This window comes from Psychrobacter sp. bablab_jr014 (genome assembly GCF_016464015.1).
Lineage (GTDB): Bacteria > Pseudomonadota > Gammaproteobacteria > Pseudomonadales > Moraxellaceae > Psychrobacter.
Genome location: NZ_JACDXT010000021.1, coordinates 1 through 57,671 on the forward strand (window position 1 = coordinate 1; position 57,671 = coordinate 57,671).

Annotated in this window: 43 protein-coding genes and 1 pseudogene (1 of these 44 running past the window's edge); 15 read left to right on the forward strand and 29 right to left on the reverse strand. The window is 49.5% G+C overall.

Annotated features, from left to right (window positions below):
- Window positions 1–193: 193 nt before the first annotated feature.
- The gene (locus JIE71_RS06345; RefSeq protein ID WP_199507899.1) at window positions 194–1,426 is read right to left on the reverse strand and encodes an MFS transporter; all 1,233 of its coding nucleotides are present in this window, start codon (window positions 1,424–1,426) and stop codon (window positions 194–196) included.
- 236 nt (window positions 1,427–1,662) lie between these two features.
- Between JIE71_RS06345 and JIE71_RS06350 the strand changes: the two genes are divergently transcribed.
- Both JIE71_RS06350 and JIE71_RS06355 read left to right on the forward strand, forming a co-directional pair.
- Window positions 1,663–3,051 carry a PLP-dependent aminotransferase family protein gene (locus JIE71_RS06350; RefSeq protein ID WP_228284575.1) on the forward strand — a complete coding sequence of 463 codons (1,389 nt, stop codon included), beginning with the start codon at window positions 1,663–1,665 and terminating at the stop codon, window positions 3,049–3,051.
- Window positions 3,052–3,171: 120 nt separating this feature from the next.
- The gene (locus JIE71_RS06355) at window positions 3,172–8,895 is read left to right on the forward strand and encodes a UvrD-helicase domain-containing protein (RefSeq protein WP_199507901.1); all 5,724 of its coding nucleotides are present in this window, start codon (window positions 3,172–3,174) and stop codon (window positions 8,893–8,895) included.
- Between the two features lie 106 nt (window positions 8,896–9,001).
- Here the strand turns inward: JIE71_RS06355 and JIE71_RS06360 are convergent, their stop codons facing one another.
- The 13 genes from JIE71_RS06360 to JIE71_RS06420 all read right to left on the reverse strand — a co-directional run bounded on the left by JIE71_RS06360 (window position 9,002) and on the right by JIE71_RS06420 (window position 29,673).
- Entirely contained in the window at window positions 9,002–11,362 is a 2,361-nt protein-coding gene (locus JIE71_RS06360) for a TonB-dependent receptor (RefSeq protein WP_199507902.1), read from the reverse strand.
- A gap of 351 nt (window positions 11,363–11,713) precedes the next feature.
- A complete protein-coding gene (locus JIE71_RS06365; RefSeq protein ID WP_199507903.1) occupies window positions 11,714–12,400 on the reverse strand; it encodes an RraA family protein in 687 nt (228 codons plus the stop codon).
- Window positions 12,357–14,492: an IucA/IucC family protein gene (locus JIE71_RS06370; protein ID WP_199507904.1), complete on the reverse strand. Its 2,136-nt coding sequence runs from the start codon at window positions 14,490–14,492 to the stop codon at window positions 12,357–12,359. Before JIE71_RS06370 ends, JIE71_RS06365 begins: the two co-directional genes overlap by 44 nt.
- Window positions 14,486–16,357, reverse strand: coding sequence for an IucA/IucC family protein (locus JIE71_RS06375; RefSeq protein ID WP_199507905.1), 1,872 nt, complete (start codon window positions 16,355–16,357; stop codon window positions 14,486–14,488). The genes JIE71_RS06370 and JIE71_RS06375 overlap by 7 nt, the downstream gene beginning before the upstream one ends.
- Window positions 16,358–16,500: 143 nt before the next feature.
- On the reverse strand, window positions 16,501–17,961 hold the full coding sequence (locus JIE71_RS06380; protein ID WP_199507906.1) for an MFS transporter: 1,461 nt from the start codon (window positions 17,959–17,961) through the stop codon (window positions 16,501–16,503).
- A gap of 50 nt (window positions 17,962–18,011) precedes the next feature.
- A complete protein-coding gene (locus JIE71_RS06385; protein WP_199507907.1) occupies window positions 18,012–18,614 on the reverse strand; it encodes a GNAT family N-acetyltransferase in 603 nt (200 codons plus the stop codon).
- A gap of 126 nt (window positions 18,615–18,740) precedes the next feature.
- The gene (locus JIE71_RS06390; RefSeq protein WP_199507908.1) at window positions 18,741–20,084 is read right to left on the reverse strand and encodes a lysine N(6)-hydroxylase/L-ornithine N(5)-oxygenase family protein; all 1,344 of its coding nucleotides are present in this window, start codon (window positions 20,082–20,084) and stop codon (window positions 18,741–18,743) included.
- 223 nt (window positions 20,085–20,307) lie between these two features.
- A complete protein-coding gene (locus JIE71_RS06395; RefSeq protein ID WP_199507909.1) occupies window positions 20,308–22,089 on the reverse strand; it encodes an IucA/IucC family protein in 1,782 nt (593 codons plus the stop codon).
- A gap of 73 nt (window positions 22,090–22,162) precedes the next feature.
- The gene (locus tag JIE71_RS06400; protein ID WP_199507910.1) at window positions 22,163–23,632 is read right to left on the reverse strand and encodes a pyridoxal phosphate-dependent decarboxylase family protein; all 1,470 of its coding nucleotides are present in this window, start codon (window positions 23,630–23,632) and stop codon (window positions 22,163–22,165) included.
- A 107-nt stretch (window positions 23,633–23,739) separates the two neighbouring features.
- On the reverse strand, window positions 23,740–25,092 hold the full coding sequence (locus tag JIE71_RS06405) for a diaminobutyrate--2-oxoglutarate transaminase family protein (protein WP_228284569.1): 1,353 nt from the start codon (window positions 25,090–25,092) through the stop codon (window positions 23,740–23,742).
- A gap of 568 nt (window positions 25,093–25,660) precedes the next feature.
- Complete coding sequence (fhuB, locus tag JIE71_RS06410) at window positions 25,661–27,745, reverse strand: Fe(3+)-hydroxamate ABC transporter permease FhuB (RefSeq protein WP_199507911.1); 2,085 nt, start codon at window positions 27,743–27,745, stop codon at window positions 25,661–25,663.
- Complete coding sequence (locus JIE71_RS06415; protein WP_228284570.1) at window positions 27,742–28,794, reverse strand: ABC transporter substrate-binding protein; 1,053 nt, start codon at window positions 28,792–28,794, stop codon at window positions 27,742–27,744. Before JIE71_RS06415 ends, fhuB begins: the two co-directional genes overlap by 4 nt.
- 114 nt (window positions 28,795–28,908) lie before the next feature.
- Window positions 28,909–29,673 carry an ABC transporter ATP-binding protein gene (locus JIE71_RS06420; RefSeq protein WP_199507912.1) on the reverse strand — a complete coding sequence of 255 codons (765 nt, stop codon included), beginning with the start codon at window positions 29,671–29,673 and terminating at the stop codon, window positions 28,909–28,911.
- A 190-nt stretch (window positions 29,674–29,863) separates the two neighbouring features.
- Between JIE71_RS06420 and JIE71_RS06425 the strand changes: the two genes are divergently transcribed.
- Window positions 29,864–31,036, forward strand: coding sequence for a siderophore-interacting protein (locus JIE71_RS06425; protein ID WP_199507913.1), 1,173 nt, complete (start codon window positions 29,864–29,866; stop codon window positions 31,034–31,036).
- A 15-nt stretch (window positions 31,037–31,051) separates the two neighbouring features.
- Here JIE71_RS06425 and JIE71_RS06430 read toward each other — a convergent pair whose 3' ends face one another.
- Window positions 31,052–32,470, reverse strand: coding sequence for a PLP-dependent aminotransferase family protein (locus JIE71_RS06430; RefSeq protein ID WP_199507914.1), 1,419 nt, complete (start codon window positions 32,468–32,470; stop codon window positions 31,052–31,054).
- 189 nt (window positions 32,471–32,659) lie between these two features.
- On the opposite strand from JIE71_RS06430, the gene JIE71_RS06435 reads away from it, so the two are divergent.
- A complete protein-coding gene (locus JIE71_RS06435; RefSeq protein WP_199507915.1) occupies window positions 32,660–33,328 on the forward strand; it encodes a LysE family translocator in 669 nt (222 codons plus the stop codon).
- Between the two features lie 54 nt (window positions 33,329–33,382).
- On the opposite strand, the gene JIE71_RS06440 is transcribed toward JIE71_RS06435, so the two are convergent.
- The 3 genes and pseudogenes from JIE71_RS06440 to JIE71_RS06450 form a co-directional block, all read right to left on the reverse strand.
- The gene (locus tag JIE71_RS06440; RefSeq protein WP_323126917.1) at window positions 33,383–33,784 is read right to left on the reverse strand and encodes an aldehyde dehydrogenase family protein; all 402 of its coding nucleotides are present in this window, start codon (window positions 33,782–33,784) and stop codon (window positions 33,383–33,385) included.
- Window positions 33,759–33,995, reverse strand: a pseudogene (locus tag JIE71_RS06445) (IS1595 family transposase); the annotation flags it as partial. The pseudogene JIE71_RS06445 and the gene JIE71_RS06440, both read right to left, overlap by 26 nt.
- 117 nt (window positions 33,996–34,112) lie before the next feature.
- A complete protein-coding gene (locus JIE71_RS06450) occupies window positions 34,113–34,967 on the reverse strand; it encodes a hypothetical protein (protein ID WP_199507917.1) in 855 nt (284 codons plus the stop codon).
- Between the two features lie 242 nt (window positions 34,968–35,209).
- Between JIE71_RS06450 and JIE71_RS06455 the strand changes: the two genes are divergently transcribed.
- The gene (locus JIE71_RS06455; RefSeq protein WP_199507918.1) at window positions 35,210–36,175 is read left to right on the forward strand and encodes a DUF2939 domain-containing protein; all 966 of its coding nucleotides are present in this window, start codon (window positions 35,210–35,212) and stop codon (window positions 36,173–36,175) included.
- A 195-nt stretch (window positions 36,176–36,370) separates the two neighbouring features.
- Here JIE71_RS06455 and JIE71_RS06460 read toward each other — a convergent pair whose 3' ends face one another.
- The 3 genes from JIE71_RS06460 to glnE all read right to left on the reverse strand — a co-directional run bounded on the left by JIE71_RS06460 (window position 36,371) and on the right by glnE (window position 40,937).
- On the reverse strand, window positions 36,371–36,595 hold the full coding sequence (locus JIE71_RS06460; RefSeq protein ID WP_199507919.1) for a hypothetical protein: 225 nt from the start codon (window positions 36,593–36,595) through the stop codon (window positions 36,371–36,373).
- A 358-nt stretch (window positions 36,596–36,953) separates the two neighbouring features.
- The gene (locus JIE71_RS06465; RefSeq protein ID WP_199507920.1) at window positions 36,954–37,883 is read right to left on the reverse strand and encodes a branched-chain amino acid transaminase; all 930 of its coding nucleotides are present in this window, start codon (window positions 37,881–37,883) and stop codon (window positions 36,954–36,956) included.
- A 204-nt stretch (window positions 37,884–38,087) separates the two neighbouring features.
- Window positions 38,088–40,937 carry a bifunctional [glutamate--ammonia ligase]-adenylyl-L-tyrosine phosphorylase/[glutamate--ammonia-ligase] adenylyltransferase gene (gene glnE, locus JIE71_RS06470; RefSeq protein WP_199507921.1) on the reverse strand — a complete coding sequence of 950 codons (2,850 nt, stop codon included), beginning with the start codon at window positions 40,935–40,937 and terminating at the stop codon, window positions 38,088–38,090.
- Between the two features lie 400 nt (window positions 40,938–41,337).
- On the opposite strand from glnE, the gene tusD reads away from it, so the two are divergent.
- From tusD to JIE71_RS06490, 4 genes are all read left to right on the forward strand, one after another.
- On the forward strand, window positions 41,338–41,727 hold the full coding sequence (gene tusD / locus JIE71_RS06475) for a sulfurtransferase complex subunit TusD (protein ID WP_199507922.1): 390 nt from the start codon (window positions 41,338–41,340) through the stop codon (window positions 41,725–41,727).
- 66 nt (window positions 41,728–41,793) lie between these two features.
- Window positions 41,794–42,117, forward strand: coding sequence for a hypothetical protein (locus JIE71_RS06480; RefSeq protein ID WP_199507923.1), 324 nt, complete (start codon window positions 41,794–41,796; stop codon window positions 42,115–42,117).
- 43 nt (window positions 42,118–42,160) lie between these two features.
- Window positions 42,161–42,487, forward strand: coding sequence for a hypothetical protein (locus JIE71_RS06485; RefSeq protein ID WP_199507924.1), 327 nt, complete (start codon window positions 42,161–42,163; stop codon window positions 42,485–42,487).
- Window positions 42,488–42,489: 2 nt separating this feature from the next.
- Window positions 42,490–42,834: a TusE/DsrC/DsvC family sulfur relay protein gene (locus JIE71_RS06490; protein ID WP_416232016.1), complete on the forward strand. Its 345-nt coding sequence runs from the start codon at window positions 42,490–42,492 to the stop codon at window positions 42,832–42,834.
- Window positions 42,835–42,922: 88 nt separating this feature from the next.
- On the opposite strand, the gene JIE71_RS06495 is transcribed toward JIE71_RS06490, so the two are convergent.
- Entirely contained in the window at window positions 42,923–43,471 is a 549-nt protein-coding gene (locus tag JIE71_RS06495) for a tRNA (cytidine(34)-2'-O)-methyltransferase (RefSeq protein WP_199507926.1), read from the reverse strand.
- A 390-nt stretch (window positions 43,472–43,861) separates the two neighbouring features.
- On the opposite strand from JIE71_RS06495, the gene JIE71_RS06500 reads away from it, so the two are divergent.
- Complete coding sequence (locus JIE71_RS06500; RefSeq protein ID WP_199507927.1) at window positions 43,862–44,002, forward strand: entericidin A/B family lipoprotein; 141 nt, start codon at window positions 43,862–43,864, stop codon at window positions 44,000–44,002.
- Window positions 44,003–44,137: 135 nt separating this feature from the next.
- Here JIE71_RS06500 and hemW read toward each other — a convergent pair whose 3' ends face one another.
- Window positions 44,138–45,397: a radical SAM family heme chaperone HemW gene (gene hemW / locus JIE71_RS06505; RefSeq protein WP_199507928.1), complete on the reverse strand. Its 1,260-nt coding sequence runs from the start codon at window positions 45,395–45,397 to the stop codon at window positions 44,138–44,140.
- A 330-nt stretch (window positions 45,398–45,727) separates the two neighbouring features.
- Here hemW and JIE71_RS06510 point away from each other — a divergent pair, with 330 nt between their 5' ends.
- From JIE71_RS06510 to accC, 4 genes are all read left to right on the forward strand, one after another.
- Window positions 45,728–46,219, forward strand: a complete 492-nt coding sequence (locus JIE71_RS06510) for an EVE domain-containing protein (RefSeq protein ID WP_199507929.1) — start codon at window positions 45,728–45,730, stop codon at window positions 46,217–46,219.
- A gap of 456 nt (window positions 46,220–46,675) precedes the next feature.
- Window positions 46,676–48,085, forward strand: coding sequence for an MATE family efflux transporter (locus tag JIE71_RS06515; protein ID WP_199507979.1), 1,410 nt, complete (start codon window positions 46,676–46,678; stop codon window positions 48,083–48,085).
- Window positions 48,086–48,441: 356 nt separating this feature from the next.
- Window positions 48,442–48,882, forward strand: coding sequence for an acetyl-CoA carboxylase biotin carboxyl carrier protein (gene accB / locus JIE71_RS06520; protein WP_199507930.1), 441 nt, complete (start codon window positions 48,442–48,444; stop codon window positions 48,880–48,882).
- Window positions 48,883–48,980: 98 nt separating this feature from the next.
- Entirely contained in the window at window positions 48,981–50,339 is a 1,359-nt protein-coding gene (gene accC / locus JIE71_RS06525) for an acetyl-CoA carboxylase biotin carboxylase subunit (RefSeq protein ID WP_199507931.1), read from the forward strand.
- A 124-nt stretch (window positions 50,340–50,463) separates the two neighbouring features.
- Here accC and JIE71_RS06530 read toward each other — a convergent pair whose 3' ends face one another.
- The gene (locus tag JIE71_RS06530) at window positions 50,464–51,027 is read right to left on the reverse strand and encodes a hypothetical protein (RefSeq protein ID WP_199507932.1); all 564 of its coding nucleotides are present in this window, start codon (window positions 51,025–51,027) and stop codon (window positions 50,464–50,466) included.
- 273 nt (window positions 51,028–51,300) lie between these two features.
- Window positions 51,301–53,067, reverse strand: coding sequence for a 2-isopropylmalate synthase (leuA, locus tag JIE71_RS06535; protein ID WP_199507933.1), 1,767 nt, complete (start codon window positions 53,065–53,067; stop codon window positions 51,301–51,303).
- 204 nt (window positions 53,068–53,271) lie between these two features.
- Here leuA and JIE71_RS06540 point away from each other — a divergent pair, with 204 nt between their 5' ends.
- A complete protein-coding gene (locus JIE71_RS06540) occupies window positions 53,272–53,760 on the forward strand; it encodes an Lrp/AsnC family transcriptional regulator (RefSeq protein ID WP_199507934.1) in 489 nt (162 codons plus the stop codon).
- 9 nt (window positions 53,761–53,769) lie between these two features.
- Here JIE71_RS06540 and JIE71_RS06545 read toward each other — a convergent pair whose 3' ends face one another.
- The 4 genes from JIE71_RS06545 to prmC form a co-directional block, all read right to left on the reverse strand.
- Window positions 53,770–55,002, reverse strand: coding sequence for a YbfB/YjiJ family MFS transporter (locus JIE71_RS06545; RefSeq protein WP_199507935.1), 1,233 nt, complete (start codon window positions 55,000–55,002; stop codon window positions 53,770–53,772).
- Window positions 55,003–55,329: 327 nt separating this feature from the next.
- Complete coding sequence (locus JIE71_RS06550) at window positions 55,330–56,655, reverse strand: ABC1 kinase family protein (protein ID WP_206767376.1); 1,326 nt, start codon at window positions 56,653–56,655, stop codon at window positions 55,330–55,332.
- A gap of 96 nt (window positions 56,656–56,751) precedes the next feature.
- Window positions 56,752–57,534 (reverse strand): HesA/MoeB/ThiF family protein, encoded by a 783-nt coding sequence (locus JIE71_RS06555; RefSeq protein WP_416232017.1) that lies wholly within the window; start codon window positions 57,532–57,534, stop codon window positions 56,752–56,754.
- A gap of 58 nt (window positions 57,535–57,592) precedes the next feature.
- Window positions 57,593–57,671, reverse strand: partial view of a peptide chain release factor N(5)-glutamine methyltransferase gene (gene prmC, locus JIE71_RS06560; protein WP_199507937.1) — the 3' portion only. It continues 794 nt past the right edge of the window; only the last 79 of its 873 coding nucleotides appear in the window; its start codon lies beyond the right edge, outside the window — the gene reads right to left on this strand; its stop codon occupies window positions 57,593–57,595.

Genomic DNA, 57,671 nt, shown 5'->3' on the forward strand with positions numbered 1-57,671 from the left:
AAATGAGATAAATTAAAGGCAAACAAGGAAAATAGCGCAGGTAATATCAAGATATTGGCCAGCTATTTGACACCGTTTGCCAAAGATTTAGCCATTTTTAGCCCATTTAGTCATAAACGCTTGAATTAGGGACACGCCCTAGTCCTGCTAACAGCTGTTAATTACTTAGAGGCCGCTATCATCTTTACTTCGGCTAACTGGTCGCCGCTTCCATCACCGTGACAGGCTCGGCGGCGCGCGTGACTGCCTTTTGTGTTACCCATAACAGCAGCAAACCTGTTAATAAAAACCCGCCAAAAACCACAAACGCCAGCGTCATGCCCAAGTTATCGACCAGCAAGCCCATCATAATGACAGGTACGCTCAAACCAATATACGCGAGTAAAAAATAACCAGCACTGGCGCGAGCAGGTGCATGCGGCGCGGATGCCATCACCCCTGACAAGCCGCCCAAATACACCAAGCCATAGCCGCAACTGCTGGTCAACAGTGCTGCGACCATCACCGCGACAAACTGTCCTGACAGCGCGCCCCATGCTAAGAGCGCATAAGCGGGTAATAAAATACTTAAGCCCAATGTGCTCGCCGTCATCGGTGATAAGCGCCGCGCCAAAGGTTGAAACAGCAAGCCGCAACTAATCGCCAGCATGGAGGCAAAGCCTGCGTATTCTGCCAGTCCGTGCGTGTTGAGTACCGACGGTATCACCGACAATACCAAGCCCGTCGTTGACCAGCACAGCAAAATCCCGCAGCCGTACCATACGGTGATTTTATTAAAATAGGGCAAACGCAGCATGGGCGTGGCGGCGTCACCTTTCGTTGACTTCGCCGTGTTTCGTTTTGCTGTCTCAGGCAAACGCAGCACCAAAATGATGGACAATAGCAATCCGCCCAGCAGCGCAAAAAAGCTGGCGGGCGCATCTGTCGGATAAATAAGCAAACAAAGCGTAGTCAGCATCGGACCCAAACCAAAGCCCACACTGGTGCTCGCCGTCACCCACGCGGTCGCCTGCGTCTGCGCCCGTTGCCCAAACAGCTCAACCATATACACCGTGGCGGTACACGACATCAACGCCGTGCCAATACCGAGCAGCAGCCGCGCCACCGCCAGTGCGCGGATATAGGGATAAAACAACATAATCACCGTGGCGATGGTGGACAGTATCAGCGCCACCAGCATCACGGTGCGCCGCCCCAGCCTATCGGACAGCCCGCCCAGCGCCAGCAGTACAGGAATCACCCCAAGCACATAGCACGAAAAAGCAATCGTCGTCGCCAGCACGCCATAGCCATCATTGCTCGCATAGAGCGCGTATAGCGGGTTATGCACATTGACGCTAATGGTAATCATGCCGAGCGCGAGTGCTAAAGAAGCAGGCGCGGCGCTGGTACTTTTAGAGGTTTTGGCAAATGAAGTCGATAACATAACAGCGCCTTAGCAATCAAAAAAGTTAAGAATTAGGTTAAGAAAAGCAAGACCTGTCCGTCATTACAGCAAATACGCTGACCATCCGCTATATACAGTCCCATACAATTCAGGCAAACTGTTTGCTAAGTGCAACCCATACAATTTTGCTTAATTGGCCCTGTTAACTTTTTCTCTTATTGCGCTGATTTTTTGCCCTTTTCTTTTTACTAGCTTTCTCTTTATCATTTTTGGAGCTGCCCTTGACCCGCATCGACGCCATTATCCAAGACATCAAAACCAAAATCGCCACCGTGACCTATACCGCAGGCACGCGCCTGCCTTCGGTGCGTAAAGCGGCGGCGCTGTACGACTGCTCGCCCTCGACGGTGGTCGAGGCGTATGAACGGCTGGTCAGCTCAGGAATCCTCTATGCGCGGGCGGGCGCGGGATTTTATGTGGCACAGCGTACCGTTCCGTTGTCGCTTGCGGAGATTGCGCCTGATATTGAGCGCGAGATTGACCCCTTGTGGGTGGCGCGGCAGTCGCTGGAGACGCAGCAGCATACCTTGCGCCCTGGCTGCGGTTGGCTGCCTGCCGATTGGTTGTATCTTGAGGGGGTGCGCCGAGGGATGCGCACCATAGCCAAGGCCGAAGATGATATTTTGAGCGATTACGCCACGCCGCTTGGCTTGCCTGCCTTACGTCAACTGCTCGCACGGCGAATGCATGGTCTGGGCATTGAGGCAAATCCTGCACAAATTATGCTTACTGAATCAGGCACGCAAGCGCTGGATTTATTGTGTCGTTTTATCTTGCGCGCTGGCGATACCGTATTGGTCGATGACCCCTGTTATTTTAATTTTTATGCCTTATTGCGCGCGCATCGCGTCAAAGTAATTGGCGTGCCGTATACCCCGCAAGGCGTGGACACCGCTGCCTTTGCCGCGATGGTAGATACGCATCAGCCGCGCCTATACATCACCAATGCCGCGATTCATAACCCGACGGGCGCAATTTTGACCCCAAGCACCGCCTATCAAGTGCTGCAACTGGCGCAGCAAGCGGACATGTATATTATCGAAGACGATATCTTTGCAGATTTTGAGGTCACGCCTGCCCCGCGTTTGGCAGCGCTCGATGGTCTATCACGGGTGTTTTATATGGGCAGCTTTTCTAAGACCATTTCTGCATCCTTGCGCTGTGGGTATATCGCTGCGCCCAGTGAGCTATTAGAAGATTTGCTGGATTTAAAAATGGCGACAGGCTTTGGCGGCGCGCATTTGGCAGCGCATGTGGTCATGCACGCGCTGATGGACACAGGCTACCGCAAGCACATGAGTATGCTGCACACACGGCTGGCACGCGCGCGGACGTATGCCCTTGCCCAACTGGCTAAACTTGGTATTACGCCGTGGCTTGTGCCCAACGCGGGGCTGTTTTTGTGGTGTCAATTGCCAGACGGCGTGGACGCAGCAAAGTTAGCAAGAGACTGTATGGCAAAGGGCGTGGTACTCGCGCCAGGCAATGTGTTTAGTCAATCGACGGATGCTCACCGTTTTATGCGCTTTAATGTGGCGCAGTGCGTGGATGCGCGGTTGTTTGACGTGTTAGAGGCGGTGATGGAAGAGCAAAACAAATCGTAAATAAGGGCTTTGTATTCAAAGTATTTTATAAAGACAAATGTCTGCTAAACCTATATTTCATGACACCTGATACGCTATACTGTGCTTTTGACGTTCATATAAGTGAAGCCGCGATTGTCTATGTCGTTCTCTATGCCTGATTTGCCTGAATTTACTCGCCCTGCCGCGCCAAGCACAGCAGCGAATATATCAACCAAAGTGTCCGATGCGCCTAGAGATACGTCAACAGACAATCCGTACACAGAATCGTATAACGCGCACGCGACTGATAACACAAACACTTCTCGCGTGCGTAGCCTGCCTGAATTTATACAACAAGAAGTCCCTATACAAATACAAGCGCTCACCGCTGTGCAAGACCCCGCGCAGCTACTGACACTACCACCGCAAACGCTATGGCTGGATTTAGAAATCAATCCACAAACCGAGGCGCTGATTGATGGCGCGCTATTAATCGGAAACCATTATTGGCACTTTGATGCTGTACGCTTTGACCAGCACGCAGCGACCATCGCCCAGCTGATTGTCCAAGCGCCGACATTGGGCGGGCATCATCTGCTGGAGTTTGATTTGCCGCGCTTGTGTCAATTGCTGCAAGCGGCACTGGCGGTGCATGACCACGCGCTGTCCATTAAAGTAGCCAACTCAAAAACTCTCCAGCGCTGGCAAGCCAAAACGTGGGACACGCTGCTGCTCAGCTGCTTGCTGCTGCCGCACCAGCCCACGCATGCACTGAGCAAACTGTACAAAGCTGATGTCGATTACAATCATCCTGTTGCCGACTGTGTCGAGAGCCGCTGTGTGTTTACGCTGTGTACGCAAGTATGGCAGGTCTTGCCCGCCCACTTACAGATTTTGTTGCATAAGCTGTTGCCGCAGTTGTCCGCATTGGGTGCGCTTGATACGCAGGCGCACTTTGATATTGATAAAGATAATATTTTTGATATTGACAGTGTATTGGCAGCGCTGCCGAGTGGTGATCATCAGGCATTAAAGGCGCTGCTCAATGGGGTTATGACTTCGCACACTTTAAGCGCCGCTGCGTCTGACTCCTATGCTTACGCTCTTTGGCGGCATTTGGGTATTGCCACCTTTGTGCATTGGCTGCGCTATTTTGACAAGCCGCAGGCCCGCCGCCCTGTTTGGCTCACCAAGCATCCTGAGCACCGCAACAACTTTGCCAAAGCCGAGCAGGCGTTATGGCATTTGCACCGCCCTGATGAGGCGTGGATCAATCAGCAATGCCAGCATTTTTTTGGCTTTGAGGCACTGCGCGAAGGGCAAATGTCTATCGTAAAAGCGGTCTTGAACAATCAGGACATTCCGCTGGGCATTTTACCGACAGGTGGCGGCAAAAGCCTAACCTTTCAGCTGCCTGCCTTAATACTGAGCCGCTATCAACGACAGCTGACAGTGGTCATCGCGCCCTTAAAAGCCTTGATTGAAGACCAAGTCATTAACCTACGCACTGCCTTGCCCGATTATGAAGGGCGCATCGCCTATTTAACCTCAGGGCAATCGGCGGGCGCACAAAAAGAGGTGCTCGATGGCGTGTGGCAAGGGATAATTGATATTTTGTATCTCAGTCCTGAGCGGCTACGCACACACAGCGTGCGCCAGCTGCTAAAAAACCGCCCGCCTGCCTTTTGGGTACTCGATGAGGCGCATACCTTGAGTCAGTGGGGCACCGATTTTCGCCCTGACTTTTTGCGTATCGCTGACCATATCATCGCTTGCTATAGCAGTGACGTACAAGCGCACTTGCACGCGCAAATTGAGCGCAATACTGCCAGCGCGGCGCAGCCTGATTTGTTAAGCACATTTGATGAAGCCAAAGATGGCAATACTGATGCCCCGCACTTTGTACCGCCTACCATTGGCTTGGTCACCGCCACCGCCTCTGCCCGCGTCAAAGACGATCTCGAAGATGAGCTGGTGCACAAGCTCAGCGCCTTAACGGGCAACAAAGCCTTGGTACAATATGGCACGCCCCTTGCGCACATGAAAATCTGGCGCGAGGACATCACCGCGCACTTTCATGAGGTCAATACCAGCGACAGAAAGGCCATGATTTATCAAATCATTAAAGCGCGTAAGGTATGGTATGCAGACACCTATCCTAAGCACCCTGAGCGCGGCGTGGCGATTGTCTATCTGCGTAGTCGTAAGGGCTGCGAGGAATACGCGGACGACTTTGCCAAACAAGGACTCATCGCGGCGGCTTATCATTCTAAATTGGACGATGCACAAAAAAAGAATCTGCTCGATAAGTTTAAAAATCATGAGCTAGACGTGGTGGTCTGTACCAATGCCTTTGGTATGGGGATTGATAAAGAGGGCATCCACACTGTTGTCCACAGCGGTCCGCCGAACAATTTAGAATCCTATATCCAAGAGATTGGACGGGCAGCGCGTAAAGACTATGAGACGGGCGAAGCGTATATGCTGTGGTCCACGCAGGATATTGACCAGCTGTTTCGCCAAGAGCGCAATTCACGCATTCCAAACACGCGCACCCTACGCGAATGCTGGACGACTATCCGCCCAACGCTCAAAAAACCTGCCCAAGACCGCTGGTTTGCCAGCAGCAATTTGTCCTCCATACTCGTCACCGATGACAATGCTGAGCAGCTGACGACCCAAGTGCGCGTTGCTCTACTCGCGCTTGAACGCTATGGACTACTACAAGAGCAAGACCAGCAGCCTGCGTGGGTCAGTATCAAGCTGTCCGACATCCCGCCCGCCAGTAGCCATACCTCGATGGCAAAGCTGTATGCCGAGTTACAACAGCTCGCAGACGACACGCTGACCACCGACACACCTGACTGGCAAGATACCAATGACAAAGGACTGACGCGCTATCATTTGCCTGAGCTTGCCTTGTCGCTCGGCTATTCAGTCAAGACTTTGTTGCAGCAGCTGCGGATGTTGGTCAATCAAGGGCACGCCCAGTGGCATGCGGTGGTACGCGTACGCATCAAATACACGCATCGCTATCTAAAAGGTGAATTTAATCGCCTCGGACGGGTCATCGAGGCGCTAGAGGCTTGCCTAGAGAGCAGCATTGATGCGCTGCATAGCGCCACCATGTTTGATCAAGGCGCTGTGCAGCTAAACACCAAAGCGCTGGACAATTGGCTGCATCAGCATCGGCACAACGTCTCGACCAAAAATCATATCCTGCCCATGCTACGCGCCTTAGGCGTCATCAGTATACGCAATCACAGCAGCACGCAAGTGTTTGTCTCTTCCTCAAAAGACACCAAGCTGTGGCAGATTGAGCAGGACAAAGCAGACGATTGGCACAGCTGGACGGCATTTGCCAAGCGATTGCTTGCGCAGCTCACGCCGTTATTTGAAGAGCATCTGCTGCCCGCGCTGCCCGACCAAAGAGACGGCGCTGGGCGTGACTTTGATTTGGATGTACTGGCAAGCACGCTTGAGCGCACCCCCGACACGCTACTGACCGAGCTGGAGCAGCTACAAAAGCTGGGACTGATTGAGCTCAGCCGCCTAGATGACTCAAGTGATGCCATTTTCTTTATCAGCCGCCACCCCAAGCCGACCAGCAAATACAGCGAAACTGCGTATCAATATTTACAACATCATTATCAAGACCGCTGTGCGCGTATCCACCTACTCAACGCGTGGCTGGGCGCCGCGCCGCACGTGCAAAAGCAGTTTATCGAAGATTACTTTACTCAGCCGATTGATACAGTGATTCAGACCTATATCGCTGATGACGTCGATGCCAGCAAGCCTTATATTAAAAATTATCAAAAAGAGATACTGCCCGCGTATTTTAACGACACCCAGCGGCAGATTGTCAAAGACACCAGCCGCGCTTCTATGGTGCTGGCAGGACCTGGCTCTGGAAAGACCACCGTCGTCGTGCATCGGGTGGCGTACTTATTGATGATTGAGGAAATCAAACCTGAAAAGGTACTGATTTTGGCATACAACCGCTTGGCCGTTGCCGAGCTGCGGCGGCGCTTGTACGCGTTGATTGGCAGTCACGCGGCGCACGTGACCATTCAGACGTTTCATGGTCTGGCGCGGCACATCACAGGGCTAAGCGAAAAAGACATGCCTGATGCCGATATGAGTGATGTGTTACGGCGCTTTTCACACTTAAAAACAAAAAATACCACTCAAACCAAAGACAACGCAGGCTATCAATGGCTGATAGAAGAAGCCATCCGTCACTTACAAGAGCGCCCGCAGCACTTTCAATACATCATGGTCGATGAGTTTCAGGATATTGATGCTGCGCAATATAAAATGATTGGTCTGCTCGCAGATTTGCAATTGCAAGAGGACGACGCTGATAGCACGGAAGCGGGCTCAGAGATTGGCAACGATGCGGCAGAGTATCTTACGGATAATCCGCTGCTGCCTGCTGGCTTTGATCATAAAAACCAGCAACCAAACAAAGACCATAAGCCTGCCGATATCTATGAGCAGCAAGGCTATCTGATGGTGGTCGGTGACGATGACCAAAATCTCTACGCCTTTCGCGGCGCCAGCATCGAATACATTCAAAAATTTGCCAAGCAATACCATCTGAGCGAGCAGCAAGAATATTACTTATTAAAAAACTATCGCAGCGCAAACAACATTGTCGATTTTGCCAATGCCTTTATCCGTGCTGCCCTGCCCGCTGCCGAGCGCTTAAAACAAGACACGCATCAGATACAGGCGACCGCCCCTTTTACCAATCAACCGATTCGCTACGGCTATTACCAGCAGGTGCGCGGCATCGACATGGCAGCATGGGTCGCTGATGACATCAAGCAGCGATTACACGCCGCCACAGCTAAGCATAAAACAGAAACCATTGCCGTACTTGCGCCGACGTGGTCGCATTTTGATGCGCTCCAGCATTATCTTGAAGCGCATCACATCGCCAATCGCCGCTATGATGAAGATGACCAGCTGACGCCATTAAACAGCCTGATTGCCCAACAGCTATACGCCCACCTGAATCATGAGCGCTTAACCATGATTGAGGGCAGCGTGTACGACTTTTTGGAAAATTGGCGGCGAGACAATCGGTGCAACCATCTAGACAGAGCATGGACAGCGATCTTGCGCCGCACGACAGGTCTGCGCGACATCACCTATGAAGCCTTGCTCCAGCAGTTAGAAGCGTGCGTCTATAGCGATGAGGTGTCCGTGGTGCTGATTACCTATCATAGCGCTAAGGGGATGGAATTTGACCACGTCTATGTGGTGAATGAAGCGCGCAGTCATAGTGACCGTCATAGTAACCATCACAGTGACAGCCCTGAGCGCCCGCTATACGTCGCCCTAACGCGTGCCAAGCAAACGCTGACCCTATTATTGCATCAAAACTATCATCATCCAGTGTTAGCAACCATTGCCAGCAGTCATGCCGAGCCTATTGCCATTGCTCATATATCACCGCCTGCACGCTTAAGCTTTCATCGATTTTTGGCGCTCGATGAAATCAGACTGACGCCAAAGGATTTGGTTTCTGATACAGGACGCGCCTTTATCAAAGATACATTCTGTCATAACGGTTGGTCAGAAGACCGTTTACATATCACAGGCTTATTCACGGTCTGTGATTATCAAACGCAGCGAAAACCTAACGGCTTTTATTCAAATAAAGGGCAGCTGATTACGCAGTTTTCAGGGGCATTTGCCAAAACTTATTGCCAAAATAAGGCAGGCAAGACATCTCTGAACATGACTGGCTTTACCACCACTTTATATTATCAAAGCGATTTAGAGTGGTATCAACGCGCAGGCTATCATGGTAACCAGACCAGCCATTATTTAATCATTCCTTATGTACAATTTAGCGTGCCTTGCGCATAAACAAATCCTCAAAATAAACCAAAAACCCCGCCTAACATCAGCGTTACGCGGGGTTTTCTTATGCTGGGTAGACTTTTTTTAAATAAAAGCCATTACATAAAAACGATTAGTAATCCACGGTATAGCTCAAACCATACGTCGTACCTGTCGCAGGCAAACGGTTTAAATCGCCAAAGGTCGTTTGATGATACACGGTCTGATAGTCTTTGTTTAAGATGTTATACACGCCGTAGCCCATACGTCCGACAGGTAATTTGACTTGCCCAAGCACATCAAAGGTCGCATAGCCTGTTAATGGCTGCGCGCTCGCGTCTGGGTCGTTCTGTTGGTCTTTATAAGCCTTGTCACTACCGCCGACTGCCAGCGCTTGCAAGCGAATATTGCTGCCTTCGCTAAAGTTATACTGCGCGTATGCCGTACCTTTGAGTGGCGTCAGGCGTACTGCATCCAGCTCTAGCCAGTCGCCGTCTTTTTTGTATTGCCCGCGGGTATAGGCAAGGCTGCCGCCAAACTGCCAGTCTTTGTTCAAATCATGCGTGAGCGAGGCTTCAGCGCCGTAAATACGTTCGTCCGTATCGACGACTTCGACGGTATAGTCGTTGGTAAAGCGCACGGTTTTGTCCGAGTCGTTATAAAAACCGCTAACCTTTGCGCTGGTATCACCGCGCTTACCTGTCCAGCCCAGCTCATAGTTATTGATAGAAATGGGCTGAATATTGTCTGAGTTGACCACAAATCCAGCACGCACGTCACGTAAAGCGCGCTGCACGTCAGCCGTGGTAAAGCCTTGCGAGAAGTTAGCAAAGACTTGGTCGTCATCGGTCAACTGATAGCTGGTACCAAGGTTAAACAGCACTTTGTCGTGCTTACTGCTACCCGCCTCAACCGCGCCTGCTTCGTAATCAATACCGTAAGCGTCAGCAATATCACTGATGCCATTGGTCGCAAAATAATCCGCCAATAGCTGCTCATAAATGGGCACAAAACGGTCGGTATCCGATTTGATGTTTTGATAGCGCACGCCAGCGCTGGTGTGCCATTTGTCGGTCATATCCACATCGGCATTGACGAACGCGCCCCATTTATCGATGGTGGTTTTTGGTCCGCCGTTATAGCTCAGACCATTACTTGTTGAAGTCAAGCCATTACTTGCAAGGAAGGTAGTCAGGTCTTGGCCATAATAGGTCTGCTCACTCTCTTCACGTTCAAAGTCCACGCCATAGCTGAACAAGGTATTTTTACCCATGACATCGGTTTCAGTCTGCATAGCGGCGCGCAGTCCCATCACCTCAATATCCGCTTCAGACTGCGTAACTACGACCGATGCACCCAATAGCTTTCCTAAGGTGTCTGCATCGGTTAAACCATTATTTACCCAAACGTCTTTGGCTTGACTGGTAAATGATTTTCCTGACGGATAAAAGCGTGCTTTTTCGTCACGGTAATAGCCTGTCAGACTTAGGTTAGAACCCAAAAAGTCACTGTCATTATAGTTTAGGTTGACCGAGCTTTTGGTATTGTAGGGTTGGTTTTCGATATCGGCGCCATCGATAGCACGTAGTGACGGTGTGGTTCCTTTTAGCAGTACAGACAAGTTATCACCATAGTCGACACCGTAGTCGGTATCTTGCTCGCTGTCATAATAGGTCGCCGCAAGATTCATGGTCTTGGTATCGCTAATATCAAAGCCAAGGTTTGCGTTGACGCTGACAGTATCGGTGTCTTGGTTGTCGGTTTGGTTGGCATCAGGGCTGATGCGGTCGCCATGACTGTCAAACTTGCCACCTGTAGTTTCGTAGTCTACATCGACATTACCATACATGCGCTCGCCGCCGTAGCCAAGGCTTTGTCCCACATGATAGCCGAGCGAGTCGGATTTAAACTCGCGGCTGCTGTTGATGCCAAGGCGCGTCTGTCTTGTCAAGCCATAGCCTGCCGTTGATTTGGTCACGATATTAATCAGACCGCCTGCTGCCCCCGCGCCATAGATGCTGGTCGCGCCTGAGAGCACTTCGACGCGCTCAATTTGCTCAGGGTCGATACTGTTTAGCTCGCGTGACAGACTGCGCGAGCCAGATAATGGCACGCCGTTGAGCAAATACTGTACAGGACGCCCGTGCAAGGTCGTGCCGTAGTTACTGACCGAGCCGCTGCTCACGCCAAGGCTGGGCACGAGCTGGGCTAGGATGTCCCCGACCGTGCGGTTACCTGTCGCCTGCGCCTGAATATCCGCTTCGCGAATCACTTGCGTGACAGCAGGCATTTCGCTGATTTTCTGTGCCAGTGCTGTGCCTGTTTTAGCATTGGCTTTTACGGTTATGGTATCAAGCGTGGTGCTTGGCGCGTCTGCATTGACATTGGTCGCGGTGTCGTCCGCTGTCGTGTCGGTATCGTTGGGGGCAGCGTACAGCTGCTGACTGATGCACAAGGTTAATAAGGATAACGCAAGAGGATGACGACTTTTCATTATAAATTCACTTTGGTTGCGAGGTATTTAGGCATAAATACGTAAGAAAAAACAACAAAACGCCGCGGATGTGAGGCGCATACTACAGAGTGTCTTACATTTGTGAAAGATATTGTAAATGATAATAATTAGCATTTCTATATAAATTTACAAAACTTTGGCGGCGATGCGGTCGTTTTCACTCATTCTTAAAGAGGTACTGCACCGCTTTTCTTAACCTTGTTAACATAAAAACGTGTGGTGCCTGTCTTAAGCGGTTGATTTGCCATAAAAAAGCCTTGCCCATATTCATTACAGACAAGGCATCAATGCAACAATAGGAGTCATCACATAAAAAATGACACCACAGTTTTAGGTCATCTCAGGCCGCAGTTTTGCCAATAACTGCGTCAGCGTATTGTTTTGATACGCTTCCATAAACAGCTGCAATTTAGTATCGTCTTGCTGATGCTTGTCTTGGCATTCAGCTAGTAACTGGGTGGCAGCATCGGGCGCTAATACAAACACGCCATCGGCATCCATCACCGCGATATCACCTGTCTGGATACGCACGCTGTCATTATCAGGCGCAGGCTGATAGTCAATCGCCGCACCGAGCATGCCCGCTGGCGCGTCATTGCCTTTGGCGGTACTTGTGGTAATGGCGCTAATGCCTTTTGCAAACACAGGCAAGCCGAGCTGCTTAAGTTGCAATGAATCAGTAACCTGCCCCAGCACAATCACCGCCGAGAGCTGCTCATAAATCGCGGCGCAACTGCGCAGTGCGCCCCAACAGGCAACGTACCCAAGCGACCGCGCATCAATGCATAAGACATCATGCGGTGCAGCATCCATCAGCGCTTGGCGTATCACGCGGGTATTGGTGGAGGTAAGCGTCACGGTCAGTACGCGCCCTGCAATGGTCTTGTCACACGGAACCATCGGCTGAATATCAAGCAGATAGCCTGTGTGCGTCACATGCCCAATGCTGGAGGTGGCGAGCTCTGCATAAGCATCAATCAGCGCGGCTGTATCGGTCAAGCAGGTGTTGGTAGTCATAGCTGTCCTTGTGGTTATTATTATCATCGTTTGTATGGTTCATTTCGGCGATGCTATTGCTAGTAAGGGCTTGCACAAACGGATTGACGGTCGTGCTCTCGCCTGCGGGCATGCTGCCGTGCGCGTCCGAGCCGCGCTCAATCACGGGCAGTAGCATGGTTTTGTACGGATATGTCGGCGCGGTGAGTAATAGCTCATGCAGCAAATTGGCTTGATCCGTATCAAAATCAATCACGCTAATAGCGTGCTGAATACTTGCCGCCGCTGTCTGCCACAGCAAGCTTTCAGGCAGCTGATAATGACCCGCCAGCGACTCGATAACGGCGCGTAGATTGACCAAAATTCCAAGCGACTGCATATAAAAAATCAGCGCCTCGGGCGTCTCACGGTACAGACGGTTTTTAAAATCGGGCGGGCTTAAATATTCAGGGTCATCCAAGTCATGACGCATCAGCCACGGCAGATGGATACGCACCGAGTCATGATCACGCAGCAGCACCCCTGAAAATTGATGCTCAGTGACTGCGAGCACGATATTTTGTCCGTGCATTTCAGGCGCTAAGCCCAAGCGCAGACAGCGCAGCATCGTGCCCAAAAATATATTGCAAAGATTATAAAAATAACCAAGTGCCACTTGCTGCACACGGTCAAGGCGAGCAAAAACATGCGCTGATGTACCAAGCTGCTGGGCGACGCCGTCAATCATGGTGGCACGTGTACTAAAACTGGCAGCCGCTATCAGTTCATCAAACAGATGATAAGACGCGCCTGTTTGCTGCACACACATCCCCAGACTGGCCATCGGTAGCAGACGTATGCTCTCTGTGCATAGCGCCTTGGGTAAGGTACGCAGCATCGCGCCCAAATGTGTGGGCTTTTCTTGATAAAAGTAGGGGTTGATGTTGCTTTTGTCTGCCGTGTGTTCAGGTGGCATGTAGCCCCACCAGTGGCGCTCGTCCCACAGATGCAGATGGGCATCTAAGGTGCGGTCTTTGGTTTTGGCCTGCGTAAGGAGCGCTTGGTTTTTTTCACCATTAATCAGTTTAAGCGCGGGCAGATAGCGCTTGGAGTTGAGCGCATATACGCCAAGTGGCAACTTGATGCTATGCGGGGTTACATCGCTCAGCAGCATACTGCGTAGTGACGCACTGGCGTAGGTGGGCAGCGCGGCGAAATTCAGCACCACCACCGTCCCTGCTGCCATGTCATCGGCGTAATGCGTGGGCAGCTCGTGTTTTAGCTGCCACGGATGTACAGGCAGCGCAATGTGTGTCTGAAGCCCCCTATCCTGCATTTCTGCGATAAGCAGCGCTTGCATATCCTCATTCAGCAAATAATAAGCAGGTGTGTCTGCCCCACCCTGCACCGCATCTGCACACATGATATGGCTACGTGCCACCGCGACCCAGTTTAAAAATATCGGCTGGTGAAACTCCGCCATATAGCGCGCATAGTCGGCAGCACCTAGCCCTAGCTTACCCTTTGCCAAGGGATGAAATGGTCGATCCATCAAGGACGCCCATGCCTCAGCGGCAATCAAGGTCTGATACGCGTGCGGGCGCGCATATACGGCAGTATGTAGCGGCGCGTGCGCGGATTGTTTAGCGGCTTCGATGGACGCGGCGAGGCTCTCCTGTAGCTTACTCACGCCCGCCATACTCAGCTGCTCGGCATCCATAGCGCTTAAGCTATAGTTTAGTAAATCATGCACGTTATCAATGATGTCGAGCCGAAGATTTTGGGTTTCTTCTGCATATAGATATAGCGGCAAACACGGCACGGCAAGTCGCCATGGCGCGCTATAGCCATGCGTGACAAGCAACAGTAGCTGAGCGTTATTAGGTAAATCAACGACCAATACCGTATTTTTTACTGCAAAAAAGTCTTGATAGCTTTTTTTATAATTGCCTTTATCATTGGCGGGTAAATTGGCTAATTGTCCCGCTATTTTTGGCGCATAAACCTCAGTGCTACTGGTCTGTAACTGCTCAGGCGTAAACCACCCCTCAAGCAGTAGACACTCGACCAGCTGCGCGAGTAGCGCGCCTTGAATCTGCTGCTCGGTGGCAGCGCTCGATAACACACTTAGCATGACTCAGGTACTCGGCAGTTGGCTAATGGATTGTTGATGTATTTGATCGGAAACACACTGTCGCCAAACAAACGGCGCTTGGCAAGCGACTCAATACGCGTCTGCGGGGCAAAGACATCAAAGCGTGCAAACTGCTCAGCAAACTCAGGATGGCGCGCTTGATAATCAAAAATACAGTCCGCCACCTGCTGCCAAAAGTCCGTCTCCGCATACTGATACTCGCGCTGTAAAAAGATAGCAATATCGGCAAAGGCAACAAAGAACAGACACGCCACGGTCATATCACGAATGCCGTCGGTGTCGTCAGTTTCGATAAAGGAGCCACGGTTTAACGCCGCATGCGCTGCGGGCAGCTGATGAAATTTGGGTATCAAGTCTTGGCGCGTTAAATGCTTGGGCGAATAGCGCACGCCGTCGTGCAAGTCTTTAAGCAGCACTTTGACAGGATAGCCGTCCTCATGCACCAAGACGATGTTTTGTGCGTGGCACTCAAGCGCCAGTCCATGCCCGAATAACAGATGCATAATCGGCGGCACGGTGACGGCAATCAATGCCTCAGTCCATGCTGCGACGCCATGCGCTTCCAGCCACGGCGCAATCAGCGCCTGCCCATCGCTATGGACATAGCTGACGCCATTTAACGGTATCGCTTGCTGCCCTTTTGCTAAATAATCATCCGCATTGTCGCGCCAAATCGCTGCCAAGCCACCATAGAGGGCGGGATGCTGATAGCCGCGTGCGCGCAACACGTCATGGTCGAGGCTGACGCCGACATTTTCACCCAAAAAGGCAATCTGCGCGGCGTCACGGCTGTCATCTTCTGCCGCCAAGCGCTTAAGCCACGCGGTCATAATCGCGGCGTTGAGCACCGTATGTTTGGCTAAAATGCGCGTGCTTGAGGTATTGACCAAGTGCATACTGAGTTTAAGATACGGCTTGCCATCCGTGTCGGCAGTCAGAGAACGTATCGACTGCTGGGCGCGGTAGGTCTCGCCCGTGCTGCCCAAATAAATGACGTCCTGAGTCATCAATAACGGCTGCACCGCCTCAATTAACGTCTGTTGCCATTGCCATGGATGCACAGGCACTAGCGTGTAATCGGTGGCTGATTTATTACTGTCCTCTAAGCGGTCACTTAATATCTTTTGCAGCTTCTGATGCGCGCTTGCACCCACATAATCCGCGACCCACTCGGATACCTCAATCCCTGCCAGCGTGTTACTGGCAATCAGCGCCTTGTCCACCGCAAGCCACAGCACTTCGATAGGATTGGCAAATTCAGGGGCGTAAGCGTAATTGTCTTCAACATCAAAACCCAAGCGTGATTTAAAACATGGGTGATACGGATGCCCATGCATCAATACCCCTTCAAGCGCGCTGTAGCTTAATTCATTAACTGGCGGCAGCGACGTTAGCGCGAGGGTTTGCGCTTGGATTTCATTGATTAAGGTATGGCGCAGCTCATTGATAAAGCTGTCTTTGAGCGCGGCATCATCCAGCGGTAAGACAATATCGGCAATCACTTGCTCCAGTGTCGCGGTATGGATACTGCCATCTGACGCATGGCGCTGCACCGTCTTATCATTAAAACGGATGATGCCAAAGCTGTGCTGTACCTGACCTTGTGCGCGGTATTCGACGCCTGCGGTGGTAGGTATCACAAAATCAAGCACATCATTATTGTCAAAATTAGAATCCGCCGTTTGGGTCGTAAACTTGATGATATCTTCGAACAATAAGGCTTGTAATAACTGCTTTATCACCCGCTGCTCGGCGCGCTGCACGATGCCTTTATTTATCGGTGCTTGCCACGGCTGCATTGCCTGCGCTGTCGCTGGTTGATTGTTGGTTGATAATACGGACATAAAAGCTCCTTATGGGTATTAAAAAAATAGGTATTAAGAAAAACAATTAAAAATATAAAAGATAATGAGAATTAATTACATTAATACGTTAAAAAAATATGGCGCAAAAGGTAAAAAGCGCGCCATTAGGGCGTGTTTTCGATTTATTTAGCCGCGTGCTTGGGCAAACGGTACGCACAAAATAAGGTCAATAACAGCACCATTGCCAAGACGACAAAGACGTCTTGTATCGCAGCGGCGGTGGACAGCGCGCCCACTGTCTGATTGACAACCGACACCGCATCGCGCCCCGCCACATAGACGGTGACCAACGCAATCACGATGGTCGAGACAATACGCCGACTGATGTTATTCAGCGCTGCGCCCTCGGTCACCACTGACTTATCCAAGCTGCTCAGCCCCACCGAGGTGGTCGGCAGATACGCCAGCCCCACGCCGACACCTTGCACACTCATCACGACAAATAGCAGCCACAAGGTCGGTTGGTACAAAATCCCCGCGAGCAGCAACATGGAGAGCGCACCAAACACAATACCGACCAGCCCAATCGTGCGCGCCCCATGCTTATCCACCTGCCTGCCCGCAAAATGCGTGGTCACGCTCGATACCACCGTTGCCGCCATCAAAATTGCGCCCGTCCATAAAGCACTACTGCCCATCACGTCCTGTACGATAATCGGTAGTAATAAAAGCCCAATCATCAGCCCGATGGTCTGGGTAATACTAATCAGCGTGGTGTGTAAATAGGTGCGCTGGGCAAATAGACGCACGTTGATGAGCGGCGTGGACTGCTTGGCTTCATAGCGCCACCAGAGTACAAAGGCGCACATAAATGCGAGCGCAATCGCGCCTGTTTGCAAGGCATTTGCGGCACTGGTTGCTGCATCCGTCTTTAGGCTTGATAACCATGCCATGAGTACCAAGAGCCACAGCAGCAGCCCCACAAAACCAAGCGTATCAAAGCGCGCGGGCTGGCTTTTCTTAGCATTATCCTTGTCATTGACAAGCGCAGGCAGACGCCATGATAGAAGCAGTACCGCCACGCTTAACGGCAGCGTCACCGCAAACAGCGTCCACCACGCAAAATGCTCGACCAAATACGCGCCCAGTAAAGGCCCAAATGCGAGCGCCATCATCACCACGATGCCCCACAGCGCCATCACTCGCCCGTGCTTGGATTTGGGATACACTTGGTACAGCATACCGATGGATAAGGGGATAATAAGTCCACCGCTGATTCCCTGCATCGCGCGGGCGGCAATGACCATCGTCATCGACTCAGCGAGCATCCCGAGCACTGACCCCAGCATAAAGCCAAACATGGCCAAAATATAAATACGCTTAAACACAAAATGTTTGCTGAGATAGCCGCTGACCATCAACCCAATACTCATCGCCAGCACGTAGGCGTTCAGCACCCAGCCGCCCATGACAATATCGACCGAAAACACTGACATAAACACAGGAATTGCGGGGTTTAGGGCGCTATTGCTGATACTGACTACCGAACCACCAAGCAGCAGCGTCCATAACAGCGGGCGCAAAGACGCATCGCGGGTTTGGCTTGTGGCATGGTCTTTGGACGACTCACAAACAGCGACCATAAAAAGTACCTTGTAGCGAGGTTGATAAACAGTGATTAAGAAACAGGCGGTTAAGCTGCCGCACCGTAATAATTTAAATAACCACGCGACTCAAAAAACGCCTCACGATGACAAAAGTACAGCGATGCCTTTTTTTCGGGCATTTCAATCAAGCGCTGCTCAAAATAAGCAAAGCTGTCCGCCACCCAACGATAAATCTCAATCTCGCTGTCAGGCTCAACCACGATTTTTTGGGCAGGGGTATGCTCAAAGATAAACTTGCTGACCATCATACCGATAGGTTTGAGATAGCCGCGCCCGACTGCGGAGGGCTCACCAATCAGCATGTGCCAGCCCATGTCCTCAGGTTTGGCTTTGTAATACAATGCCAAACGGTCACGCGCCGCCTCATAGATTTCAGTATAGCCAATCGGTTCATCATTACAGGTGATGATGTATAGACGCTGGTGGTCGTCCGCGAGCATTTTTTCAAAATGGGCGCGCAGCATGGGCATAGGCAAATGCAGCTGCCATTGGTCAACGACGTGCTCGGCGTGCATCCATTTATACAATAAGCGCATATCTTCACGATAGCGCATGGCGCGTATGCCAAAGGTGCGGTTAATCGCCTCGACCTCAAAATGCTCAGGTAACTGACGGCTGATGGTGGTCATGGTGTGTCCTTAATTTTGTAGTTCAGTTTTTAATTTGGTTGAAAGTTTTTGAATCATTGAGCTGTTTAAATCAGCGTATTTTTTAAATTTACTTAGGCTATTTTATTTCGATTATCTTTTAGCCGTTCACGCGGCGCCAAAGTCTTGGAACACTTCTAGCGCGTCGGTGTCGTATTTATTGACGCCGAGCAGCTCATTAATAATATAGCCCGCACGGTACGCGCCCAACCCCAAATCAGGTGCGCCCACGCCGTGACTGTGTACTTCTTGGTTTTGTACAAAGATTTTGCCCGTATGTGTGCGCTTATCACAGTAGCGCAAAGTATAATCACGCCCAATCTCAGGCTGCTGATAGGCGTCATGTTGTACTTCACCAAGCACACCCGCCAAACAGTCGGGCAGCTGGTAGCGGTAGCCTGTGCCCGCAATGACGCAATCGTAATCCGCCATAAAGCGCTGCTGCTGCTCGCTGTGAGTAAACGCGAGCGTCACGGGCGCGTCTGCGTCCGCTTGCTCTGCCGATATCAGCGCGCAGTTGGTACGCAGGTTTGAATATAATGGCTGATTGCGGATGCTGCGCTCATAGAGGTGGTGGTAAATATCACGAATAGTACCAAAACCCATACCTTTATACAGCAGATCTTGCTTGGCGCTCACCGCTGCCTTGGTATCGCGGGGCAAGTGGTAAAAATAATCAGTATACGCAGGGCTAAAATGTTCCAGTCCTAGTGGCGAATATTCCATCGGGAAAAAGCCCGCCGAGCGCGTAAACCAATCAAGTATAAACTTGGGCATGCCTGTGCTACTCATCTGCTGGTCAAATAAGGCGCGGTACACTTCAGCTGAGGACTGCCCCGAACCGAGCACCAATACCTTAACAGGCGTATCTGTGTCGTCATGCGCGGCAGTTAAAGCGTCCAAATCGAAGCGCTCAGTAAACTGCGCGGTATGCATACAGCGGGCGGGCGCGTCTTTTGCCAAGGTTTGTAATGGCGCAGGCAAAGTCGGATGCGTACCTGTACCAATGACCAAATGGCGTGCATAATGGGTGTGCGTCTCACCGTGCTCACTGACCGTAACCGCAAAGCCCTCTTCGCCCGCCTCGGTATAAAATTGCACGTCCATAACGGTCGTCGCAAAGTATAGACTGTCCAACTGCCCTGCCACCCACTGACAATAGTGGTTGTATTCTTCGCGGTAGATTTTAAATTCTTCTAAAAAGTAAAATTTTAGCAGGCGCTTTTGGGTGTGTAAGTAGTTTAAGAACGAGTAACGGCTGGTGGGGTCAATCATGGTCACCAGGTCCGCCATAAACGGCACTTGTAAGGTAGTCGCAGGCAATATCATGCCTTTATGCCAGTTAAATTCTGGCTTTTGCTCAAAAAATTTGGCGCGCACGTTAGTCTTGTCGAGTAGCGCGGCAAGGCTTAGATTAAAAGGTCCTAAGCCGATACCGATGACATCAAGCATGGGGGTGTCCTTTTTATTGATAGTTCAAGTTTGGTGATAGCCAGTATTTGACAATGCCTTATAGTGACAACGCTCGCTTAAAGGATATTTTCCTTGCTTGCTGTGCCTACGGCTTTTGATGCTACGAAAAATACCCTTTAAGCACGTTCTCCTGTCTTATACCGCGTCTGCGCTTATAAACAATCACGTTACGCGGTATGAATTGCTTAGGCTATTTTTATTCTTACGCACATAACGGATTGGGAATATCCACGTATATAGACTGCGTCTCCACAGGCGCGACCAGCTCATCGAGCGCGTGTAAGCGCGTCAGCAAATTGCCCTTAAACGGCAAGGTCGGACTACGCAGCAGCAAATCAAACAGCGGACGGTGCGGATAGCGGGTCTCAAGCGTCATCAAGCAGTCGCGGAACATATCAATCAGCGCCGCTTCACTCACATATTGCGTGCGCGCAATCGCGGTAATCAGTCCAAAGATGCTGTTGCCGACCAAATAATACGCCACTCTTGAATCGGCAAAATCTTCAGGAATCACACATTCGCTCTCGCTGACCAGCTCAGGATAGGTGTCAATGAGGGGGGCGGCATACTCGGCGATGTAGCCAAAGCCTTGGTTGTCACGCGCCCAAAACTTGCTCGGATAGCCGTCCGTCAGCTCAATCAAGCTGTTCTGCTGATGCACTTCAAAGCCAATGCCATGCTGATAATACATGTGCATCAAGGGGATAAAGCCGACCTGTAAATAAGTGGCAAACCAGTCTTTGGCAATCTCCTCGAGCGGCGCTTTGGTGCGCGCATGGATAGATTGGAATAAGGTGTTAAAGCGGTTGGTCACGCGGGTTGGGTGGTCTTGGCTCAAGCTCGCTAAATTAGTCACTTCGGTATCTTGGTCAAAAGGATTGTCGCGTAAAATACAGATGCTCTCATCAATGATGCTGCCATCTACTGTCAGTGCAATCCATGCAGGGTCGTTGAGCACCGCGATGGTGTCAAAGTCTTTGCCAAGCTGCTTGCCGTAGTCGCTGCGCCAAATGCGGCAAGCATGAATGCCGCGCTTGCATTCTTTGGGCAGGTTGATGCGCACTGAATTGGTAATGGCGACAGACAGCGACAGCTTAAACATCCACGGCGCATCAAATGCGGCCAACGTACGCACCGAAGTCGTCGGATGCAGCGCCCAGCCCAGCTCGCCCATGTCAAAGAGCTTACCCGCCGCTTGTAGACGCGCATACCAGTCTTGTTGCTGTAAGAATTTGGCTTGCCATGGGTGTAGCGGCAATAGCTTATAATCAGAGTTATTGTCCATTAATTGCTGCTGATAGGCATTCATCATGGGCGCAAGCTTGTCTTGCAACTCGGCGGTGATGCTCTCACCGTCAACAAACTCTTCGACAATATGCTTGGGATGCACGAGCCAATAGTGCAGCTTGGTTTTGCTGCTGGTCTCGGGCGCGTATTTTGCCCATTCTGCACCATAGAAGCCTTGGCGACCTTTTGGTGTCGGGTGCATGGCGTGGCCGTAGATAAGGCTTTGCTCGGTTTGGATAAAGTTTTGCGCCGCATCAACGATGTCATCCACCTCATCACTGCGGTGCTGCAAGATAATCTGTAGCCCCTCATAGCTCTCAATCCAGCGTTTCAGCACGCCATTGGCATCGAGGGTTTCGGTACCCTGATACTGATGTACGATGTCCTCAATCACGAGGCTGGCGATACTGACCGCCGAGGGTTGCAACCATGTCGGCACGCCATCGACCTGCCCTAAGACCGCAGGGGTAGCGGCAAAGCGATGTTGCCCCAGCTGGCTGATACGCTCAAGCGGCACGGCAACTTGGGTGTTGTGCGGCGCAAGATGCAATACCAATAGCGGCTTGTTTTGCGCGAGGGATTTTTGTAGCGCGTCTTGTGCGTCTGCAGGCACGATACTGCCGCGGCGCGTCTCAAAACAGTACGCGTTAATCAGATTTTGCAAGGATAAGCGGTTGAGCGTGTTGTCTTGTATCATTGCGATGTCCTTAAATGGGTATTCTTAAAATGGTTATCGGTAATTTTTAATAGATTGTTAATTTGCTAAGCGCTTATTTAAAATCCCTTACTAAATACGCATGCCCTAATGCTGCTATCTGCGCGATGACTGGGTTCATGGCAGCTAGCGTGCTGTCGGGATTTAACAAGGTAAACTTTAAGCACAGATGCCCGTCATACTGCGTGGTGGCAATATTCGCTTGATTGTTAATCAGTAAATTTTGAGCAATATGGCGGTTGATTTTTGCCAAGCTCTCGGCGCTGAACTCGCTATTCTGCGGAGCAAAATAAAATAGGACACTGCTCAGTATCGGCGGGCGCACCAAGACAAAATCAGGGTCGCTGTCCAGCCGCTGTGCAATGTCCTTAGCATTATCGAGACCCGCATCAATCAACGCGCCGTAAGCGTCTGTGCCCAGTACATCAAGCGCCATTGCCAGTTTAAGCGCGTCAAAGCGGCGCGTGGTCTGTAGCGAGTAGGTTACAAGATTGGGAATGTCGTCCGTCTCATCATCTGAGGGGTTCAGATAGTCGCTGTGCAGACGGATGCTGGCAAAATTTTCGGCGTCTTTGACCAAAAACGCGCCACAGCTGATGGGTAAGAAAAAATGCTTGTGAAAATCAAGGGTGATAGAATCGGCACGCGCAATGCCTGCTAGCATATCGCGGTAGCGCTCGGAGAGCAGCAGCGCCCCGCCCCATGCGGCATCGACGTGTAGCCAAATGCCCGCTGCTTGGCACACCTCGGCAATCGATTCCAGTGGGTCGATCGCGCCCAAATCGGTTGTGCCCGCCGTCGCCACCACCGCCATGATATTTTGCGCCCCAAAGCGGTCAATGGTGTCCTCTAAGTGCGCCATGTCCATTGCGCCCGTGCGGTCGGTCGCGATTTTAACCACCGAGCGCTGTCCCAAGCCCAAGAGCGCGGCGTTTTTTTCTACGGAAAAATGCGCTTGCTCAGAGCATAAAATCCTGCCTAAGGGCTGCCCTGCCAAGCCGTCTTTTTGCACATCAACACCCAAAGCACCATAAAAGCGATTGCGCGCCAGCAGCAGCCCCATTAGATTGCTTTGCGTGCCGCCACTGGTAAACACGCCGCCAGCTTTTGGCTCGGTTTTAGTGCTTGAGTTAAAGCCACACTGCGCGCCCAACCATTGAATCAGCTCTTTTTCAATATAGGTAGCAGCGGGGCTTTGATTCCACGAGTCCATGCTTTGATTAGTCGCGGCGATAATCATCTCCGCTACTTGTCCGACCCACAATGTCGGCGGATGCAAATGCGCGGCGCAGTGCGGGTGCGCGGTCGAGACACAGTTGGGCAAAAACTGCTGAGCGATATCGCCGAGTACCATGTCAATATCGCGCCCTGTTTTACTGATATTTAGCGTTAGCTTGTCTTGTAATGCTGCAGGAGCACCGCCTTGATACAGCGATTCGGCGTCCAGCCACTGCTGAATCATGGCGCTGGTCTGCGCACTGGCAGCCACATAGTCATGGCTGGTCTGTTGATTAAGAATGTACAAAATATACGACCCTACTGAATAAGTCTAAATGGGTAAGGTGCTGGCGTTTTGAGACTCACGCCAGCACACTGCCTTTGATGAATACAACGAAAAGTTAGGTTAAAAGGTTAAGCCGCAAGTGCGTTATCTAGTGCCAATGTCAGTCGCGTTAATACCTCGTCTAGCTCCTTGCGAGTGATGTTGAGCGGTGGTAATAGGCGCAAGACCGTGCCAGCGCGCCCACCCTTTTCAATCACCAAGCCTGCTTTAAAACAAGCCTGCTGAATACGCGCTGCCAAGTCGCTGTCGGCAGGATAACTGCCATCAACATCAGCGCTCGTATTTGGATTAATAATCTCTAGCCCCAGCATCAGCCCGCGTCCGCGCACATCGCCAATTTGCGGATAGCGCGTTTGCAAGGCTTGCAGTTGTCCTTTAAACCACGCGCCGACTTCATCGACATACTGCGCTATGTCATTGGCGTCGAGATAATCAATGGTCGCAAGCCCTGTCGCCATCGCCAGCTGATTGCCACGGAATGTACCTGAGTGGTTGCCCGCCTGCCAAACATCATGCTGCTTTTTGATGCCCAGCACCGCCATCGGTAGCCCGCCACCAATGGCTTTGGACATCACCACCATGTCAGGATCAATACCCGCATGCTGATAAGCAAACCAGCGCCCCGTACGGCAAAATCCTGTCTGCACCTCATCAACAATCATCAAGATGCCCAGCGCCTTGGTCACGCGGCGCACCTGCTGTAACCATTCGATGGGCGCAGCATTGACCCCGCCTTCACCTTGCACCATCTCCAAAATCACTGCCGCAGGTTTGGTGACGCCGCTTTCAATATCGGTTAAAAAACGCTCAAAATACGTGCTGTGCGCTTGAATACTTTGGGTTTTTGGCAGACCAAAGGCGCAGCGGTAGCCATTGGGATACGGTAAAAACTGCACCGACCCCATCAGCCCCTCAATACCTTGCTTGGGCGACAGATTGCCCGTGACCGCAAGCGCCCCATGCGTCATGCCATGATAGCCACCGCTGAAGCTGATGATGCCCGTACGCCCTGTAACCTGTTTGGCCAGTTTTAGTGCCGCTTCGACTGCATCTGCGCCTGTCGGCCCACAAAACTGTAAGCAGTATTCATCATCTTTTGTTGATAACAGGTTATAGATACGCTCACTAAAGGCATCTTTGAGTGGTGTAGTGATATCCAACGTATGCATAGGCAGATGACTGTCTAAAGCGCGCTGAATGCTGTCTTTGACCACTGCATGATTGTGCCCCAGCGCCAGTGTGCCTGCCCCTGACAAGCAGTCGATATATTCATTACCCTCAACATCGGTAATCCAAGCGCCTTTCGCCGAAGCGATGGCAAATGGCAGCTTACGTGGGTAGCTGCGCACTTTAGATTCAAACTGGTCTTGGCGGTCGAGATAGCGTGTATTGGTAGCACGCTCAGCAGTTGGTGTGTACATAAGACTTCCTTTATTGCTTATAGCTCGTGTATTTTTAGAGCAGTCAGGACGCATCTTCAATTCAAACGTCTACGATTAAATGATTTAAAAATGACTAAATCTTTGGCAAACCGTGTCAAATAGCTCGTTAATATTTCAATATTATTTGCGCTACTTCCATTGTGTACCTGCAATTTATCTCATTGTTATCACCATCTTTAATATGAAGACACGTCCTAGACATAAAAAATAGTAATGAATAATATCGATAGTTTTAGTAAATAATAATAAAAATAATAATCATTATCATTTGAGAGGCGTATTATTGACCAGTAATTGATTCCTGTCAACCAAGTGCAAATTTTTTCTTAAAAAACTGGTTCATGCGGCAGCAAGGTTTTTTTTAATAAAAAACAGATGTCAAAAAAAATAATACCTTGCACGCACAGCCAGCCAAGGCCAAATAATGACCAAAATTAAAAAACAAAAGTTCTCTTATTTTTATTAAAAAATTACATAATACTTACAATATATCTAAATAATGCCATGCCCTAAAAGCTTATTAAGCTGCTCTTTATATATATTTGCTTTAACGCGCCGCCATCGGCACTTTACGAATCAGCCACAGGAAGTACGCGCCACCAATCAAGGCGGCAATCGTGCCCGCTGGTAGCTCATAAGGAAACATTACATAGCGCCCAAGCCAATCAGCAATGACCATCACGCCTGCCCCTAAGAGCGCCGCAAGTGGCAACTGACGTTTTAGCTTGACCGCGCCCATTGATGTCGCCAAATGCGGCACCATTAACCCCACAAAGCTGAGCGGTCCGACCGCGAGCGTGCTTGCGGTGCTGAGCAATGCCACCAATATCAGTAGCGCAACAGTCACAGGGCTCACCGCCACGCCCAGATTGCGTGCCACGCCAGCACCTAGCCCCAAGATACGCAGCGGTTTTATAATCAGTAGGCTCATCATAAAAAGCAGCAGCGCAATGCCCATCAGATACCAGACGGTGCTGGGCATGGCGCTATAGGTTGTGCCCGACAGCCAACTGAGCATCGCCTCCAAGCGCGGGTCGCCTGAGAGCTTAACCATGTGCATCACGCCATCCATCATCGCCGCGATACCCACGCCAACGAGCAGTAAATAGCCTGAGCTGACCTTACGCGCCAGCCAAATGACCAGTAGCAGCACCGCAAATGCACCTGTCAAACCCGACCCAAGCAATGTGCCTGCACCAGCGGACAGACCAAGCATCGGCAAGAATAAAAAACCACCAATCACGCCAAGCGCTGCGCCTGAGCTGACCCCGAGTACTTCAGGGCTTGCCATCGGGTTACGCGTCAAGGTCTGTATTAGCACGCCCGCTACTGCCAGCATCAGCCCCGTTGCTGCTGCACTTAAACTACGCGGCAAGCGGTACTGCTCAGTGAGTGCCCACTCAGTGCTCAATGTCCAACCCTGAACATCTTGGACAACTAAAGATGCGGCGAACAGCAAGCCCATAACTGCAAACCCCCAGCGCCACAGACGTACAGATGTTTGTGTGCCATTGATGGTCGGCGTCACCACCGTCTCGATACGGTCATGACGCTGACGCAAAATGAGCCAAATAATCAGCGGCGCACCCAGTACGCCCGTCATCGCCCCCGCAGGAATTGGCATACCCGCTATAGGTTCAAGCAGCAGCGCGGCATTGCTGGTTAATAACAATAAAAGCGCCCCAAAGCTAAAGGCGGCAACAAGGCGCTTGCCAATCGCTGAAATTCCCAGCGCATTGACCATACTTGCCGCACCCAAGCCCACAAAACCAATCAGACCAACTTCACTGACCACCAGCGCGGTGACTACTGCCACCAACAACACGACGATAGCGCGGATGCCTTGGACAGGCACACCTAAGCGCTTGGCTTGAAAGTCATCCAAGCTCATCATACCAAGCGGCTTTAATAACGGCAGACAAGCGACCACCAATACGACTGTGGCCAATGCCAGTAGCATACTGGTGTGCCAGCTGTTTTGGGTCAAAAATCCTGCCGCCCATGACATCATGCCGTTGCTTTGCTGTGCAAAAAACAGCACCAGCACGTTAGCCAGTGCCGCAAGTAAAATATTGACCACCAAACCTGCCAGCACCAAAATCAGCGCATTAAAGCGACTGGCCGCCGCTAAAGCAAACACCAGTCCCATACTGGCAAGCGCACCGATAAAGGCAACCACCATACCGCCATGAATCGCAAGACTGGGCAAAAACAAGCTGACAACCAATATCGCCAGCTGCGCGCCTACGCCTACGCCCAGCGTGGTGTCTGAAGCCAGCGGATTTTTAACGAGCTGTTGTAATAAAATACTGACCGCGCCCAGCAGTCCGCCTGCGAGCAGCGCCACAACACTGGTGGCGACCAACGTCAGCTGCGTGACCATGCTGTCCATATTGAGCTGCATACTGGGCAATAATAGATCGGTGAGCGGCCTGTGCCAGTCACGTGCAAGGAGCGCCCAACTACTAGCAACGACCAACAGCAAAAGTCCGCCGAACATTACCCATAATTGCCAATGTATAGCGGCAGTATCGGCTGCTTTCGGTTTAGGGGGCTGCGGCGGTTTTTGGGACTGCATGGATGTGGGCGCGTGCTTGTGGTGGTTGTCTGTCGATGTGCTGCTGGTACTCATGATGCTGCCCCGCCTTGTAATTCTGCTGCTGATACGTTGTTGGCCAAGCTGACCAGCGATGACATGCCGCCATAAATCCATACAGGCGTCAGCTCACCCATACAGCGAGATTGCCCATAACCCAAGCGCTGCCAAATCAGACTGTCTTTAATCTCAGCACGCGTAATGGGACTTAACGGCTCGATAATCAGTAAGCACACATCGTCATCTAACTTTGCCAAATCACCGACACGTTTGGGCACAAAGCCATACGCATTGCCTTCGCCCAAGACAGCGAGTTCTTTATCCATCGCATCAAAGGCGGGTTTAAATAAGCTGTTATTCACATACATTCGCACGTTATTGGCATCAGAAAATTGCACCACAGCGAATTTTTTGACCTTAGGATAGCGTGCTTGTAACTGCGCGCCTGCTTGTGTAATGGCGTGTTTACTTTTTTTGATATAGTCTTCTGCAGATTTTGGCTCACCAATCAGCGCACCCAATGTACGAGTCGGCTCGGTATAGTCTGCCCATGTCGCGACCTCCCCCTTTGCTGCAAACATCACCGATTCAGCAGGGACATCGCCATACAGGTTACGTGCATGTTGATAAAAGGGGTTGTCAATCACCATATCTATTGGTAGCTGGGCAATCAGCTCGGCATTGGGCTGATAACGTATACCCAAATCAGTGATATCGTCAGGCAAGCTTGGCGTTTCGACCCATCTGTCCCACATCCGCACATCGCCCGTCGCTATAGGCGCATGACCCATTGCTGTCAAGGTCGCGGCATTACCCCAGTCGGGAGTGACCACTTGTCTCGGCGTCGCACTTGTTTTCTGAGGCTCTTCCGCCATATGCTGAACGAGAGGATCATGGCCACTCTGCGCTTGCCCACAACCGCTAAGGATACCACTGGTTATGAGGGTCAAAATAAGTGCCAGCGATGTAATGTTACCTTGTGACTGCGGCGCAGGATTTTGAGGTTTTCGGGCATGCAAAAGTGCGTGCGCGGTATCGATGGATAAGCGGGCACGTAAACAAGTAAATAGAGCATCAGCAAACATAGCGGATTGTCTTTTTAATAGAGAAGAGAAAATAAGAAATAGCAGCAGAAGGAGACTCAAAGAATCGGTCTCCTTTAGACAAGTAGAAATGGCATCCAAGCCACGCAAGCGCGATTAAGCAACTGCGACAGGCTGACCCGTCACAGGGTGTGTCAAAAGCTGCATAGTGACATTAAAGATATCGTGTAAGATGCTTGGCTGCATGGTACTGGCAATGTCCCCATTGTGACAAATGCGTCCGCCTTTGAGTGCGATAATACGATCTGCGTACTGTGCGGCCAGATTAATATCATGAATGATAATGACCACGCTCAAGCCTTGCTCATCAACGAGACGGCGTATCAGCTCAATCACCTCTATTTGATAGTGCATATCAAGCGCGGCAAGCGGTTCATCGAGTAGCAGATAATCGGTGTCTTGTGCCAAGCACATCGCCAGCCAAGCCCGCGCCCGTTCACCGCCTGATAGCGTGCTGGTCAAGCGATCAGCAAAGCGTTCAACTTGCGTCACACGCATCGCCTCAGTTACTTTTTCATGATCAAGCGCGCTGGGTTTTTGTAGCCACTTTTGATGCGGATAGCGCCCAAGCATGACGAGCTCACGTACCGTAAATCCCGCTGCTTCGGGCAGTTGCTGCGGCAGATATGCCATCTTGCGTGCCAGCGCCTTACTGCCATAATCACTGATGCTGCGCTCATCGAGAGTAACGTCACCTTCAGAGCTTTTCATCTCGCCTGCCAAGGCTTTGATTAACGTCGATTTTCCTGAGCCATTGTGCCCAACCAATGCTACCAGCTGACGCGCACCCACCTCAAAGCTGACGTTATCGAGTAAGGTATTGCCTTGACGGTTGATGGTCATTTGATTGACACGTAACATAGCGACCCTTTTTTGTTCATAAATATTTCAGCGCTTTTTAGACATCAACGCTTTTTAGATAAAAATGAGCTGCTCGCTCACTTTGGGCTTGACTGTGACTGATTTTACTCGCAAACGATAACAAAAACAATTATCATTAATCAAAAAATTTGCTATTGTTGCCTCACACTTTTAAGAAACGAATATTCCTATGCGCCAGTATCCCGCTCTATCCACACCAAGCAATACCTACACTCCTTTTGATATGAGTTCTGCACGTAGCTTACTCACTGACCCTGAGATTGCTCATATCATCGACCATTTAAACGAAGAGCATGTCGACGAGTTGTGCGGCTTTTTGACCGCCTTTAGTCCATTAACGCTCGACAACAGTGACGACATTGATGTCAAAATCCGTGAAGTATATCCTGAGGGTATCGTGATTGTGGCAGAACCACTCTCTTTGCATACTGCACACACCAATAGCGCCATTATAGACAAAGCCGAAGCTCATTTTGTTGCTTTTGACACCCCAGTATCACAGTTGAGCGATTTGCGTAGTCAATATATTACCCTCAAGCAAAAGGCAGACAAAAAACGTGGTAAAAAAACCATCAAAATTACTGAGCAACACTTTGAGGTAGAAGACAGCGCCCTTGTCAGTGCCAATATGCTGCGCGTGACACTCAGCAATACCCCCAACCCTACCTTACCTGTGCCATTTGAAGATGCAGGCTATGCGTATCTGTTCGACCTATCATACGCGCAAAAGACCCATCCTGAACGCTTTGCTGCTGTCGATGAACCACGGGAACACTGCTATTACACACTGCGAAAGGCATGGCAACAGGACGGTATCAACCGCGCATGGGTCGATGTATTTTTGCACGGTGATACATCAGGTGGGACATGGGCGTCAACGTTGCAAGCAGGCGAGCCTGTCCTTACCAAGCGTGAGTTGCCAGAAAAGATAGGTCACTTACAAACAGGGCAAACGCTGCTGATTGCTGATGAAACGTCCATTCCGACCGTCGCCCGCCTGCTTGAACTGTGGGACAATCCGCTAGCGCCTATCGTGCTGTATGTCACAGGTGACGCCCGTGACCAAGACTATTTAAACAGTATAGAGATGACGCCTGACCTACGCGCACGCTGCACGTTTTTGCCTTTAGTCACAGGCGGTATGAACGCAGGTAAGGACTTGGCCGTACAGATCGATAACGTGTTGGCAATGCACTTAGCAGACACCCCGACAGATATCGAAAAAGTATGGGGCGCGCTCGAAGCACAAACTGCCAAAGCCCTGCGCGGTAAGTTAAAAACCCGCCTTAACCTGTCTCGTAGTGATGTGGTGGTTAAGGTCTATTGGCGCTATGACGGCTAAAATTTTACCTATACATTAAATATTCGCTTTAGCCTTTTGCTGTTCTAGATACTGTCCGAGCCAATCTAAAAACGCTGGGCTGGTGGTGGCAACATTCAGGCGCAGATAGGTGGATGCGCGGGCATCAGGGTAAAACAGCTGCCCTGGCGCGACCAACCAGCCTGCTTCATACGCCGCCATCGCAAGTAGAGCAGTATCGGTCTTAGTATCCACCCAAACGAACAATCCTGCCTGCGTGTGTTCGGGGTATATGAGTCCTATGGCAGGCAAAGCAATACGCAGCTGCTGATGCGCGGCATAGAGCTTTTCTTGTACTTTTTTGATTTGGCGGCGATATTCACCATGCGTCCACAACCTATGTATCACTCGCTCACCAAACTCAGGCGTCTGCATGGTGTTGAGCATTTTTATGCGTAATATGCCATCGACCAAGCTCTCAGGACAGGCCAACATACCCACACGCCAGCCTGACGCCATAGATTTGGCAAACCCTGTGGCATACAGCACGCGCTCGAATTGGTCTAAACTGGCATAGCGCAAGACATTTTTTTGTGGCTCAAACGGCGCATAGAGATCATCTTCAAAGATATACACATCATGCTGATGCATCAGTTTTAGCACTTGGTGGGCGCGGGCGGGATGCAGATGATACGAGGTCGGATTGTGTAGCACGCTGTTAGTCAGATACATCTTAGGGCGATGCTGATGGCACAGCGCTGCCATTTGCTCGATATTTGGCCCTTCATGGTCACGCTCGACCCCGATGACGCGCAGACCCTGCTGCTGCAAACAGCTCGACAACCAAAACCACCCTGGGCTGTCTACCAGCACCACATCGCCCGCTTGTGTCAGTAGTTGCGCTGCCATCGTCACCGCTTGCGATACGCCCGCCGTGGTAACAATATGCGCCGCATTCGTATGCATACCCATACTGCCTAGTTGCTGCGCCAATTGTTCACGCAGTGGCAAATAACCCTGAATCTCACCGTATTTATAAATAAAATGATCGACTTGTTGGGTAACTTGGCGTATTGCCCATGCCATCTTATCATTATGTACCCACCCATCAGGTAGCGTACCGATACCTGAGGCACACTCGTGCGGTATCTCACCGAACATCTTAGGCACGAGCCAGCGACTATCAATCACCATTGGCGTATTACGCGAGGCTTTTGTACTGGATATAGCAGATGAGACTTGCGGACTCACGTAGTAGCCTGAGCTGGGCTTCGCGGTCAGTACATTGGTCGCGACCAGCTGTTCATATGCCTGCACCACTGTAAAGCTAGATACCCCAAGCAATTTTGCCAGTTTGCGTACCGAGGGGACACGCTGATTGGGTTGATATGTCTGCCAGTCGATACGCTGCTGTATCCACTCGGCGACCGCGTCGGTTTTGGTTAGTTTTAAATTCAGTTGATACGTCTCTATCATCACGCCCACACCTGTCTACGCCGCTATAAAAACAATCGCTCATCGTTAGCCCTACAAGCAACTGTCTTGCCATTAGCAACTATACACTTTGTTAAGTGTCAAGCAAACTGTATCGGGAGTGTTATGGTCACCTGCCTTATAGTGAATCATTCCTAACCTGAATCGATAACAACAAAGGAATCACACTTCATGGGCGCAAGCATATCACTGACAGGCAGCCTCACCGCATTGGCAGTATTTATCACCATCAATTCTATTACACCAGGCCCAAATAATCTTATGCTACTGCATGGCAGTATCAAGCGTGGATTTTGGCAGTGCCGCTGGCATATTCTGGGTATCACCGCAGGGGTACTTGTCATGCTAGCGCTCAGCTATTGGGGCATGGCTGCACTTATTGTGCGTGTGCCTATACTCATGATGACGGTCAAGGTCTTAGGCACGCTGTATCTACTGTGGCTCACCTATCAGATGGCAAAAAGTGATTTTGTGGCGATTGTCAATACAGCCCTTGCACAAGAACGTCAAGGACATACGTCCGTACAAAAAGGCTTTGGCGAGCTGCCACTGAACCTTTGGCAAGCAGCAACGTTCCAATGGCTGAACCCAAAAGCGTGGACAATGACCATGGTCGCGCCCAGTATCGCAATGGTACAAGTCAATCAAGCAGGCGGCTTACCTCTTGCCACTGTCCTGCTATTGCTGCTTTGCGCCATAATCAACATCACTTGCATCAGCTGCTGGGCGGCAGGCGGGCACTGGCTGCGGCGACTTATTCACTTGCCGCGTCTGATACACGGTATTCACGCACTCATCGTACTGATGACGCTGTATTGTGCGGTGTCACTGTGGCTCTAGGACGTGTCATCAATTAACCGATTGAGCCATTTAGGTTTAAACTAAAGACACGCCCTAAGACGCTAATAAAACGTGTTTGCTTTTTTGATACGCCGACAAGCCATCATGACCCAGCTCTCGTCCGATGCCGCTTTGTTTAAAGCCGCCCCAGCCTGCTTCAGGTAAGACAATTTGTTGCTCATTTATCCAAATATGCCCTGCTTGTAGCTGCGCGGCCATCTCAAGTGCTGCCGTTTCATCATGGCTGACAATCGTCGCCGCCAAAGCAAACGCGCTGTCATTTGCTAAAGCAATGGCGGTCTTGTCTTCTGCAAAAGCTGCACTGACCAATACAGGGCCAAATATCTCTTCTGTCCATAGCTGGCTAGTCGTTGGTACATGGGTATAAATGGTGGGCTGGACGAAATAGCCTGCGCCTGCCAGCACCTCACCCTCGCTTGCCTTTACGAGTGCCACCAAAGTATGATTCGTCTACTTCGATTTCGCCCTCGAATAGACCAGGGGCTTGACTATTCTCGTAAATAAGCACTCGTAGCCCATGAAAGTAATAACTGGCTGTCGTTTTATTAACACCAATTAGGCTTGCTGCTGTTCTCGCGGTAGAACCAGCAACAAATGACTCGATGAGTCTGTTTTGTTTATACCAACTTAGTTTACTCTTTCTCATAGTGCTACCCTAAATATTTTTGCTTATCTAGGACAGCCCCATTATTTTTTTTCATATTAATCATTCCTTAAATTTAACAATATGCCAAAGTACAGCAACGCTTATTTATGCGCCCAGCTATTTGACCACCTCAAAAAACTGCTTCGATGGGTTGTACATATAATGGGTAATATCTGTCGTGCGCGGTGCTATCTCTTTATCAGTATCATAGTTGATTAATGTATTCTCTATCGTCACAGTCAGCGGATAAAAGCCATCAGTCATCGGCTCACGTCGCTGATAGCGGACACTCCCCTCACCCTGATGATGGATAGATTCGCTCGCTATCTCATTGCGATAGTCAATCATTACCTCAGCGACGGGCTTTATCTTGCCCTCTATTGCTGCATGCATCACCCACAGACAGGCATCATTCCCGCCTTTGCCGTCACAATACCTACCTGTCCACGCGTATTTGTCTGCGCCGACTTCTGCAAGGTCAAAATTATGCAGCTGGCTTCTACCGCTACCACCTGTATAAATAAGCGGCTCGCTGGCAGACATGACCCACATATCATCCATTTTATACAGCTCGAACAGACCGCCAATACCCGTATCCGCATTGCTGGTATTGCCATCGTAGACGTAGCCTGACACCAGCAGATACAGCCGCATCTCACCGCCTACTTCTTCTACCTCGTATTTGATAGGCGCGACACAGTAGTTGGTCTTAGACACGTGCTTGTTACCATTGTAACTGTAGGTTTCTTGACCGTGATACAGGGTGCAGCCACGCAGCTTGTCATAGTCTGAGCCATAGTTGACCGACATGACATTATTGATGGCTTTGGCAATGTCTGGCGGAATGGGCATTTGCGGTAGCGTCGGTATCTGCGCGCTTGCCAGTGTGGTCAAGGATGTCAAAAACACCGCCACTACCGTTGTCCATAGTGGACGGGCGCGGCGTGCGCTATTGGTTGGATAATGTGTCATAGAGGATGATGTTCTCATTAGAATACAGGTGTAGGGCTATTTAAAACAGCGCCGAATAATTGCCTTAAAAATAAACTAATGTTAATATTATTTTCAAAACATTGCTACTCTGTAAATACAGATAAATACGCAAATTGACCGAAAATCGACCATCACGGCATGGTAGCTGATGATGCTAGATCACGTGTTGGCTCATACGGCGCTGCCGTATTCTACTATTGTTAGAAATTTAGGAGAATTTTTTGAAAAAGATTTTACCTTGGTTGGTAGGCGTATTGGTGATATTTGCGATTTATCTTTATGCCTCACCCTATATCGCGCTGCATGGCATCAAAACCGCTGTAAAGCAAAAAGACGCTGACAAGCTGTCAGGTTATATTGATTTTCCTAGTGTTAAACAAGGCATAAAGGATCAAGTCAAAGCGATTATGGTAAAAGAGATAGCATCCAGCGATGAAGAAAACGGCTTTGAAGCATTGGGTGCTATGCTAGCGACCGCGATGATAGACCCTATCATCGATAGCGCAATTACCCCTAATGGCGTAGCGCTGATGTTTCAAGGGCAAGCGCCAGATTTTGGTGTAGCGGATGACAGCATTCAACAGGAACCCCAAGACAAACACATCAACTATCAGACCAGCTATCTGTCTGTCAATCGTTTTAAGGTACAGTTAAACAATACCAATAATGATCAAAGCATCAGTGTGATTATGCATAGAGATTGGCTGAGCTGGAAAATTACCAGAATCGTCTTTCCTTTGGATACTGACTTACAATCTGATATGAGCTTTGATGACGCTATGACCACCAGCTCAATCAACACTGAGGCGAGCGACGATCTAGATATTGACCACATTGAGATTTATGACAGCGATGCGCTTGACACCGCGCAGCAAGAGTTGGACGCTGCTGTACAGTCATATGCTATGGACATCGCAGAGACACCCGAAGCCAGTGACGCTATACAGGTAACTGAGACGCTCACACCCGCCCAAGCAGCATATATTGACTACCTTGTTAATAACGATATAGACGTACCACAAGACATGATCGATTCGTTAAATGACTTTACCCTCGGTGATGGTACAGAGGCTGATTTGCGTCAGTTTATTATCGAACGCTCTGGTTATGAAGATGATTATCGTGCATTGGAAGACTGTCGCAATCCAGACCTGACAGAGGCACAGTTTATGAGTACCTGTACTTGAAAACTGGCTCACTAATGACACACCCTAGCCACATCAGCGCGCTATCCAACGCGCGGATGTGGCCAGTCGTGCTGGATGACTGCGGTTTTATGCGTCTGTTAGCTTAGCCACCTGTGCTGCCGCATCCGCAACACGAATCTCCCCTGACATTAATTTGGGTAAAAGAGTGGCGCGGAGATTGGTTAAACTTCTTATTTACTCTAAATTAAACTCAATTTTTTTATCCAATGTACCAACTATTGTTTCAAAATAAACAATAATTTCGTCTTCAAGCTTAATCTGATTTAGAGATTTGAAAGTCTTTTGATTAGTACTTCCAAAAACTGTCCCTTCGCCTTCATACATATCAAAAACTTCTCTTAAATGTAGCAATGCCCTCCTTGAGCCGTGATGTTTTATCATGGATTCATGGTAGCGCATGTATAGTAGCGTGTAGGTGTTAGCGACTCGATGTTAAACATCTGAGGTTACTGACTTCATGTTAGTAGGCTACTTTATCAGATATGCGCCGTTACGAGTAGCCCAATACCAGCGGGCTACGCATACCAAAAACAAAAAAACCAAGGCATCACACCTTGGTTTTTATTCATACAAACTGGTAAAGGCTTAGGGCGTGTCCCTATTTTAAAAATGGTGATAAAAATGAGATAAATCGCAGACAAACAAGGAAAATAGCGCAGGTAATATCGAGATATTGACCAGCTATTTGACGCCGCTTGGCAAAGATTTAGCCATTTTTAGCCCATTTAGTGATAAACGATTAAATTAGGGAGATGCCCTAGTCAATAAAGCTGAGCCAGTCCATATATTTTTCATTGCGACCGTGCACCACATCAAAGTATAGGGTTTGCAACTTCTCAGTCAGCTCACCACGTCCACCGTTACCGATGGTACGGTCATCATATTCGCGAATCGGCGTGACTTCTGCCGCTGTACCTGTCATAAAGATTTCATCAGCCAGATAAAACTCGTCACGGGTGATACGACGCTCAACGACTTTGATACCCAAGTCTTCAGCGAACTGAATGATGGTACGGCGTGTGATGCCATCCAGCGCGCCACCTGCTAAATCAGGGGTGTGTAATTCGCCGTTTTTCACGAGGAATAAGTTTTCGCCTGAGCCTTGGCACACATAGCCTTGTGGATCCATCAAGATGGCTTCGTCATAGCCATGACGGGTAACTTCTTGGTTTGCCATGATAGACACAGGATAGTTGCTTGAGGCTTTTGCCTTACACATGGTCACGTTTGGCAAATGGTGCGTGTACGATGAGGTTTTGACGCGGATGCCGTTTTTGATGCCTTCTTCACCAAGGTATGCGCCCCAATGCCATGCAGCGACCATCGCATTGATGCTGTTGTCACGCGATGACAGACCGAGCTTTTCAGCACCGACCCAGATCAGTGGGCGAATATAGGCTTCTGCCAGACCGTTTTGTTTCACCACGTCTTTTTGGGCTTGTTCTAGCTCTGCAGCGTTAAACGGTACGTCCATTTGGAAGATACGCGCTGAGCCAAGCAGACGCTCGGTGTGCTCTTTTAGGCGAAAGATGGCAGTACGGTTATCAGCAGTTTGGTACGCACGCACGCCCTCAAACACTGCCATGCCGTAATGCAAGCTGTGGGTCAATACGTGGATATTGGCATCTGGCTGCTCAATGATGGTGCCATTCATCCAAAGCTTGCCGTCTTGTGTTGCCATGTTCATTGAATAATCCTTATGCTAGCGCGGGTCTAACTCTCTTGTGAAAATAAATATAATGATAATGTCGGTTTTTGGCATGATAAATCAATCGCCATCTGTCTGCCATTCATCCATGTTGTTACCCATGTCCAAAACCGCGTTTTCGATTATATCACTGGCAGTAGCGCAAAATACAATCTTTTGGTTTTACTAAGACGACAGTTTTGGTTATTGTCCCGCCGTCTCCGTTGTTCCCATCAAGTATTGCCACTGCATCTGTACCTGCGCGCGCGTATGGTGCCACGGCATCTCATCGACCAGTAGTGGCTGTTTGGAGAGTGCCAGCTGGTGCGTGGCAGCGCGGATATGCAAGTACGCTTCGGTCAAGTCTTGACACACGCCCTTGTCCCAAATACCGAGCGCTGCCGCTTCGGCAAAGATACGGACATTATCGCTCCATTTGGTCAGGCTGGGATGCTCGTGCGCGTATGCCAAGACCACAAACTGCGCCAAAAACTCAATATCAATAACGCCGCCTGCGTCTTGTTTTAGATCAAACTTGCCTGCCTGCTGTTCGCGCTCGCTACTGCCCAAGTGCTTGCGCATCTTTTGGCGCATCTCTGCGACATCGGTACGCACTTGCGCCAAGGTACGCGGCTCAGTCAAGACCATACGGCGAATGCGCTCAAACTGCGCCATGACCTCACTGTCCCCACAGATGGGACGCGCCCGCACCAGGGCTTGATGCTCCCATGCCCACGCCTTTTCGCATTGATAGGTTTCAAAGGCATTGCATGAGACCACCATCATGCCTGCATTGCCAGACGGACGCAGACGCATGTCAATCTCATAAGCGCGGCCATCACGGGTCTGGGTATTGAGGTAGGTCATCAGCTTTTGTGCCAGACGCGCCGCAAACTTCATGCCGCTGACCGACTTTTCGCCCGTCGTCATGCCGCTCTCTTCAATCTGATGCAAAAACACCAAGTCCAAATCAGACGAATAAGACAGCTCAAGTCCACCCAATTTGCCATAACCGATGATAGCAAAGCCGCAATGTGCTTCGGTCACAGGGTCGCCATCTTTACCAATCGGATAGCCGTAGCGTCTGACCATTTCATTAAAGGCACGCTCCAACGCCGCTTCCAAGACGACCGCAGCAATATAGGTCAACGAGTCAGAAACCTTCATAATCGGACGCTCAGCGAGCACGTCACTGGCAGCCACCGCGAGCACTTGGGTCTTTTTAAACAGACGCAGCGCGCTTAGCATATTTTCTTCATCTTCAGGCTCGACGCGCAAGAGCTGCTGACGCAAAATATCGCGCAGCTCTTCTTGATCGGGCAGATGGCGATAGCGCTGCTGCAAAAAATTATCGAGCAGCACAGGATATTGCGCAAGCTCACTGGCAATCCACGGACTGGCGGCGAGCATCGGTATCAGCTGTGTGGTGGCATTAGGGTTTTCGTCAATCATGACCAAATAAATCGAACGGCGGCAAATCGCCTCAAGCAGGGCAATCAGACGCGGTAAGGCCGCATTGACCAGCGGGCGCTTATCTTCATACGTCAATAACGCATGCACAATCACAGGATACGCAGAGTCAAGACGTTCTCTCGCCTCTTCACTCAGATTACTGACCATTTTTGATTGCCAAAACTGCTCAAGCTTAGCGCGGTTGTCATCGCTCAATACAGCATCAAGCTGCGAGACCTGCGCGTCAAAATCTTCCTCAGGGGTATCTTCTTTACTTGGCATTTGACGTTCGGTCACCATGCGCTCAAAGGGCACGCTGACATTACTGCGATGCTTATTCAAGGTGTTAAGAAGCTCGTCCCAATTATCGAACTTGAGCGTTTTTGCTAAATTATTTTGCCAATGCGCGTCTTGCGGTAAGCGCTGGGTCTGCTGGTCATGAATGCCTTGAATACCGTGCTCAAGACGACGTAAAAAGCGATACGCCGCGCTTAGGTGCCGATAGGTTTTTGCTTCGATATAGCCCAAGTCGACCAACACTTTCATGGCATTTAGACAAGATTTGACCTGTAGCTCAGGATGTCTGCCACCATAAATCAGCTGAAAGGCTTGCACAATAAATTCAATGTCACGAATACCGCCCGCACCGAGCTTAATATTGTCCAAGTCTTCGCGCTGTGCCACTTGGTTTTGAATCAAGGACTTCATCTCGCGCAGTGCCGAAAACGCGCTGTAATCCACGTAATAGCGGAACACAAACGGTTTAATTAAGGCTTGTAGACGCTCAAAAAAATCATCGCCAATCTGTCCAACCACCCGCGCTTTTAACCAGGCAAAGCGTTCCCACGCCCGCCCATGTTTGGCAAAGTATTTTTCTAAGGCCGATAAATGAATGGCAAGGTCACTGCCATCGCCCCACGGACGCAGGCGCATATCCACGCGAAACACAAAGCCATCGGCGGTGCTGTGATCGAGCAGGCGGATGATGCCTTGCCCAAGGCGGGTCATAAAGCGTTTATTATCAATACTGCGCGTGCCTTTGCTCTTATCGCCGTCGGTTTCGCCTTGCCCTTGATGGACAAAGATAAGGTCAATATCACTTGATAAGTTCAGCTCATGCGCGCCCAATTTTCCCATCGCCATGACCGCCATTTCATCAACCTGGCGGTTGCCATTTATATCAATAAACGTCGGATAGCCGTACTGCTTTACCAGCTGCTGATAGCTGTAGTCTTTGGCAAATAAAATACAGCCGTCCGCAAACTCGGACAGCTCATCGGTCAGCTGCTCAAGGCGAATCAGCCCAAGTGCGTCTTGCCATATCCAGCGCATCATGAGCAGCATACGCAGATGGCGCAGCCCTTTCATAACCACAGGCTCATCGCCCAGCTGATAGTTGTCATCCAAGGTATAGTCTTGAATCAAGTCATCAATTTGCTGACGGGTCAAGGTGGTGTCGAGCGGATAGCTGCGCAAAAACGTCTGACACGAGGCGCTACGATTTTCCCAAATTTGCGCAGCAAACTCACTCGCCGTATACAGCGCTGCAATTTGGGCATCGGTTGGCTGATGATTGGGGACACTTGACGTCGCAGATGGCATAGTCGTACACACTCCTTACAAAACGGCAGGACACCGTCATGGATGCTCGCTATGAGTCTGGGTCGCATATATCGACCCGATAGCAGGCATGACTGTTATTAAAATTATCGGTCGAGAAAAATAATATAGCGGCTTAGATGATAAATCAGCTTGCATCACCAGTCAGTCGTTTAACAGGTTAATATGCCGTATATCATAGCTAAATCTTACAAATAAAAAACGCAGCACAAAGACTCTAGCACAAACCATACACATCAGGCAGCGACTATCCGCGATATTGTGCAGCATTTTGTAAGAACATTTTAGCGCACCACCCATCAAAGGTTGCGCCGCCGCAATTTTTTGCCATAATACCCAAGCGGCTGTCGGTCGCTCATGTGTTTAACGGGAGAGAACCACGATGGCGCATACCACTTTATTATTAACCAAAGACCCCAGCCACCCGATAACGATGCTGGCGCTACGTTATGCGGAGGCGTATTTGCAGTCCCATCCTGACAATACCTTATCCGTGTTTTTTTACGCGGATGCAGCAAGTATTGCCAGCCGCTTACGTTGGCAGTCCGCTGAACAATTTAACATCACCAAAGCATGGCAAAGCCTTGCAAGCGCGCATCATTTGTCGCTGCCTGTCTGCGTCAGCACCGCACTCAGTCGCGGCATCACTGACACGGATAACGGCACACGTCATCAATTAACAGGCGACAGCTTGGCCGAAGGTTATCAGTTGGTGGGGCTGGGTGAGCTTGCCAGCCTAATGCAAGCAGAGGGACGTATGCTTTGCTTTTAGTCACCTGCTACATTTATCGTTAATGTGTGAGCATGAATCAAACAACCGCTCTACTCTGGGGAACCAATGAGATTATTCATCCAATTACAAGGCGCAACCGAGCTGTTAAGCTATGAAGGCTGCGCTCTGGCATTGACACTTGCGACCTTTGGGCATGAGGTGCAGCTGTATTTGACGCCCAATGTCTTTGACCAACTGATGCAGCCGACATCGCGCTTGCATGGTATGATACAGGCACTTGATTTGTATGACTTGCCGCCCGCGTGGCTGCCTGATGACACGCTAAGTGGCTGGCTGGTTGGCGTATTGCCTGCCGATGTGGCAAGCCAGCTGGTATTAGCGCCTGAGCATATCGACGTTACGGCCTTTGACCAAGTGATTAGCGTTTAACGCAATAAATGATAAACCATACATAAAAAGGTAACGACGCATTATGGCGACACTCCACCAACTTCATGCGACAGGCGAGACGCTAGATGGCAGCGTAGCGCGCCTTGCCCAAATGTGGCAAGCGGGCGACAGTATTCTACTGCTGGGCGCAAGCGTCGCGTATATCGACTGGCTACAGATGGCGATGGATGCCGAAGCTTTGACCGATTGCCAAGCCATTTACGCGCTAGAGCAAGATATCAACGCGCTAGATGAACAGACAGTCAGTCGTCTTAAACTTCAAGACAAAGCCACGATTATTAGCGACAGCACATGGGTAGACTTAACCCTCGACGCTCAATTTCAGCAGGTAATCAGTATCGCCCTATGACTATGAATACAGACGCAGACACCCCCACCCTCGGAACGATTGCCCTTGACAGTGACGGTCATCTTTGCGATCACACGCTATGGACGCCTCAAGTCGCGCAGCAGCTCGCCAATACCCTTGAGGTACAGCTGACCGATGAGCATTTGGCCATTTTGACCCAAGTGCGGCAGTTTTTTGACACGTTTAATCACCCGCCCGCCACGCGTCCGCTGATCAAATGGCTACAAAAGACCTTGCCTGAGCACGGCATCAGCAACCAAAAATTGCAGCAACTCTTTAACACAGGCTTGGTCGCTCGCCATGTCAATCGTGTGGCAGGCTTGCCCAAACCGCCAAACTGTCTATAAGTTTTCCACTTTATTATTATAAATAAAGCCGTCTTGATACAGACGGCTTTTATTTGCTTCACTGTTGATTTATACGTTTAAATGCCTACTATTTTGGGTCATATACGGTCAAGGTTTCATAGCCCACACTGCGCCCCGTGTCACCGCTAAAGCCTTGCTGACGCCATACTTCATACAGACAAATCGCCACACTGTTGGAAAGATTCAGACTGCGCGAATCAGGCAGCATCGGTAGACGCAGCCAATTGCCCTCGCCAATAGCGGCACGCACCTCATCACTTAGTCCTGCGGTTTCTGAACCAAACACCAACGCGACCGAAGGCGCTGCTTCTGTACTTTCTACCACTGCCCCAAAGTCATACTCATAAAACGGCTGGCTCAGCTTGGTCGTCAATGCCACGATGCGCTCGCAGCTTGCCGCTCTTAATGCCGCTTCTGCTGCTTGCCAATTCTGATGCACTTGCAAGTGCGCATATTCATGATAATCAAGTCCTGCACGGCGTAATTTTTTATCATCAAGCGCAAATCCTAATGGCTCGACCAAATGCAGCTGCGCGCCTGTATTGGCACACAGACGAATGATGTTGCCTGTGTTGCTGGGCATTTTGGGTGATACCAACACAATATGAATGGTCATAACTCTTCCAAATAAAAAAATAATTCCTGCTCGGTATATGGTGCCAAGCAAACCTAAGCATAGATAATGTCTGGCTTTGCGCGTTATTATGCTGTGATACAAAGCGCGCAACATTACGTGATTGTACTTTAAAGTTACAGTTTATTATCAATACTTACACTTTACTACTGGGCACGATTTTTATCTTTTACTATGATGAACTCAACAAAGGAAGCATAAGCGGCGCAGAATACGGACGAAACGCCAAAGTCTGACGCTTATTGTGCAATTAAATCCTAAGGACGGTCAACGGTAGCAAAGTGCTTTGCTTTATCTTGTGACTTTTTGAGACGATAGCGCTTTTATCTTTATTATAAAAGCACAGAATTACCATCATTTGAGGATATTATTATGAAAAAACTTATCATCGCATCTATGGCAGCTATGTTTGTACTAACTGGTTGCAACACGTTCAAAGGCCTAGGCGAAGACGTATCAAGCGCAGGTAATGCTGTGACTGGTAGCGCACAAGAAGTACAAAACAAAATCTAAGCATTATTTGGGCTTACGATTTATAAAAGGCTTACTTTACCGTAAGCCTTTTTTTATGCTTAATAATCTTATTTAAATCATGACAAAAGATAAAGCAATGATTCACCAAAAGACCGTCATTATCCAAAAGAACGTTTATAAAAAGGCATGCAGCACTTGATTGAGATAGCGCAGTCCCAGTGGACTGGGGATAATGCCCGCATCGCCCTGCTCTAATAACCCTTGGGTTACAAGCGTGGCTACTGTTTCTGCAATCGTACTGCGCGGCAAGCCAGTACGCGCCTCGAACAACGCCCAAGACGCCCCATGATGCAAGCGCAAGGCATTAAGCATAAACTCGCTGACCAGCTCGTCTTTATCTATCGCCTGCCAGTTGACCATTTTTGGTACGGTATTTATGGCTTCGGTCGTGCTTATAGCTGGGCTGTAGTCTTTAGGCAACCTTGACTTGCTAAAGCGGTAAATTTGCCCTGCGCTTACTGATTCAGCATCCAGTAACTGTGCTGCCTCTTGATGGTTTATATCAATACTGACTTTGCCATGCGCGCCCGCACCAATCGCCAAATAATCCCCAAATTGCCAATAATTGATATTGTGGCGGCACGGCTGGTCATCCTTGCCCGCCCACGCGGAAACTTCATAATTGCGATAGCCCAAGCGCGTAAGGAGCGCCTGTCCCGCGTCCTCAATCTCTTCTAAATCTGTCTCGTCAGGCAATACGGGCTGATTGCGATAAAAGACGGTATTTGGCTCAATGGTCAGCTGATACCATGAAATGTGCGTCGCGCCTGCTTCATGGGCGGTGGTAATATCATACAATGCCTCATCCGCGCTTTGCTCAGGCAAGCCATGCATCAAGTCCACATTGACTCGCGTAAAGCCCGCCGCGCGCGCTTGCCCAATCGCGCTCACTGCTTGCTCAGGGTTGTGGATACGTCCAAGTTTAGTCAGCTTATCGGCATCAAAGCTTTGCACGCCGATAGACAGTCGGTTGATGCCCACTGCTAGATACTCAGTAAACGGCGCATGCTCCAGCGTACCTGGGTTTGCCTCCATCGTGATTTCGATATCTGCCGCCCATTCAAAGCATGCACGTAAGCCTTCAAATAAACGCTGATATTCATTAATGGGCAATAATGAGGGCGTTCCACCACCAATGAATATTGAACTGATGACCCGCCCTTGCGCCAAGTTTTTCTGCATTTTGGCATCGGCCAATAGCGTATCCACGTACTCACGATACATGGCAGCATCGGCATCAGGCTTTAGTTCATGCGAATTAAAGTCACAATACGGGCACTTTTTGACGCACCACGGAATATGAATGTACAGCGCCAAAGGAATGTCTGCCACATTTAGAGACAGCTTTTGAGGTAACGCATCGTATACAGGCATAACAATCACTTAGGCTAAAATGGTGAGGATTTAACGTATAAATGTAGTTGGTGCTAAATAAAAAAAGCACATTATTACAAACACGCTCCATTGAACGGTATTTTTCTTGCTTGTTGTGGCTGCGCCTCCAAAGGCTACGAAAAATACCATTAAATCTCGCTATATATTATTTATAAAAATATCTACTTTAATAGCTTATCTAAGCGCACTGGCAAATAATTTAGTGGCGGTAGGATAACGGCTTCTTTTATAAAAGAAAAGCATATCGAGTAAAAGCAGCGCATCAAACACACCTATCGTCACCCAACATAAAATAATAAGGAGCACACGATGGCCTATTGGCTGATGAAATCCAACCCCGCCTTTTTTGGTATTCATGACTTGGCACGTTTGGGCAGTGATGCATGGGACGGCGTGCGCAACTATCGGGCGCGCAATTTTATGCGCGATGATATGGCAGTCGGTGATGAGGTGTTGTTTTATCACTCAAGCGCGAGACCCTCAGGCGTGGCAGGCATTATGCGCGTGAGCAAGGCAGGACACCCTGATCCGTCGCAATTTCACCCTGAGCACCGCCACTATGACCCGATTGCTACCGAAGATGACCCGCGCTGGTATATGGTCGAGGTCAGCTTTGAGTCTGCCTTTTCTGACGTCTTGCCTTTAACCGCACTCAAAACTTTGCCTACCCTTGAGGATTCTTTATTATTAAAAAAAGGCTGTGAGCAGCTGACAGTCTTGCCGCTTGAGCCAAAACATTGGTACGCCATCACAGGACTTGCTGAAGATAAAAGGCTGATTGATGATAAGGACGATGAATGAGCACAGTCAAAATCAATCAAATGACTGCGAGGTAGCCATTCTCAGCCTGCGAGCGGTTGACATCAATTGTCGGCTTGTTTACCATCTTACCCAAAGCCCGTACATTTTTGGATGTGCGGGTTATTTTTATGTAGGTATGCATTTTTTGATACGGCGCTCATGCGTCTTATCAGCTTATAACGTAGGCCGATTGTTCTTGGGCGTGTCTTCATTTTAAAAACGGTGATAAAAATGAGATAAATCGCAGGCAAACAAGGAAAATAGCGCAGATAATATCAAGATATTGACCAGCTATTTAACACCGTTTGCCAAAGATTTAGCCATTTTTAGCCCATTTAGCCGTCAGCGTTTGAATTGAAAACACGCCTTTATCCGCCAGCGCTTTTCTTTTTTAGCAGCTGCCCATGCGCAGGTGTTCATGCCATCTTGATTGATGCTACTGATATCGTGGTCATTATGATTTATCCATTGTCGTTTTCCGAGTTTAAGCGCTATAGTGCGCGGCTCGGTGTGTTGGTATTACCTATTCTTATCACCCAATTTTGCCAAGCGGCGCTGGGTGTCGTTGATGCCATTATGGCAGGTCGCGTATCGGCGCTGGATTTGGCGGCGGTGTCTATTGGCTCAGGGATTTGGTTGCCGCTGTTTTTATTGGCAACAGGGATTTTAATCGCCACCACACCATTGATTGGCGAAGCTGTTGGACAAAACCGTCATCACCATGTACCACATATCACACAGCAGTCGATATGGGCGGCAGGGTTGATTGGTCTGATTGGCTTTGTGGTGGTGAACATGATGCCGCAGGTTTTACCGCTGATGGGCGTGCCTGAAAACATTCAGCCAAAAGCCGCGCAATATCTACATGGCGTCTCTTTTGGTTTTCCTGCCGTTGCAGTATATGCCGTACTGCGCAGTTATTGCGAAGCGCTTGGTCGTCCCGAGCCTGTGACCATTATTAGCATTGCAGGACTGCTTGCGGACATTCCTTTAAACTATATCTTCATCCATGGACACTTTGGCATGCCTGCATTGGGCGGTGCAGGTTGTGGTGTGGCAACTGCCTTGGTATTGTGGATTAACGTGCTTTTGCTTGCAGCGTATACTGCGTTTTCTAAGCGGCATCAATTTGCCAGTACGCGCTTTTTTTATGGCTTTTCTAAGCCCAGCCGAACACAAATCAATAAGCTATTAAAGCTTGGTATCCCGATTGGTATCGCGATATTTTTTGAGGCGAGCTTGTTTAGTTTGGCGTCACTCGTGATTAGTCCTTTGGGTGAGCAGGCCGTCGCCTCGCATCAGGTGGCGCTGTCCATCACTTCCCAGCTGTTTATGATACCCATTTCGGTAGCCATGGCGCTGACCATTATGGTGTCAAATCGCTTTGGTGAGCAGAATCTAGCCGCATTGCAAAGCGTGCAGCGTACGGGACTGATTTGGACCTTGATTATCGCCTGCCTATGTATGCTAGGAATTTGGCTGTTCCGTCCGCAACTCGCCGCTGCTTTTACCGATAACCCAGCGGTACAACAGCAAGCCATTCACTTGTTAATATTCGCACTTGGTTATCAGCTCTTTGATGGCTGGCAGGTCAATATCGCAGGCATTCTACGCGGGATGCAGGACACGACCGTGCCGATGTGGCTCACACTGTTTTGTTATTGGTTGGTCGCTTTACCACTTGGTACGTATTTGGTGCGTTATACAGATGTGGGCGCACAAGGGTTTTGGATGGCGCTGGTTACAGGATTGTTTTTAGCAGCCGTACTGCTCACATGGCGCCTGCGCTATCAGCAGCGGCGGTTGGCGCGTATCTGGTCAGAGTCACCCAAACAATACGATGACGCAGTGCTTGCAAATGGCTAAATATCTATAAAACTGTATTGCATACACGTATTATACAAGTGCCTACTAGGCAGTCCTGCAAGCTAGACGCTATCGTATATTTACGCAATTACACAGCCTTAGTCAGTAATATGTAAAAATATTGAGTTCACAAGTGTACATTGATTGCTCATTTTGTGGAATGTAGGTATCATTAGCACCAACGTAACCACATTTTGTTACATTAAGGGCAAAATAAGCATTTAGCACAGCTAAACAAATTAATTGTAATGTTAAATTACCTAAAAAATCATCATAGGTAATGGTTTGGTAGTATGCCCAACTGCTCTACATTGCATCTATTACTTTTTATCTTAATATAAGGCCGCGTGAACGCTATGGATATTGAAAAAATTCGCACCCTCATCGAGTTGATGGAAGAAAAAGAACTGGTCAACCTAGAAGTCAGTACAGGCGATGATCATGTCAGTCTAACCCGTCACTATGAGCAGCCAGCGCCAGCAATGATGGCTGCCCCTACAGCTGCCCCAGCACCTATTAACGCGCCTGCTGCTACTGACAGCACGCCTGCTGCCAAAGCTGGTAGCGTTGAAACCTCACCTATGGTTGGCGTGTTTTACGCAGCGCCTACGCCCAATGACCCTCCGTATGTGAAAGTGGGTCAAAAAGTACAAGCAGGTGATACCTTAGGTATTATCGAAGCGATGAAAATCATGAACCCGCTAGAAGCCACCCAAAGCGGTATCATTGAAGCAATCCTGGTAGACAACTCTGAAGTGGTACAGTTCGGCCAGCCTGTTATTCGCTATAAAGCGTAACGGTCACTGCCCAACGAATCAATATCAAGCGCTTGCATGACTATAGCAGATGACATGCAAGCCACTGATTACCCTGCCGCTTTGATGAGGACAACCCCATGATAAAAAAACTGCTTATCGCCAACCGAGGTGAAATTGCGCTACGTATCGTCCGTGCCTGTAAACAACTGGGCATCGAGACTGTCGGCGTATACTCTACCGCTGATGAGAACCTGATGCATCTGCGCTTTGTGGACGAAGCCATTTGTATCGGCAAGCCCAACGCCAACCAAAGCTACCTAGATATTAATACCATCTTGACGGCAGCAGAGATTACGGGTGCAGACGCCATCCACCCAGGCTATGGCTTTTTGTCAGAAAATGCCGAATTTGCAGAACAAGTCGAAGAAGCAGGGTTAACTTTTGTTGGTCCAAATGCGGATCACATCCGCCTAATGGGTAATAAGGTCTCTGCCATTAATGCGATGAAAAAAGCAGGCGTACCGACTGTCCCAGGTTCTGTGGGCGCAGTGACTTTGCACAATGCTGAAGAGCAAGCGCGCAATATCGGCTTCCCACTCCTTATTAAAGCCGCTGCTGGTGGTGGTGGTCGTGGTATGCGTGTGGTTGAGCGTTTTGATGAGCTGATTGGTCAAGTCCAAGCGGCCAAGCAAGAAGCAGAGCTGTGGTTTGGCGATGACACCATCTATATGGAACGCTACCTACAAAACCCACGCCACGTCGAAGTACAGGTTTTGGGTGACGGTAATGGTAACGCCATCCACCTTTATGACCGCGATTGCTCATTGCAGCGCCGTCACCAAAAGGTACTAGAAGAAGCCCCTGCTCCAGATATCCCAGATGATGTGCGTGAGCCTATCCTGCAAGCGTGTGTGCGTGCTTGTGAACTGGTCAAATATCGCGGTGCAGGTACGTTTGAATTCTTATTTGAAAACAATGAATTCTTCTTTATTGAAATGAATACTCGCGTACAGGTTGAGCACCCTGTCACCGAAATGATCACAGGTGTTGACGTCGTGGTCGAGCAGCTAAAAATCGCCGCAGGTTTTGGTTTATCATACCGTCAAAGCGAGATTCAAATCCAAGGTCACGCGATTGAATGTCGTATCAATGCCGAAGACCCAGCGACCTTTATGCCATCACCAGGGACGGTCACGCAGCTATTTACTCCAGGTGGCGCAGGCGTACGTTTTGACTCGCATCTGTATCCTAACTATGACATCCCAACCTATTATGACTCATTGATTGGTAAGCTGATCTGTCATGGTCAGACGCGCCGTCAAGCGATTGCTAAGACATTGCAAGCGCTGGATGAATTGGTTATTGAAGGTATTAAAACCAATATTCCATTACACCGTGATGTGATTTTGTCAGATGACAATTTCTATAATGAAGCACAAAACATTCATTATTTAGAAAAAGTATTGCTGGCACCAAAAGAAGATAAAAAAGCTTAATTGCTTGTTTAGTAAAAAGACGTATCTGATAAAAAGCCGCTATTCACATCTATATAGCGGCTTTTTTATGATTTGTCGATGGGTCTATGACGTCATTTATTTAAACCATATTGCTGATTGATAGCTACGGCAGTACGCGCTCAAAATGCATAAAACAATCGACGCCATCAGCATCAGCACACCACTGCATCTGATTGTTATCATGCTTTAGATAAGCAATAACCGCCTCACCGCTTTGGTCAATTTGGTTGCCCGAACAGTCCATTTCATTGTTATCATGAATGGTTTGGATGGCAATAATTGGTAATCCCTCATCAGGATGAGTGACCAAATAACGCCCATACGTCCATTCTTTACCGCTCACCGACCACATTTCATTATCCGCCGCAAAGTTATACAGCTCTTTACATTGGTTTTGCGCATTCATGGGCAGTGCTGTTAGTTCACTGGTGCTATAGCGCCGACGCTCAGACACGCTAGTACCTGAGTCACCAGTCATCTCTTCGGTAGCGTTGTCTTGTATCACGTCCATCATTTTTTGAGTGCGGGGCAAATCCAGCACCCACTGACCTGCAATCGCAGGACTGATATGCGTGGTAATGTTCGAATGACTGATCTGCTCGTTATTGGCAGGTAGAGACGCCAGTATCGACGCCAGAGTCACAGAAGCAACAGATAGCGGTTCCATAAGTAGCCTTAATATTATTATTGTTTAAAGTATACATGGCGTAAAATATCGCCCAATCCTCAAAAAATTTTATATAGCACAAATATCAGTCATGCTAAAAGTAGTGCCTAATTTTTCTTAGGTATGCTATTTAGCGTAAATCCTTACCTGATAAAACACAAGTAACATTATGCTATTGCCCTTTTAAACAGTATAACGCCATTATCCAGCAAACAACAAAAAACCATGCCTTAGCACCGCCAAAGCATGGTTCATCATGATAAGTACAATAAATTAAGCGGCCACAGGCTTATCTTCAGTCGCTTGCGCTAATGCAGATAGTGCGCCTTTTAGCATCGCCGATACCGTACTGCTGCACGTACCGATACCTGAATAAACTTGACCATCGACGTTTAGCTGAATATAGGCTGCCGCATTGGCGTTGGTCTTGTTGTCTTTACTGCTGTCGTCATCAATACCATCGATGGTGCCATGCTGCGGGTTGATTGCATGTTCAGCATAGTTAATGATATGTAGCGATTTGCCCGTATATGTGCTCAAGCTGTCAATGAATGAGGACAATGGACCATTACCTGTCCCTTGGATAGTAATCACTTCGTCATCGGCTTTTACTTGACCATCAAAGTAGACTTCGCCGCCTTTATTATTCACGCTATAGTCAAGGAGTTCAAAGCGCTCTTGCTGTAGGTACGTGTTTTCAAAAGCCTTTAAAATCTCGTCATTTTGCAATTCACGTGCCGCTGCTTCAGCATGGTCTTGAACCACACGGCTAAAGTCAATCTGCATCCAGCGCGGCAAATTAAAGCCGTAATTGCGCTGCAAGATATATGCGACGCCGCCTTTACCTGATTGGCTGTTGATACGTACCACGTCTTGATAGCTGCGGCCGATGTGCGCTGGATCAATCGGCAAGTATGCCACGTCCCAGATATTGTCAGTCTCGTCACGATGCTTTTCATTGTAGTCCAATGATTTTTTAATCGCGTCTTGGTGCGAGCCACTGAAGGCGGTGAACACAAGCTCGCCCACGTACGGATGGCGTGGGTGCAAGGGCAAGTTATTACACTCGCTGACCACCTGCACAATCTCGCTCATGTTGCTAAAATCAAGCTCGGGGTCAATGCCTTGGCTAAACAAGTTCATCGCCATGACCATAATGTCCATGTTGCCTGTACGCTCACCGTTGCCAAGCAGTGTGCCCTCGATACGATCTGCACCCGCTAGCATACCAAGCTCAGCGGCAGCAATCGCGCAGCCACGATCGTTATGGGTGTGCAAACTGATAATCACATGTTCACGGTGGGCAAGATTGCGGCAAAAGTACTCAACTTGGTCAGCAAAGACATTAGGCATCGAAGCTTCAACGGTCGCTGGCAAGTTTAAAATGACTTCTTGGCCTTGCTGCGGCTGCCAGATGTCACAAACGGCATCGCACACTTCAATGGCATAGTCGGTTTCAGTTTGGCTAAAGCTCTCTGGCGAGTACTGAAATACCCATTCTGTTTCTGGATATTTGGCGGCATAGGTTTTTAATAGTTTTGCACCTGTCACCGCAATGTCTTTGATCTCATCTAAATTTTTACCATACACTTTGTCGCGTTGGACACGGCTGGTTGAATTATAGACGTGAACGACCGCGCGCTTTGCGCCTTTTAGAGATTCAAAGGTACGGGCGATCAAGTGCTCACGCGCCTGCACCAAGACTTGCAAGGTCACATCTTCAGGCACATGGTTTTCTTCGATCAATTTGCGGGTAAAGTCAAATTCAACCTGCGCCGCTGATGGAAAGCCGATTTCAATCTCCTTAAAGCCCACTTCGACCAGCGTTTTAAAAAAACGCATTTTTTGTTCGATGGTCATCGGATCAATCAATGCTTGGTTGCCATCACGCAGATCCACACTCGCCCAAATCGGAGCTTTGGTGATGGTCTTGCTAGGCCATGTGCGATCGGTAAGCTTTGGCGCAAATGCGAACGGGCGATATTTGCGATAATCAAAGGCGGCGTGCTTTGGCGTGATTTTGGCGGCATTCTGAGACATGACAGATCCTTAATCAGTCGTAATGATGAGTGATGGCTGCGCTAGATACAGCGTTATTATGTAATTGTCTTAATCTGAGTCATTATAATAACAAAAGCAAAGCGGTGAAAAGCCGCTTTATATAGAATAAATTTGCTAAAAATAAGTGCTTTTCACTCGCGATTTATTTATTATGAGTGGAAATCACTATAAATAGGCAAACTTATGCCAGCATCAAACCAAAACAATCTGCCCTTACCCGATATTGACGCGACTGACAAAGCGCTGCTGCGTCTGTTACAAAATGATGCGCGCATGAGTATCACCGAGCTTGCCGAGCGCGTGCATCTGTCCGCGACGCCTTGCGCCCGCCGTGTCAAGCGCTTAGAAGAGCTGGGCATCATCACGGGCTATCACACGCAGACTGATGCTGAAAAACTGGGCTACCCCTTAGCGATTTTTATTGCCATTAGTATGGATAAGCACACTGCCGAGCGCTTTGCGCAGTTTGAGGCGCGCATCCAGAGCTTTGATGAGGTCATCAGCTGTAGCATCGTCACGGGACGCAGCGAGGACTATTTGATCAAAGTGCGCGTACGCGATATGGCGCATTATGAGGAGTTTTTATTGCACCGCTTAAACCGTATCGAGGGTGTGACGCAAGTGCATACCAGCTTTGAGCTGCGCGAGGTATTTAATCGCAGCGTGGTGTAGGTAATGCGCTTAGACGTGGCGGCTCGATACCCGCCAAAACCAGATTACTAAAAGTAGGCTTATAATAAGGGCAAACCCTGCGGTGAGTAGCCCTGCGTCAAAGTTGTCACCCGCGCCCGCCAGTGCTACCGTGACTAAGGGCCCGACAAACTGCCCAAACGCATAGGATACGGTCGCCAAGCCCATCAGCAGGTTGGAATACTCAGGGTTGATATTTTTGATAATAATCAAGGTCATCGACACGATACCTGCAAAGGTCAACCCCAAAATCATCGCATTGGCATACAGACCTACCGCATCAGGCAACCATAAGGGCAAAAACATGCCCAATGCCTGAATAGCGGTCAGCCCCATCAAGGTTTTGGTCTCGCCAATGCGCTTTGCCAATGCGCCCCACACAGGGTTAGACAGCATGGCAAAAATACCGACCACCAGCCAAATCATCAGCCCTGCGCTCTGTGCATTCTCTAGCCGTTGTGCTGCCATGACAGGCAAAAAAGTCGCCGAAGTGATGTAGCCAAAGCCTGCCAAAACGTAGCTGAACGCAAGTAGCGCAATCGCACGCCCATGCCCAACGCTCGCCTGATACAGCGCACGCTTAAAATTATGATAGGTTTGGGTAATAGAAAACCGTGGGCGCGGTGATGCCATATTATCCTCAAGTGGACGGATGGCATAAATAAGCAGGAGCAAAGGCAAGCTTAGCACACCAGCGCTCAACCAAATCACATCGAAATGCTGCCCGATATGCAGCAGCTGCCATGTCAATAACGCAGAGGCGCTGATGCCCACACCGATACCCGCGTAATGTAGCGTCGAGAGTACCGAGCGCCGCGCCGCACTAAAGCTTTGAATCACCAGCGTCGAGCTAAAAATCATCGTAAGACCGCTCGCCATACCTGCCAGCAAACGAATGACGTACCACGCCTCAAGCGGCATGTTGGGCACAGACAGGAGCATGGTAGTCACCACGCTGACCACCGCCCATGCCATTAGCATTGACCACGTCAGGCGCTGCGGCACGAACATTGCCACAAACGCGCCAATAAAATAGCCAATATAATTCATGGACGCCAAAAATCCCGCCGTCGCGGTAGACATCGACAGCTGCTGCATCATATCGGGCAAAGTTGCAGTGAATAAAAAGCGCCCAAAACCAATCACCACCGTCAAAGCGTACAGCCCAATCCATGCCAGCAAAAGCTCATTGGTAATGCGAAAATGGCGAAAAGAAGATGGCATAAAGTGACCTAAAGGCGCGCTAGAATAAGGCTAAAAAGGTACGACAAAGTAAAAACTGCCCTGCCCGCATCAGCGCAGCATTTTGGTAAAAAAAAGTGCAAATGATGGCGGGGCAAGGCTGGCATAGTTAAGTTATAAAGCCAATACAGTGAGATTAAACGCTATTTTTCGCAGCATCAAAAGACGCAATCACAGCAAGCAAGAAAAATAGCGTCTAATTAGATGGGTTTCCTATACTGTATCAATTTTATTTAGGTTCTACTATATATAGGTGAAAGACAGTCGAGATACGCGTTATGCACTATAACTTAGCGATAGTAAGCGTATTTAGACATTTGCCAGTTTTGCATCCTGACCCAGCATCTGGACGCGCCCATCACTAAACATATCCATATCTGGCGCTAGGGTGCGCATAAAGCGGTCAAAGTACAAAAGCTGCTTGGTCAAGAGCGCAAAGTCACGCGGAAAATGAATGCCATGCGCTTTACCGATAGAGACAATCTCCAGCATCATTTTATTCAGCTCGTCCGCTTGCTCTTTACTGTTAAAGGGTACACCGCTGGTAAAGGCGCGGTCTTCTGCCATAATCGACTGCATCATGCGTTCTAAATCGGCAGTCAGTGCTTTGATATTGACCTCATGACGGGCATGGGTCATTTCCATATCGACCATCGCCTGCGCCATCACAGGATAGTTGTTGTCCTGTAGCGCCTGCACCATGGTCAAGCACGCGCGCCAGCTTTCGGCTTTCAGTTGTCCGACAATACCAAAGTCCAAAAAGCCAATGCGTCCATCGGTGAGCAACATCAGATTACCCGCGTGCAAATCCGCATGGAAGCTGTTGCATAGCATCAGGCTGGCAAACCACGTGTTAAGCGTGTCGGTCATCACCTGCGCAGGGTCGTCACAATACTGGCGCATGGCATGGGTATCGACCATCGACACGCCATACAGACGGCTCATGGTCAGTACGCGCTTGGTGGTCAAGGCATCGTATACCTTTGGCGCGACTACCTTGTTATTGCTCGACATCGCCAAAAATTGCTGAAAGTCGCCAATGTTTTTGGCTTCGCTAATAAAGTCAGTCTCCGCGAGCATGCGCAAGCGAATCTCATCAATGATGGGCGCGATACTGGCAAACTTCATGGATGGCATCATGACTTCAAGCAGCTTGGTTACCGCGTGTAGTACACCAAGGTCGGTTTGCATGATGGTTTCGACATTGGGTTTTTGCACCTTGAGCACCACATCATCACCGTTCGGCAGACGCGCAGCATGCACCTGCGCGATGGACGCCGACGCGAGTGGCGTGGGGTCAATATCTGCAAACAAGTCATCCAAACGCTGACCATCGACTTCCAGCTCTTCTTTTAATACCCGCTCGATATAGCTGTACGGTAGCGGCGTAGTTTGGTCAAGGCAATCTTGAAACGCCTCAACATAGGCACGCGGAAACAAAGACGGCGTACTGGCAATAAACTGCCCGATTTTGATATACGTCGTGCCGAGCTGCTCAAAGGTCTCTTTTAACAAATACGCGTCGGGCTTTTCGCCTTTAGCGACGCGTAGCGCCGACAGACCCGCCACACTGGCAGTTTGGCGCACGCGATTGACCACATTAAAGGTATGACGCAACAAATGAGGACGCTGCATAACGATTCACCATAATAAAAAGTATATAAAAGGAAACGGACACCATAGCACAAAGCCACCTTCGCGATTACTGGTGACGTATTGTTGATATGTAGCTTATTGCTGCAAAGCGGGACGATGACAAACGGGGCATGTGGGGTCAGGCTTATAGTTCATCATGCGCTGCTGCATACTGCGCCCATCCCAAAGCAGCAACTTGCCGCTTAAAGGATTGTGTCCTAGCCCCAAATATTGCAGTGCGGTATTGGCTTGCAAATTGCCCATCACCGTGGTGGTGCTCGCCAGCACGCCTGAGTTAGCACACGTGCGCGTGTCTTCATCATCGCTCGGCGCGCCGAATAAGCAATGATAGCAGCCTGTTTGCTTGATAGGCTCAAACAGACTCAGCTGCCCTGTCATGCCAATGGCGGAGGCAGAAAGCAGCGGAACATTTAGCGCCACGCTAATGCGGTTGATACTGTCACGCGTGGCAAAATTATCAGTGCAATCAAGCAGCAAATCAGGCATGCCCGTACCGCTATCTAGCAAGTCTGCGGCATTGTCATCGCTGAGACGGCTCTTTATACCAACTGCCGCAATATAAGGGTTAATCTCCGTCAGGCGCTCGGCAGCGCGTACTGCCTTTGACTGACCGATATCTGCCGCCACAAACAATGTCTGCCGCTGCAAGTTACTTGCTTCAATCACATCATCGTCAATCAAGGTGATACACCCGACCCCTGCCCGAGCCAGCGTCTCAGACGCAGGGCAGCCAAGCCCGCCCGCACCAATGATGACGATGCGCGCTGCTTTTAGACGCAGCTGCGCGTCCATATCCCAGCCGTTTAATAAAATTTGCCGCGCATAGCGTAGCAGCTCATCGTCCGCCAGTTCTATCATAGTCATGCCTTGCATTGATGTCTTGTTATGTATTCTGCTTAATGGTTGGCATAACGCTTTATACCGTTACATACTGACCCATGGTAACGCGGTCGCGCCCGCCATAATCTTGCACGGTATGCACGTCGCTAAAGCCC

Bases quoted from the DNA above. Each gene is read 5' to 3' on its own strand.
- JIE71_RS06345 (WP_199507899.1), bottom strand. From the start codon at position 1,426: ATGTTATCGACTTCATTTGCCAAAACCTCTAAAAGTACCAGCGCCGCG.
- JIE71_RS06435 (WP_199507915.1), top strand. From the start codon at position 32,660: ATGGGCGCAAGCATATCACTGACAGGCAGCCTCACCGCATTGGCAGTA.
- tusD (WP_199507922.1), top strand. From the start codon at position 41,338: ATGGCGCATACCACTTTATTATTAACCAAAGACCCCAGCCACCCGATA.
- JIE71_RS06465 (WP_199507920.1), bottom strand. From the start codon at position 37,883: ATGAACATGGCAACACAAGACGGCAAGCTTTGGATGAATGGCACCATC.
- JIE71_RS06430 (WP_199507914.1), bottom strand. From the start codon at position 32,470: ATGATAGAGACGTATCAACTGAATTTAAAACTAACCAAAACCGACGCG.
- JIE71_RS06485 (WP_199507924.1), top strand. From the start codon at position 42,161: ATGGCGACACTCCACCAACTTCATGCGACAGGCGAGACGCTAGATGGC.
- accC (WP_199507931.1), top strand. From the start codon at position 48,981: ATGATAAAAAAACTGCTTATCGCCAACCGAGGTGAAATTGCGCTACGT.
- JIE71_RS06540 (WP_199507934.1), top strand. From the start codon at position 53,272: ATGCCAGCATCAAACCAAAACAATCTGCCCTTACCCGATATTGACGCG.
- JIE71_RS06385 (WP_199507907.1), bottom strand. From the start codon at position 18,614: ATGACCACCATCAGCCGTCAGTTACCTGAGCATTTTGAGGTCGAGGCG.
- JIE71_RS06370 (WP_199507904.1), bottom strand. From the start codon at position 14,492: ATGCTAAGTGTGTTATCGAGCGCTGCCACCGAGCAGCAGATTCAAGGC.
- JIE71_RS06355 (WP_199507901.1), top strand. From the start codon at position 3,172: ATGTCGTTCTCTATGCCTGATTTGCCTGAATTTACTCGCCCTGCCGCG.
- JIE71_RS06390 (WP_199507908.1), bottom strand. From the start codon at position 20,084: ATGCTTGATGTCATCGGTATCGGCTTAGGACCTTTTAATCTAAGCCTT.
- JIE71_RS06515 (WP_199507979.1), top strand. From the start codon at position 46,676: ATGATTTATCCATTGTCGTTTTCCGAGTTTAAGCGCTATAGTGCGCGG.
- JIE71_RS06360 (WP_199507902.1), bottom strand. From the start codon at position 11,362: ATGAAAAGTCGTCATCCTCTTGCGTTATCCTTATTAACCTTGTGCATC.
- JIE71_RS06405 (WP_228284569.1), bottom strand. From the start codon at position 25,092: ATGTACACACCAACTGCTGAGCGTGCTACCAATACACGCTATCTCGAC.
- JIE71_RS06510 (WP_199507929.1), top strand. From the start codon at position 45,728: ATGGCCTATTGGCTGATGAAATCCAACCCCGCCTTTTTTGGTATTCAT.
- JIE71_RS06460 (WP_199507919.1), bottom strand. From the start codon at position 36,595: ATGCGCTACCATGAATCCATGATAAAACATCACGGCTCAAGGAGGGCA.
- leuA (WP_199507933.1), bottom strand. From the start codon at position 53,067: ATGTCTCAGAATGCCGCCAAAATCACGCCAAAGCACGCCGCCTTTGAT.
- JIE71_RS06395 (WP_199507909.1), bottom strand. From the start codon at position 22,089: ATGATACAAGACAACACGCTCAACCGCTTATCCTTGCAAAATCTGATT.
- JIE71_RS06415 (WP_228284570.1), bottom strand. From the start codon at position 28,794: ATGTTTGCTGATGCTCTATTTACTTGTTTACGTGCCCGCTTATCCATC.
- JIE71_RS06500 (WP_199507927.1), top strand. From the start codon at position 43,862: ATGAAAAAACTTATCATCGCATCTATGGCAGCTATGTTTGTACTAACT.
- JIE71_RS06375 (WP_199507905.1), bottom strand. From the start codon at position 16,357: ATGTCCGTATTATCAACCAACAATCAACCAGCGACAGCGCAGGCAATG.
- JIE71_RS06425 (WP_199507913.1), top strand. From the start codon at position 29,864: ATGCGCCAGTATCCCGCTCTATCCACACCAAGCAATACCTACACTCCT.
- JIE71_RS06365 (WP_199507903.1), bottom strand. From the start codon at position 12,400: ATGACTACCAACACCTGCTTGACCGATACAGCCGCGCTGATTGATGCT.
- JIE71_RS06550 (WP_206767376.1), bottom strand. From the start codon at position 56,655: ATGCAGCGTCCTCATTTGTTGCGTCATACCTTTAATGTGGTCAATCGC.
- JIE71_RS06495 (WP_199507926.1), bottom strand. From the start codon at position 43,471: ATGACCATTCATATTGTGTTGGTATCACCCAAAATGCCCAGCAACACA.
- JIE71_RS06555 (WP_416232017.1), bottom strand. From the start codon at position 57,534: ATGATAGAACTGGCGGACGATGAGCTGCTACGCTATGCGCGGCAAATT.
- glnE (WP_199507921.1), bottom strand. From the start codon at position 40,937: ATGCCATCTGCGACGTCAAGTGTCCCCAATCATCAGCCAACCGATGCC.
- JIE71_RS06530 (WP_199507932.1), bottom strand. From the start codon at position 51,027: ATGGAACCGCTATCTGTTGCTTCTGTGACTCTGGCGTCGATACTGGCG.
- JIE71_RS06545 (WP_199507935.1), bottom strand. From the start codon at position 55,002: ATGCCATCTTCTTTTCGCCATTTTCGCATTACCAATGAGCTTTTGCTG.
- fhuB (WP_199507911.1), bottom strand. From the start codon at position 27,745: ATGAGTACCAGCAGCACATCGACAGACAACCACCACAAGCACGCGCCC.
- JIE71_RS06420 (WP_199507912.1), bottom strand. From the start codon at position 29,673: ATGTTACGTGTCAATCAAATGACCATCAACCGTCAAGGCAATACCTTA.
- JIE71_RS06380 (WP_199507906.1), bottom strand. From the start codon at position 17,961: ATGGTCGCTGTTTGTGAGTCGTCCAAAGACCATGCCACAAGCCAAACC.
- hemW (WP_199507928.1), bottom strand. From the start codon at position 45,397: ATGCCTGTATACGATGCGTTACCTCAAAAGCTGTCTCTAAATGTGGCA.
- accB (WP_199507930.1), top strand. From the start codon at position 48,442: ATGGATATTGAAAAAATTCGCACCCTCATCGAGTTGATGGAAGAAAAA.
- JIE71_RS06490 (WP_416232016.1), top strand. From the start codon at position 42,490: ATGAATACAGACGCAGACACCCCCACCCTCGGAACGATTGCCCTTGAC.
- JIE71_RS06480 (WP_199507923.1), top strand. From the start codon at position 41,794: ATGAGATTATTCATCCAATTACAAGGCGCAACCGAGCTGTTAAGCTAT.
- JIE71_RS06450 (WP_199507917.1), bottom strand. From the start codon at position 34,967: ATGACACATTATCCAACCAATAGCGCACGCCGCGCCCGTCCACTATGG.